Origin of the sequence: Tolypothrix sp. VBCCA 56010, from assembly GCF_050875635.1 — a bacterium.
Taxonomy (GTDB): Bacteria; Cyanobacteriota; Cyanobacteriia; order Cyanobacteriales; family Nostocaceae; genus Hassallia.
On the sequence record NZ_JBPAOH010000011.1, the window covers coordinates 57672 to 99920 of the forward strand.

Sequence of the window (42249 nt, forward strand, 5' to 3'; positions counted from 1 at the left end):
GTAAAAAGGACTGTTAGTAAAATCAATCTGGGGATTGGGTTCCTCAAAGTGTAAGCTAGGTGGTATTTGTTTATGCTTGAGAGCTAAGACTGTTTTGATCAAACCCGTCACCCCAGCAGCAGCGTCTAAATGTCCGATGTTTGTTTTCACCGAGCCGATCGCACAGAAGCCCTTTATCTCAGTACTGGTTCTAAAAGCTTGTGTTAGCGCGGCAATTTCAATCGGGTCTCCTAGTGATGTCCCTGTCCCGTGAGCCTCGATATAGGTAATCGTTTCGGGTTCAACCTCGGCAACTACTTGAGCTGTTCTAATCACCTTGGCTTGACTATCTATACGAGGTGCTGTATAGCTTACCTTGAAAGATCCATCGTTATTGATAGCGGAACCTTTGATGACCGCATGGATAGAATCTTTATCTGCTAGAGCATCTTCTAATCTCTTCAAAACTACAATGCCTACACCTTCGCCGCTAACAGTTCCCTGTGCTTTGGCATCAAAAGCGCGGCAGTGTCCGTCAGGAGAGCCAATTCCCCCTTCTTTGTAAAAATAGCCACTTTTTCGGGAAGAACTTATAGAAACGCCCCCAGCCAAAGCCATATCACATTCACCATTTAGCAAGCTTTGACAGGCTAAGTGAACAGCAACTAATGAAGTTGAGCAGGCAGTTTGAACTGTATAGCTCGGACCAGTTAAATTAAGTTTGTAAGAAACACGTGTTGTGAGATAATCTTTGTCACCTGCGATCGCCAGTTGGTGAGAATCTATAGAATTGATAATATTTTGGTTTAAATAAATATTAAGTAAGTAGCTACTTAAGCTAGATCCTGCGTAAACTCCTATCGAACCTTTGTAGGTTTGGGAGTCATAACCGGCATCTTCAAGGGCAACACACGCACATTCCAAAAAAAGACGGTGTTGCGGATCGGTGATTTCGGCTTCTCTAGGATTGAAGCCGAAGAATGAAGCATCAAAAAGTTCTACATCTTCTAATACAGCCCGTGCTTTGATAAACTTTGGGTTATTAAGTGTAGCTGAATCTAGCCCTGAAGATAACAGTTCTTCATCAGTAAAAAAAGAAATTGACTCTATACCATTTTGGAGATTTTTCCAAAACTCATCAACATTTTTTGCTCCAGGAAAGCGCCCTGCTACACTAATAATTGCTATTTCGGAACCATTTCTCTGAGCAGATTCTATCGGAGTACTCATTCTTCCTTAACTCCTTTATTATTCATCATTGACTTCATTTTTTGAAGACGTTTTTTTTGTTGAGATTTTCCAGCAGATATTTTTTCTATTTGAATATGAGTTTCATTTAAAGATGATGTTTGATTTTTAGCTTGAGTGAAGAACTCTGCCAGGGAACTTATGGTCGGGTATCTGAACAAATCGAGCAATAATAAATCGGTTTTGAATATTTCATGTAATTGAGTATGAACCTTAACCATTAGCAACGAATGACCACCAAGTTCAAAGAAGTTATCATGAATGCCTATCTTCTCGATATTGAGAGCTTTTTGCCAAATTGTAGCGATCGCCTGTTCCATCTCAGTTTGTGGCATCACATAAGCAACTTCCAACTCTGGACGCAGAGTTTCTGGTGCGGGTAGCGATCGTCGATCAAGCTTACCGTTAGGCAAAAGCGGCAGGGCTGGAAGTATTACGAAAGTCGAGGGCAGCATGTATTGTGGTAGCTTCTCCTCAAGAAAGCCACGCAGTTCAGTGACTGTAAGTGTCTGCTCTGGATGAGGGCTTACATAGGCTACTAAGTGCTTATCACCCTGCTCGTCTTCCCAAGCCACTACCACCGCTTCGCGAACTTTAGCGTGTTGCCTCAATTTCGATTCAATCTCGCCTAGTTCGATGCGGAAGCCCCGGATTTTAACTTGATGATCTATGCGTCCGAGAAGTTCAATGTTTCCATCGCTTAGGTAGCGTGCCTTATCGCCGGTTTTATACAGGTGCGTCCCTGATTTCTCGCTAAAAGGGTTGGGAATAAATTTCTCAGCAGTGAGTTCAGGACGATTGAGGTAGCCCCTGGCAATACCAACACCACCGATATACAATTCACCTGGTACGCCTGGTGGTGTAGGGTTGAAATGTTTGTCTAGTAAATAGATTTGGGTGTTGGCAATAGGACGACCAATAGGTACACTATAAACTGATTGGTTTTCTTGGCAGGTAGCTGGTTCATAAATTGTTACACCAATCGTTGCTTCAGTCGGTCCGTAAGCATTAAGCCAACGGATGCGCGAGCCTACGAGTTTCTGCCAAAGTACAAGTTTTTCTGGTAAAGTTTGCTCGGTTCCTACAATCACCAAACGAAGCGTGGAAGGTAATGGTGCTTTTGTTTGAGCAAGGTCGGATACCCACTCATGCCAGTATGCAGTTGGTAAATTGAGAACAGTTAGTTTTTCCTGTTCCAAAAATTGGAGGAAGTGTGCAAAAGCTAGTACCCGATTAGGTCGGATGACAACAGTTGACCCGCTTAACCATGATGGGAACAGCTCTTCTGCTGCAACATCAAAGCTAATAGAAGCAAATTGGAGAATGCGGTCTTCTGGTTGAAGTTGATAAGCTTTTGCAGCAGCAATGCTGTGGTTCACCAAAGCTTGGTGGGTAATTAAAACGCCTTTAGGTGTTCCTGTAGATCCGGAGGTGTAAATTACATAAGCCAGATTTTCGGCTGTCACGCCGCTATTGAGGTTCTCTGTGTAATCCTGACCATAGAAAGAGGCTTCTGTCTCCCAGTCTGCGTCTATGCATACAACTTTAGCCTTATGTTGAGGGAGTTCCGCAACTAACTGCTTTTGGGTAAGCAATACTAGTGGTTTTGCATCTTCTAGTATTAAAGCCAACCGTTCCTGTGGGTTAGATGGCTCTAATGGTACATATGCACCACCAGCTTTTAAGGTTGCTAGAATTGCGATCGCCATGTCAAGCGATCGCTCCATACAAATTCCCACCAGAACCTCTGGTTTTACCCCAAGCGATCGCAAGTGGTGCGCTAGCTGATTAGCTCGCTGGTTCAGTTCCCGGTAGGTCAACTGTTGATCTTCAAAGACTACGGCAATGGGGTCAGGCGTTAGCGTTCGCGTAGCGTCTCCGTAAGGAGAAGCTCCTCCAGAGGAGGTTCGCTCTACCTGAATTTCAAATAACTCATGGATGCACTGGTTTTGAGGATAGTCAACTAGAGTGTTATTCCACTCTACCAGAAGTTGTTGCCGTTCCGCCTCACTTACAATTGACAGCTTTGATATTTGCTGGTCGGGATTAGCGACAATACCGCAGAGCAAGGTTTGAAAGTGCCTTAGCATCCGGTGAATTGTGGCGGCATCAAACAAATCTGTATTGTACTCCAAAGTTCCAATCAGCCCTTGCTCTTTTTCTACCATACCTAGGGTCAGATCAAACTTCGCCGTTTCTTTGTCGAACTCCAAAGGACTCAAGGTTAAACCTGCTAGCTCCAAAGTCGTGGTTGGGGTATTCTGGAGTTGGAACATCACCTGAAATAATGGTGTATGACTCAGGTTTCGCTTTGGTTGCAGTTTCTCCACTAGCTGCTCAAAGGGCAAGTCTTGGTTAGCATAAGCCCCCAGAGCAACCTCTCGCACTCGGTTTAAAATCTCCCGAAAACTCGGAGTACCCGAAAGGTCAGTACGCATGACCAAAGTATTGACAAAAAATCCAATTAGCCCTTCTATTTCAGATCGGTTACGACCAGAGATGGTAGTGCCTACTACGATGTCGTCCTGACCTGTGTAACGGTAGAGCAACGTCCCAAACGCTGCCAGTAATGTCATAAATAGCGTCGCCTTTTCCTGCTGACTCAGTATCTTAAGAGCTTCAGTTAAAGACTTGGGCAAAGCCAGAGATTGCTTTGCGCCTCGGTTGGTCTGAACTGCCGGACGAGGGCGGTCAGTGGGTAATTCTAGTATACTTGGAGTAGTACTCAACTGCTGCTTCCAATATGACAGCTGAGCCTCTCGCATTTCTCCCTGGAGCCACTGACGCTGCCAAACAGCAAAATCTGCATACTGGATTGGGAGTTCCGGCAGCGGTGAAAGCTTACCCATAGAGAAGGCTTCATACAGAGCCACTATTTCTCCGATGATTACCCCAAAAGACCATTGGTCACACACAATGTGATGCATTGTGAACAGCAACACGTACTGAGCTTCATCTAATTGCAGTAGAGTGACTCGCACCAGTGGATCGTTCGCTAAATCAAAAGGTCGCGCCTGCTCGTCAGTAACAAGGCGTCGTACCTCTGCCTCTTGCTCATTCTTTGGAAGCAATTGTAGATCTACTATCGGTAGAGCTAAAGCCAAGGTTGGGGCTACGATCTGAAATGCTTGCCCATCCACCATACTAAAATTAGTACGCAAAACTTCGTGACGCTGCACGATTTCGTTAAGACTTTGTGCCAGTGCGGTCACGTTAAGCGAGCCATTGAAGCGGAAAGCGTAGGGTTCGTTGTATAAGGATTGACCGGGTTGCAACTGGTCGAGGAACCACAGGCGCTCTTGGGCAAAGGACAGAAAAGCAGGGTTCTGTTGTGAACGGCGAGGAATACCCTGATCTGTAAATTTACCTTGCATCCACTTTTCAAAAAGCGCCCGTTTTGCTGTTGATAAATTAGATTTTTGCCCGGAAAGCGCATCTGGTTCAGACATGTTGCTACTTTATTGCTGTTTTAATAACAGATGAAAACTAGTTTGTACTCCGCTGAAAAACGGGTTTTTAATCAAAATTAAACTCCTAAAAGACGTTGAGCTTCTTCTTCAGATAATTGTTCTATTTTCTCCATAACCATTTGTTCAATCAGTTTGGCTAACTCGGCAATAGTAGAGTATTCAAAGAAGATACTGCGTAGAGATAACTCTATTGGGAAAGATTTTCGCACCTGAGAAATAACTTGGGTTGCTAGCAGCGAGTGTCCACCCAACTCAAAGAAGTTATCATGAATGCCTATCTGCTCGATTCCAAGAAGCTGTTGCCAGATGTTAGCAACGGTTTGTTCGACAAAAGTGCGGGGAGCAACGTAATCATTTTCCAACTTGGGGCGAGGATAAATAGGTTTGGATAAATTGGACAGCGCTAATTTGTCTTGGGAAGAATAGTTCTGCTCAATATTTGGTAATGATTCAAGCTTTAACCATTGCTCAATCCTTGCTTGCAAATCCCCTGTAGAAACAACTACTTGATTTACTCTACTCTTGGATAAAATGCGTTGAAAAGCCTTTACACCTTCAGTAGGTATTATAGCTAATCCAGCCAAAGTTGTTTTATAAGTTATATTTTGTTCTTGTTGTTCTCTAAGTTGCCATACATCCCAGTTAACGCTGATCCAGGGGACAGGATTTGTTTGACTTTGTTTGTGGGCAAAAGCATCCATAAAGATGTTCGCTGCCGAATAAGCGACGTATCCTAATCCACCCAAAATCGATGCTAAAGAGGATAGCAAAAGACAAAAATCTAGCGCTTTTTCCTGCAAAACTTTTTCTAGTACGAATAGTCCATGCGCTTTTGGTTGAAATTGACACTGGCAATCAGTTATATAAGTTTCTTGAATAGCTCTTTGTGATTTTTCTCCAACAATTCCTGCGGCATGGATGACACCATGAATCTCGCCAAAGCGCTCGGTGACTAACGCGATCGCTCTTTCCATCTGTTCTAGATCGGCGACATCGGCACTCTTGACCAAAACCTCTGCACCTAACTCCTCTAGCGCCTGCACTTTTTTTATTTTGATGCTTACAGAATCCTGGTCATCATGAGTTGCTAGCCATTTTTCCCACTCATCTTTTTCCGGAAGACCAGAACGCGATATCAAGATTAGTTTAGGCTGCACTGTCTGGGCTAGATACTCCGCCAGTATTAGACCAATGCCTCCCAAGCCACCAGTAATTAGGTAAACTCCTTTTTGCCGCAGCCGTGTTTTCCCTGGAATTGCTTTTTCTAAGTGGACTGCTTCAAAAGTTTGTACCCAGCGATGATGACCTCGGTAGGCAATTACTAAGTCAGTTGGCTGTGCTGTAAATTCTGCTATAAGTTGTTCTATCAGTTTCTCCTGTTGCCCGGTTCCGGATTTAGGAATAACAATATCAATGTTGCGGCAGGCGATATTCGGATATTCTTGCCCAATCACTTTACATGGTCCCAATACAGTTGCCTTCTCTGGACATAAGCTTTCGTCACCAGTCACATCATGTATGTTGTTGGTCACAACCTGGATTTGAAGCGCATCTGTAATACCTTGTTGTCCAAGTGCTTGGGCTAGAAAAAGCAGACTGTAAAAGCCAAGAGCCTGACTTGTTTCAAAGGACTCGATTCCTGAGGGTGTCTGATCGCTTGCTATGATACCCCATAAATGAATAATCTTTTGTGGGGTTAAATCCCGCTCATCAAGGGTTTGGAACAAGGCGTCATAGTCATCTCTTCGTTGGGGGTTGATGCAATATGCGCGATCGCCAAGTTTAGTAAACTGCTCTCCCACTGTTACGGTAATAACATCTTGACCTTGTTGTTGTAGGCGTTTTACTATAAGCGAGCCGACATCACACATATCGACAAAAACTAACCAACACGACTTCTGCTTTGCCAGTTCTGCATTTTCAACAGGCTCAAGCGGTTGGGACTGCTTCCAGACTGGGATGTAGAACCAATCGGCAAGATTCAGCTCTTTGTGTAACGGTTCTTGGTACGCAGTCACAGAAGTGGCTGAGGGTTGTGGTTCAATCCAGTATCTTTGTCGCTCAAATGAATACATTGGCAAGGGAACCCGATGACGCCGTTCATTGGCGTAAAAGCCTGACCAGTTTATTTGTGTTCCGGTAAGCCAGAGCCACGAGAGTGTGTTCAGCAAAAAGGCGACATCCGACTGTTGCTCTTTTGGATGGCGTAACGAAGAAAGTACAATCTGTTGTTCGTCTTGTTCTGGATGCTGTCTAACTAAAGTACTTAATGTCCGCCCTGGACCAACTTCCAAGAGAATTTGCTCTGGCTTTTGCACTAACAATCCAACCCCCTCAGCAAAGCGCACTGTTTGCCGTATATGCCTCGCCCAGTAGCTTGGATCGGTTGCCTCTGTTTTAGTAATCCAAGTGCCAGTCACATTGGACACAAAAGGAATTTGCGGAGCCTGAAGGTTAATTTTTTTAACCTCTGTCATGAACGGCTCAATGATTGGCTCCATTATTTGAGAATGAAAAGCACCCGATATATGCAGACGGCGACAGTCAACCCCTTGCTCAGTCAACTTGTTGTGCAATTCAGCAATTGGCAACCTAGGTCCTGAAACCACGCACAGAGATGGCGCGTTGATTGCAGCTAGGGCAAGTTCTTCGCCAAGCATTGATTGCACTTCGTTCTCCGGTAGTGGTACGGAAAGCATATCACCAGCAGGCATTTGCTGCATCAGTTGTCCACGGGCTGCTACCAACGCCAATGCATCTTCTAGAGAGAACACACCAGCTAGGCAAGCTGCTACATACTCTCCTATACTGTGACCAATCATTGCAGAAGGACGCACTCCCCACGCCATCCACAATTGAGCCAACGAGTATTCAATCACAAACAGCGCAGGCTGGGTGATATGAGTCTGTTTAAGGTGCTGTGTTGCCTCTTGGATCTGTTCTTTGCTAGGATACAGCACAGAGCGCAAATCAACTTCCAAATGAAGTTTTAGAAGGTACGAGCATTTATCAACCTGTTCTCGGAAAATTGGCTCGCTTTGGTAAAGTTCTCGACCCATCTCGACGTACTGTGCGCCCTGTCCGGGAAACATGAACACAACAGGGCGATTGCAGGGCTTTTGGTAGTGGGTGAAAACTCGTTGAGGATCTAGAGGTGATAGTGCTTTCACCGCATCTTCAAGGTCTTGGCACACCAGCATCCGCCGATAATCAAAAGCGCGACGACCCACACACTGGGTGTAAGCTACATCAGCGAGATTAAGATCGGGATGCTGCTTTAAGTGGGCAGCTAAATTAGCTGTGGCGGTTAAAAGTGCTGTACTAGTCTTGGCAGACAGTAACAACAACTGCCAGGGACGAGCCGGACCAGATGGTTCAACAACTGGGGCTTCTTCAAGAATCACATGGGCATTAGTCCCACCAATGCCAAAAGAACTGACTCCCGCACGGCAAGGAGTGCCGTTCGTTTTCCAATCAGACAATGTGGTATTGACGTAAAAAGGACTGTTGGCAAAATCAATTTCGGGATTGGGTTGCTCAAAATGCAAGCTGGGTGGTATTTGCTTGTGTTTGAGTGCAAGGACGGTCTTGATAAGGCTTGCAATACCAGCTGCCCTATCTAAATGTCCGATATTAGTTTTTACTGAACCAATCGCGCAGAAGCGCTTGTTGTTTGTTGCCGCACTAAATACTTTTTTCAGCGCCCTAACTTCAATAGGATCGCCCAGAACTGTACCTGTTCCGTGACATTCTACATAAGTAATTGTCTCAGGAGCAAACTCAGCGATCGCCTGAGCCTCGGCAATCACCTCGGCTTGTCCATTGACGCTGGGTGCTGTATAACCCACTTTCAAAGAACCGTCGTTATTGATGGCTGAACCCTTAATAACTGCATAAATGCGATCGCCATCTGCCAGTGCTTCCTCTAACCTCTTTAGCACAACAATGCCCATACCGTTACCGAAAACGGTGCCTTGTGCTTTAGCATCAAAAGTGCGACAATGACCATCGGGAGAAGTCATTCCGTCTTCTTGATGTAAATAACCTTTATTTTGCGGAACTCGTACTGCAATACCACCAGCTAGCGCCATGTCACATTGGTAACTCAACAATCCTTGACATGCTAGATGAACTGCTACCAATGACGTGGAACAAGCAGTACTGACGTTAAAGCTCGGTCCTTTGAGGTTCAATTTGTAAGAAACTCGTGTAGGTATGTGGTCTTTATCATTACCACTAACAACGATTGTCCCACTTAGCGATTTGAGAAGGTCATGATTTGAGATCAGGTTGTTCAGTAAGTAGGTACTTAGGTTGCTGCCTGCGTAAACTCCTATCAACTCTTCATATGTTTCAGGGTCATAACCTGCATTTTCAAGAGCTTCCCAGGCACACTCCAAAAAAAGACGGTGTTGTGGGTCCATAACTTCAGCTTCCCTTGGCGTGAAGCCGAAGAATCGAGCGTCAAACATCTCTATGTCTGACAGCCCAGCTCCTGCTTTTACATAGTGAGGGTTACGCAGCAAAGTCGGGTCTACACCTTCTGATAGTAATTCCTCATCAGTAAAAAATGAAATCGACTCTCGTCCTTGCGACAAATTCTGCCAAAACTCATCAGTACTTTTGGCTCCAGGAAAACGACCAGCCATCCCGATAATGGCTATTCCTTTTAAGGAATCGTGAGATTCAGGGTTATCCATTTGTCTTGTTATTTTGCTTGATTAGTTTTCGCTTCATCTGTTGGCTGTTTTCTTCAATAGCTTGTTTTCGCCTCTTGGCACGGTCAGTGACTTGCTGATAAACAGGTTGTTCATCCTCTTTGCGGGTGAGATATTCTGCCAGAGCATTTATGGTCGAATATTCAAATGAGTCGGATATTAATATATCTTTGTTAAGCTTTTCTCGCAGTTTGCTGCGAACTTTAACTATAAGAAGTGAATCCCCACCAAGCTCAAAGAAGTTGTCGTGAATTCCTATCGCCTCAATCCCAAGAAGTTCTTGCCAAATGTCAGCAAGCGTTTGCTCAGTTTCATTTTTGGGAGCAACATAAGGATTAATTAATGATGGTCGTTGTTGTGTTGGTTTGGATAAGTTAGCCGTCTCTAACAGTTTAGGATAAGATTTAGCTTTAAAACCATTATCATGTTTACCGTGAATTAAAAAATCACGACTCTGGAGATCGTAAGTAGACACAATAACCTGGGATAGGGTACTTTCTAGAATTCGTCTAAAGACTTCTATTCCTTCTAAGGGTAATAACTCTTGTTTCAATTGAGATGTTTGGGAAATATCCGAAGTTTGATTTCGTTGCCGATCTGCCTCTGCTGCCATCCCCACTTCCTGCCAAGCACACCAATCAATAGCTACGGTGAATGTGCCATCTTGGTGAGTCTTATGGTGAGCGAAGGCGTCAAGAAAGGCATTTGCACCAACATAATCGACCTGCCCAAATCCCCCTAAAATTCCAGTACGCGCTGAACAAAGAACAAAGAAATCCAGTTGAACATCCTTGAGGATACTATCAAGAACCAGGGTGCCTTTTACTTTAGGTGCTAGAATACTTTCTGCCATTTCCGGTGTTTTTCGCTGAATCACGCCACCACCGGGAACCCCTGCTGCATGAATGACACCATTGAGTTGACCAAATTGCTTTTGTGCTTGAGCGATCGCTTGTTGCATTTGTTCAGAGTTGGTCACATCAGCGCTGCTCACCAAAACTTCTGCACCCAGTTCTTCTAGTTCAAGCACTTTCCGAATCTTACAACTGATAACATCTTGCTCATCATGAGTGCTCAACCATTGTTCCCATTCGTCTCTAGCAGGAAAAGCAGAACGTCCAGTCAGAATCAATTTGGCTCCTACTTGAAGCGCCAGATGTTGAGCTAGCACAAGTCCAATACCTCCGAGTCCACCTGTAATCAGATAAACTCCCCTTTCTTTTAATCTTGGTGTTTCTTTTTTTGCTTCATCCAATCGAATCGGCTCAAAGTTTTGCACCCAACGATGAAAACCACGGTAAGCAATAACTCGGTCAGAAGTATCAGCCTGTAGCTCAACAAGCAGTTGGTCTATGAGTTTTTGCTCACTCCAGTTTGCTTCTTTGGGAATAACAACATCAATGCTACGACAGCTGATGTTTGGGTATTCTTGAGGAATGACCCTAATAAGTCCAAGTAAAGTAGCTTTTTCTGGACACAGTAACTCTTCGCCTGCTACTTCCTGCATATTATTGGAAATAACCGCGATTTGAAGCTCATCAGTAAAATTCTGTTTTCCGAGTGCCTGTGCTAGAAAGAGCAGACTATAAAATCCTGTTTCTTGAGATTTATCAACGGTTTCCAGTTCTAACTCTATGCGATCAAAAGGTGTGACACTCCATAAATGAACAATTGTTTTTGGGAACTTGTTTTGTGCTAAAAGTTGATTAAGTAAAGTTTCATAGTGATCGCGTTGTCGAGGATTTAGAGTATATAAGCGATCGCTTAGTTTAGTAAACTCCGACCCGATCCTTATAGCGATCGCATCTCGATCCTCAAGTTCGAGTCGTTTCACCAGTTCTTCACCCAAGCCGCACTCATCGATAAACACAAGAGTGCAGGACAAAACTGGATTCTCACTTGGTTGATTAACAGCTAATGGGGAGCGTTTCCAAGATGGAATGTAGAACCAGTTTGCCATTTCCGGATTTTTGCGTAGAGAGGTTGTAGGCATCTCTACATCCGTCTTGACAGCGTTTGCTTGTTTTTTAGGTGAAATCCAGTAACGCTGACGCTCAAAGGGATAAGTTGGCAAGGGTAGGCGATGACACCGCTCACGGGTATAGAATCCCGACCAATCTACCTGTACTCCAGCAAGCCATAGCTGACCTAACGTATTTAACAAAAACGCTATATCTGAGTAGGACTCTTGCGGATGGCGTAACGAAGTTAACATAACTTGTTCAGCCGCTTTATCTGGATGACGTCTAGCTAATGTAGTTAACGTCCGCCCAGGTCCTACTTCTAGGAGAATTTGCTCTGGCTTTTGCAGCAACTGAGCAATACCCTCAGCAAAACGCACCGTTCGTCGTAGATGCCTTGCCCAATAGCTTGGATCGGTTGCGTCGCCTGCCGTAATCCAGGTACCACTGACGTTGGATACAAACGGAATTTGCGGTGCTTTCAGGTTAATTTTTTTGACCTGTGCCATGAACGGCTCGATGATTGGGTTTATCATCTGGGAATGAAAAGCACCCGATGTATGCAGACGGCGACAGTCAACCCCTTGCTCGGTCAAAGAGTTGTGCAATTCATCAATTGGCAATCTTGGTCCTGAAACCACGCACAGAGATGGCGCGTTGATTGCAGCTAAGGCAAGTTCCTCACCTAGCATTGATTGCACTTCTTTCTCTGCTAGGGGTATAGCCAGCATATCCCCAGCAGGCATTTGCTGCATCAGTTTTCCACGGGTAGCAACTAGCACCAATGCTTCTTCTAAAGAGAACACGCCAGCTAAACAAGCTGCAACATATTCTCCTATACTGTGACCAATCATCGCTTCAGGACGTACTCCCCACGCCATCCATAACTTTGCTAGAGCATACGAAATCACAAACAGCGCTGGCTGAGTAATATAAGTTTTTGTAAGCTGCTGTGTTGCCCACTGTCTTTGTTCTTCGGTTGGATACAGAATAGTGCGTAGGTCTAGCCCCAACACTGGTATAAGTATTTCACAGCAATAATCAACCTGTTCTTGGAAAATTGTCTCTGTCTGGTACAGTTCTCGACCCATCTCTACATACTGAGTCCCCTGACCGGGAAACATAAACACAACCTTTCGCTCACAAGGTTCGGTGAAATGGGTAAAAACTCGTTGCGGGTCTTTTGTTTCTAAAATTTTGACTGTATCGTTCAGGTCTTGACAAATCACCATCCGGCGATAATCAAAAGCTCGGCGACCTACCCCAAGGGTGTAAGCGACATCAGCCAAATTGAGATCGGGGTGCTGCTTAAAGTGTTCAACTATATTGGTTGTGGCAGTTTCTAGTGCCGAGTTAGTCTTTGCGGAAAGCACTAACAGTTGATATTTCCTCCCCTGCTCCCCCTGCCTCCCTTGCTTCCCCTGCTCCTCCACAGGGGCTTCTTGAAGAATCACATGAGCATTAGTGCCACCAATGCCGAAGGAACTGACTCCTGCACGTTTGGGGTGTCCGTTTGACTTCCATTTTGAAAGCTTGTCATTAACATAAAATGGGCTGTTAGCAAAATCAATCTGGGGTGATGGTTCTTGAAAGTGCAAGCTAGGTGGTATTTGTTTGTGTTTGAGCGCTAAAACTGTCTTGATTAAACCTGCAACACCAGCAGCAGTATCTAGGTGTCCAATGTTCGTCTTTACCGAACCAATAGCGCAGAAATCCTTCTTTTGAGTTTTGGCGCGAAAAGATTTGGTAAGCGCTGCAATTTCAATGGGATCTCCTAAAACTGTTCCAGTGCCATGAGTTTCTACATAGCTGATTGTCTCAGGTTCAACCCTAGCTATTGCAAGTGCTTCAGCAATCACCCTAGCTTGACCATCAATACTCGGAGCTGTATAGCCAACTTTTGAAGAACCGTCATTATTAATAGCTGAACCTTTAATAACAGCATGAATACAATCTCCATCAGCGATCGCATCTGCCAGTCGCTTTAAAACGACTATGCCTACACCATCACCGCCCACAGTTCCTTTTGCCTGAGCATCAAAGGCGCGACAGTGTCCGTCGGGAGACAAAATTCCCCCCTCTTGATAAAAATAGCCAGCTTTTTGTAACCCTGTTACAGAAACTCCACCAGCCAAAACCATATCACATTCACGATCTATTAAGCTTTGACAGGCTAAGTGAACGGCAACTAATGAACTAGAGCATCCAGTTTGGACAGTAATAGCTGACCCCTTCAAATCTAATTTATAAGCAACTCGCGTAGTCAGGTTATCTGTACGATTGTTATGCCTAATTTGGTCAAGACCAACTAATTTTATCAGTTCGGTGTTGGAAAAAATATTAAATAAAAAGTACGAGCTAATACTGGCACTACCATAAACACTAATCCGACCTTCATAGGTTTTAGAATCATAGCCAGCACTTTCAAGAGCCTCCCAAGCAGTTTCCAAAAAGAGTCGGTGCTGTGGGTCCATTATTTCTGCTGTTCTGGGAGAGTAATCAAAGAATGAAGCGTCGAATAATTCTATATCTTCCAGTACAGCATTTGCTTTAACATAATTGGGGTTACTCAGTAAAGATGGATCTACCCCTACAGACTCCAGTTCTTGATTTGAAAAAAACGAAATTGATTCGATACCATCTCGCAAATTATGCCAAAAAGCATCAAGATTCCTGGCTCTAGGAAACCGTCCAGACATACCAATAACAGCTATATCTAAATCGCCTATTTGATTTTGTTTTTCTAGGCTATTCATCACAATTTCCTTCTTTCTAACTTGATGATTTGCACTGATGGTGATTTAAGTGCCCTGTTTTTTCTCAGATAATTTTACCTAGATTGCGCTCTTGCCTGCCTTGAAGCAATGCGGCTTTCAGCTCGTCGATCGCTTTCCTCAAAAGCGGATGTTTCAGTCTGTTCTTCAGTTAAATATTTAGCCAAGGAATTTATAGTTGGATATTCAAACAAATTTACTATTGATATATTTGTGTTTAAAACTTCTCGCAGTTTGGCATGAATTTGAACAAGAAGTAATGAATGACCGCCAAGATCGAAAAAATTATCATAAATGCCCACCTTCTCAACATGAAGCATCTGCTGCCAAATATGAGCAATGGTTTGCTCGACTTCAGTTTGAGGTGGTTCATAAGTTACTTCTAATTCTGGACGGCGATCGTCTGGTTCTGGTAACGCGCTGCGGTTGACTTTTCCATTAGGTGTCAGTGGTAAAGTTTTCAACATCATGAAAGTTGAGGGCACCATGTATTCCGGCAGCTTTTCTCTCAGGAATTTGTGCAGTTCACTAACACTGAGTTTTTGTTTTTGCTTAGAAACAATGTAGCCTACCAAGTACTTGTTGCCAAACTCTTCTTCACGAACTGAAACTACAGCCTGTTGCACTTCCGGGTGTTGACACAGTATGGTCTCAATTTCTCCAAGCTCAATACGGAAACCCCGAATCTTCACCTGACGATCGACCCGTCCAAGAAACTCAATATTGCCGTCGCTTAAGTAGCGAGCTAAGTCACCAGTTTTATATAAGCGCGACCCTAAGTTAGATGCAATCAATCCCGTCTCTGCAAAAAGGTTGGGAATGAACCGTTCCGCTGTTAGCTCAGATCGATTCAGATAGCCGCGAGCTAAAGAAGCACCGCCGATGTATAGCTCACCTGTCACGCCAATGGGCACGGGTTGCAGTTGCTCATCAAGCAGATAAATCTGCGTGTTAGCAAGTGGACGACCAAGCGGAATCTGTGAACTATAATTAACTTGCCCATCCTCAACCGCGAAAGTAGTAACCCCCACGGTAGCTTCTGTGGGACCGTAGTGATTGAAAATAAGGCAGTCTGGCGCAGAGGCGTGAATCTGCTCAATAAGTTTCCAACTTGCTGCTTCACCACCAAGAATCAGTCGCTGGCGGGGCAAAATTGACTCGGATGGTGCAGATGCAATCAGGGTGGCAAGGTGGGAGGGTACAATTTTCAGACAGTCTATAGGATATCTGCGGCAGTATTTTGCTAGGGCTGCTGAGTCAGTAGCACACTCGGCAGACAAAACATGCAGACACCCTCCAGTACAAAGAGAAGAAAAAATTACAGTGTTACCCAAATCTGCTGCAAGGGTGGAAACAGTGGCGAAGTTGGCTGTTGCTGATAAGTTCAACCTATCTGTGATTCCGTTGAGATAATTCAGCAGTTGTCGATGTTCAATTGCCACCCCCTTTGGTGTACCAGTAGAGCCAGAGGTGAACAATACATAGACCAAATTCTCAGTTGTCACAACACTTGTGGGATTCTCATCACTGTGTTGAGCAATAATATCCCAGTCCGTGTCTAAGCGGACAATCTGCGATACATATGTTGGTATATCTACTAATCCCTGTTGTGTCAATAGCACTGGTACTTGAGCATCCTGCAATCGGCAGGCAAAACCCGACTGTGGTAATGCTGGATCTAGGGGTAGGTAGGCTCCACCAGCTTTGAGGATGCCCAAAAGTCCAATAATCATTTCGAGCGATCGCTCTACACAAAGCCCAACTAAAACTTCCGGCTTAACTCCCAATGTTTCCAAGTAATGAGCTAGTTGATTAACTTTTTGGTTAAGCTCTGCATAGGTCAGTTGCTGGTCTTCAAATATAACGGCAATGTTATTAGGTGTTTTTTGTGCTTGTTCTTCAAACAGTTGATGAATACATTTGTCTTGTGGGTAATTAATCCGCGTTTGGTTAAACTCAACCAGCAACTGTTGGCGATCGCGCTTGCTGAGAATCTCTAATTGACTGATTTTATCTTCTGGATTTGCAGTTGCACTGCTTAATAAAGTTTGAAACTGTCCAGCTATACGCTCAATAGTATCAGCCGAAAAGTAGTTGACATCATAGTATAATTCTGCTATCAGCAAATTATTGCGTTGAGTGCAGGTGAGTTTTACTTTAAACGGTTCAATACAACTGTAATATTTGTCAAGATAAAATGAAACATCGGCGGCAATGAGTTGTTCTGGTAGTTTCTCAAACTCGAAACCAACAGGAAAAGCTAGTATACTATTATTTTCTAGTGGTTCTGGAACGAAATAATCTTGCCATTCTGAAGCAGCCTCTATAGTTTGTTCAGCTAGTTCTAAAAGTTCTTTAAAGCGTAAGTCTGGTGTCAAATGGCTTTTAATTGGCAACCAGGTAGCAACAAGTCCTAGTAAGTTATGTAGTTCTTCATAATCTCTGCGATCGCAAGCCATACCAATGACAATATCTGGCTGTCCTGTAAGTCTAAAAATCAGCGTTTGCCAGCAAGCTAGTAAGACGACAGCAGCGGAAGTATTATACTTTTGGGCTAAAGTTTCAATTTTGGCTGTCAGTTCGGGAGCGATCGCCAGTCGCAAACACTCAGGCTGGAATTGTGATTGTTTTGCAGGTTGGCTTTCAAAAGGCAGTCTTAATGTAGTTTGGGAAGCAAGCTTTTGCTCTTGCCAGTATTTCTTAGCAAACTCTGCATCTTCGTCTTCGAGTAATTGATTCTGCCATTCTGAGAATTGCAGGTATTGCACAACTTCTTGTGATACTGCCTCACTTTGCAAGCAAGCAGAATATGAATAGCTGATTTCTGCTACTAGATTTTTGAGTGTCCAAGTATCAGCACAAAGGGAAGGTAAGCTGATTATTAAAATATATTTATGTAGTGGCAGCGTCAATAGGCAAGAATGCAACAGTAAACCTTGCTCAAAGTCGAAATGTTGGTGTCTGTGTTGTTGGAAAGTAGCTTCAATTTTAGCTTCTTGTTCCTTTGGTTCACAATCACTCAGATTGATTTCCTGCCACGACACAACACTACTATCTGCTATAACCATGACCGGAATTTTGATACCTGACAAGCGATGAAAGCGTGTCCGGAGAATTCCATGTCGATTGATGACTTGTTGTAAAGCGGCTTTTAAAACTTCTGGTTTGAGATTGCCTTCGAGGAGAAGTGCACATTGAGCAGAATAAGTTGAATTATATTGCTGTAATAACCAAAGACGCTTCTGTTGAGGCGAAAGTTGAAAGCCGCTAACAGTTTTAGTGTGCATATGCTTTATTTATAATATGTTTAACATCTTGGCTATGAATCATATCACCTATTGTCATCACAATTTTGCGGAAGCCTGCATAAGTTATTAGAGTAAACCAATAGCAAATAGAGCCCTGCCCAGCCAGGGAAATTCTAGAATTAATGGAAAGAGATGACCTTTACTTGGATTAACTTCAACAAAACTTTGGAAAACTAATTCTGAGTTCCATTTATCTATCGAGTTGTGTTGCAAGGTAATAGTGTCTTCGATGTTCTTCACATGATGCCACCAATCTGGTGGGATGTAGATGATTTCTCCCTGGTTTAGTGTACATTCTACTGGGTTTGCATTCTTGTACAGTGGGAACCTTTCTAAATCCGGGTTGAAGGCATCAACTTTTCCATCGTACAAAAAATTTTGTTGGTCTGGTGAGAACAAGACAACTCGCTTTTTCCCAGAAATCACTGCTACCCACGCATTCTCATGATGGGAATCGTAGTGAAGACCTACCGATGTATTTTTATGACCTATGAGAAGATGACCTGGTTCAAGTTTATATTTCTTTCTAAGCTTTTCTGGTATCCTCTCAAAGAGATTGGGAAAGTATGCTGGGACTTTGTAGTCCTCCCGAAGCTCAGGATAATCCCGAATTAACAGGCGCTCCAAGCAGAGCAATTTATCACGTTCTTTGAGAGTCATGTAATCTAAGTAATCAGCAATAGTCATGGCAGATGTAGTTCGAGTCGCGCAATCGAGCACTTGACCCACGGCTGACCCGTACTCTGACCTGAAGAAATCCACAGTCCACTTTTTTGAGGCTTTCCAGTGTTTCACCACGTCAGTGATGATCGCAGGCTTTCCAACAGATGCGTATTCCCGAACAAACTCCTCATACGATAGGTTGCTGCGACGATCAACAGAAGAAATTGGCGTCCATACCAACTTACTTTTTTTCTTGCGCCACATCCTTTTAAGCAGGTAAATGACTAAACTTGTGACAACACTCAACGTAATTGTGGCAAACATCAATCCAATAATCTTAGAGAAAGAAAGAAGTGATTGTATAGTCATATCAAGCCTAGTTGATTGCTTTACTTATAGTCTTTAGTTTATTCAAGCGACAACGTCCCGCTTCGCTAACGCAGTTGCTTAAATATCTTCACTAAAAATCATTTCACCCATCGCTACCACAATTTGGCGTTGCCCCACATAGGGATAGCGTCCGTGTGCTACAAGCATATTATCTAGCATCAAAATATCTCCCTGCTGCCAAGGAAAGCTAGTCTTTGATTGCTGATAAACTTCATTAATTTCTGCAATAACTGAATCTTCAATCGGAGTACCATCTCCGTAATAAACATTACGCGGAAGCTTTTTATCTCCAAAGCTAGACAACAGAGATTCTCGAACTTCTGCGTCCAAATATGCTATGTGGTGCAACTGGATTTGATTGAAAAGTACAGGTTCACTCGTTTTTGGATGTGCTGCTAAGGCTGGACGAACTTGGCGAGTAATTAGACCATTATTATCATACCATTCAAAATCAATATTAGCTTGACGGCAATATTTTTCTACAACAGATTTATCTCTGGTGCGAAAGAAATCTTGCCAGCTTACATCTAGACCGTCCGTGTAGTTGCGAACGTAGATTAATTGTTTTTGAGCTAATCGTTCTCTCAGCTTGGGATTGAGTATTTTGTAAGCTTTTCGACAGTCTACAATTGGTGTTTCTCCACCAAGTTTAGCTGGTTGCACGCAGAAAAACCAAATTTTTAAAGGAAACTGATGTAAGTGCGAACTTTCATTATGGAAAAGGATTGCTTTGTCGGGTGGGTAAGGAGTAGAACCATAAACTTTACCGCCTTCTCCAGTACGAGGTAAGTCACCATATTCATCAAACAAATCTGGATAAATTGCCTGGGCAACGCTTTCAAATTCTGAAATAGAATCTATATTGAAACCTCGAAAGAAAATTGCTCCATGTTTTAACAATTCTGTCTCTATAAATTCCTGGTTAGTTTTAGCCCAAGTCACTAAATCAATATCGCGAGTAGCAGGCTGAATGACTAGAGGAAATGTTTGTCCTGGTTGGAGATAATCAGTTACGATCAATCTTTCTTGTGATAGGCTGACAGCCTTAGGGGTAATGCTGAGAAACTTTTCCTGCTTGAATGCTTTGCGCTCTGTTTTTTGCATGGCTTGTTGCTTTCTTTCAGCTTCAGTGAGCATTTCTAAGTTACTGATCCGTATATCAGGTTGGAACACAATGCTGTTAAGCAGTGTCTCGAAGTGGCCTGTCATGCGAGTTATAGTGGTCGTATCAAAAAGGTCAGCATTGTACTGCCACTTGCCCAAGATTCCTTGCTCTGTTTCTGTGAGAAATAGTGCTAAATCAAACCTTGTTATTTTGTTTTCAACTTCTAACACGTTTAAGGTCAGTCCTGGCAATTCCAAAGGTGGCATGGGGGCATTCTGGAAGACAAACAACACCTGAAATAGTGGTGGGGTATTGCTTAAATTCCGTTCAGGTTGCAAAGCCTCTACTAATTTTTCAAAGGGTAAATCTTGATGAGCATAAGCTCCTAATGCTACAGAACGCACTCGTTTGAGCAACTCCCCAAAGGTGGGGTTACCAGAAAGGTCGGTGCGTAAGACAAGCAGATTGACAAAAAAGCCAATTAATGATTCAATTTCTGCTCGATTACGATTAGCGACATCAGTGCCAACAACGATGTCATCTTGGTTTGTGTAGCGTTGTAGCAACACCTGAAAACCTGCCAACAGGGTCATGAATAAGGTAACATCCTGTTGGCGTGAGAGCGTTTGCAGTCCTTGAGATATGTTAGAGGGAATGAGGAAAGATTGAGTAGCGCCCCTGTTGGTTTTAACTTCTGTTCGGGGACGAGTTGTGGGTAATTGCAGTACAGGGAGGTTGTTTCCTAATTGCTGTTTCCAGTAGGTCAGTTGAGCTTCCAGTGTTTCTCCTTGTAACCGCTGTCGTTGCCATACGGCAAAATCTGCGTACTGTATGGGTAATTCTGGAAGTGGGGAGGGTTTTCCAGCACAGAAGGCTTGATAAAGTGCTGTCACCTCACGCACTAACACACCAATTGACCAGCCGTCAGAGGCAATGTGGTGCATGGTCAATAGCACTATATGTTCTTGTTGACTAAGGCGCAGTAATCTTACCCGCAGCAGAAGCTCACTTTTTAGATCAAAAAGTTGCTGCGCCTCGACCAATGCCAATTGTCTAACAGTGCCATCTTGTTGATTTAAAGGTAACTCACTTAGGTCGAGTATTGGCAACAGGAGTCGTGTCATTGATGAGATGACTGCTATGGGTCGCCCTTCTACTGTCTTAAAATTAGTTCGCAAAGCTTCGTGGCGGCATAGAATTTCATTGAAACTCTGTTGTAGTGCTGTTAGGTTCAACTGTCCTTCTAAGCGAATAGCAGCAGGCATGTTGTATAACGGGCTTTCTGGCTCTAACTGGGTGAGAAACCATAGTCGCTGTTGTGCAAAAGATAGGGGTAATTCGTGCGACCGTGAAATGCGCTCAATAATTGTTGCTTCAAGTCCTGAGTCTGCTATGCTTACTGCTTTCTCAATTTCTGTAGCTAATTTAGCTACTGTAGGCTTGTCAAACAAGCGATGCAAAGGAAGCTTTACTTCAAAAACTTTTTGTATCTGGGAAATGACACGAGTAGCTAGAAGAGAGTGCCCTCCCAAGGTAAAGAAGTTATCGTGAATGCCTACTTTCTCAACATCGAGAACCTCTGCCCAGATTCCGGCTAGAATCTCCTCAACGGGGGTACAAGGAGCCACAAAGATGTCTTCCGACTCAACCTGTATAAGACCAGATGCTGCCAGCGATCGCCTGTCCACTTTACCATTAGGTGTCAGTGGCAGTACCTCTAGCGTTACAAAAGCAGAGGGAACCATATACTCAGGCAGTTTCTCTTGTAAAGAACGGCGTAGCTGTGGCATCAGATCGCCAGTCAATTTCTGGTGTAGATTTGGAACTATATATGCAATTAAGCGCTTGTTGCCTACTTGGTTGTCTTGCACCAAGACTACAGCTTGTTGTACTCCTGGGTGTTCGCTTAACAAAGCTTCAATCTCTCCGAGTTCAATACGGAAGCCCCGGATTTTTACTTGATGATCGATCCGCCCTAAATACTCAATAGTCCCGTCTAGTCGATAACGAACTAAGTCCCCAGTTTTGTACAACCGGGAAGTTGAAGCGTCGTTAAACCGGTTAGGGATAAACTTCTGTGCTGTGAGTTCTGGTTGATTGAGGTAACCAAGAGCCAGTCCTAAGCCACCAATGTGTAGTTCACCCGGAACTCCTACGGGAATAGGTTGCAGGTTTTCGTCTAAAATATAAAATTTTGTGTTGGCAATGGGACGACCAATAGAGATGATGCCATCTCGACGCTCTAGGTTATTTCCAGTCTTTACCTGATGGACAGCTGACCAGATAGTCGTTTCTGTAGGACCATATAAGTTCCACAGTTCAGTACTTCGTTTGAGCAACTCATTTGCCAGCTCGAGATCAAGGGCTTCACCGCCGCAGAGGATTTTCAGTGACAAACTACCCTGCCACCCGGCTGCTAGAAGCAGTCGCCAAGTCGCTGGGGTGGCTTGCATGACCGTAGTGCCGGAGGATATCAGCCATTCTAATAACTGAGTTCCATCAACAGCGATTTCACGACTTACTAATACCAAACGAGCGCCTACAATCAGCGGTAGGTATAATTCCAGTGCTGCAATATCAAAAGATAATGTTGTGACTGATAGGAGAATATCTTCCTGGGTCAACTTTATATTAAGGCGCATGGCACTTAAGAAGTTAACCAACGCTCGGTGCGGAATTTGCACTCCTTTGGGCTTACCGGTTGAGCCGGAGGTGTAAATCACATACGCTAAATCTTCAGCAGTTGCTTGGTTGATGGGATGGCAATTGCTTTGTTCAACAATCTCCTGCCAGTTTGTATCAAGGCACACTACCTTTGCTTTATGTTGCGCTAAAGCTGCTACCAACTTCTTTTGAGTAAGCAGCACTGATACTTTGGCATCTTCTAGCATAAATGTTAAGCGATTGTGCGGATAAGCTGGATCGAGCGGCACATAAGCTCCACCTGCTTTAAGGATGCCTAACAGTCCAATGACCATATGGAGCGATCGCTCTACACAAATTCCCACCAGTACTTCTGGTCCCACTCCTAATGAATGCAAATAGTGTGCTAGCTGATTGGCACGAACATTCAATTCCTGATAAGTCAGTTGTTGATCTTCAAAAACGACTGCTACAGCATCTGGTGTTTGTTCTACCTGAGCCTCAAATAACTGATGAATACAAATACAGGGGTAATCAGCCGATGTTTGATTCCAATCTACCAGCAGTTGCTGTTGTTCTGTTGCACTCAAGATTGGCAAGTCAGATAGATGGCGATCGGGATTGGCGACAATACCTTCGAGTAGTGTCTGGAAATGTCCGTGCATCCGTTCAATGGTGGCAGTATCAAATAAGTCGCTATTGTACTCGAACACGCCCATCAGTCCTTGTTCAGTTTCCGTCAAAAACACGGTTAGATCAAACATGGCTGTTTCGGGTTCTACTTCCAGCGGACTCAAGCTCAAGTCTGGAAGCTTCAAAACCTCCATTGGGGCATTCTGCAAAATAAACATTACCTGAAACAGTGGCGTATAGCTTAAATTGCGCTCTGGTTGTAGCTCTTCTACAAGCTGCTCAAAGGGCAAATCTTGGTGAGCATATGCATCCAATGTGACCTCCCGAATCCGTCGCAGTAATTCTTTAAAGCTTGGATTTCCCGAAAGGTCGGTACGCAGTACAAGGGTATTGACAAAAAAGCCGATTAGACCTTCTATCTCTTTGCGATTGCGGTTGGCAATAGGAGAGCCAATCAAAATATCTGCTTGATTTGTGTAGCGATACAGCAGTGTCTTAAATGCCGCAAGCATTGTCATAAACAGGGTCACTGCTTCCCGCTGTGAAAGTGACTTAAGTGCCTCGGTCAGAGTTTTGGAAATTTGCCACGGCAGTTTTCTTCCCCTAAAGGTTTGAATGGCTGGTCGAGGTCGGTCGGTAGGAAGTTGCAGCACAGGCAAGTTCCCGCCTAATTGTTGTTTCCAGTAAGCCATCTGGGACGACTGTACCTCTGTTTGCAACCACTGTCGCTGCCAAATCGCAAAGTCTGCGTATTGAATAGATAACTCAGGCAGTAATGATTGTTTAGCGCTACAAAATGATTCGTAAAGTGCTGCTACTTCGTGAACAATCACGCCTGCCGACCAGCCGTCGGCGACAATATGGTGTATAGTAAACACCAACACATGTTCCTCTTCCTTCAACCGCAACAAGGTAGTTCGTAGCAATGAACCCTGGGTCAAGTCAAAGGGCTGTTGGGCGTGTGAGCTAGCCAGGCGCCGAACCGAAGCAACTCGTTCTTGTTCTGATAATTCCCTCAAATCTATAATCGGCAGCGTTATATTCAGCGCCGAAGCAATTTCCTGGACAGGACGCCCATCTACATCCCTGAAATTTGTCCGCAATACCTCGTGACGTCGTACAATTTCGTTCAAGCTCTGCTCCAGTGCTGTCACGTTGAGCGAACCTTTCAGTATTACACCTCTGGAAATGTTGTAGAAAGGGTTACCTGGTTCCAACTGGTCGAGGAACCACAACCGTTGCTGGGCAAAGGACAAAGGCAACTCGCCCTCCCGCGAAACGTGCTCAATTGGCGGAAGTTCCAGTTTTTGTCCAGCCCTGACTGCGGTTTCAATCACTTCAGCTAGTCCCGCCAGTGTGGGTGTTTCAAACAAACTACGTAGCCGCAACTCCACTTGAAAGGTTTCGCGTATTTGGGAAACAACTTGCGTAGCTAGCAACGAGTGTCCTCCCAAGTCAAAAAAGTTATCGTGAATGCCCACGTACTCAGTACCAAGAACTCTAGCCCAAATTCCAGCTAGCACCTCTTCTATTGGCGTGCGAGGAGTTGTAAAGCTTGTTTCTAACTCAGGACGTACTTGGTTGGGGACTGGCAGGGCTTGACGGTCTACTTTGCCGTTGGGAGTTAGCGGCAGTGCTTTTAGGATGACAAAGGTTGAAGGCACCATATACTCAGGCAACCTCGCCTGCATATAGTTACGCAGTTCATTATTAAGGATGGGCGATTCCTGAGACGGTACAACGTAGGCTGCCAGATACTTCTGACTAGACTCTGAATCTGTTGCTAAGACGACAACCTCCCGCACATTTGGGTGGAGACTAAGTAGTGCCTCAATTTCTCCTAGTTCTATACGGAAGCCACGAATTTTAACTTGGTGGTCGGTACGACCTAAAAACTCAATCGTGCCGTCTGGCAAATAGCGTGCCTTATCGCCGGTTTTGTAAAGCCGCGCTCCCTCTTCTTGACTGAATGGATTGGGAATAAATTTAACAGCTGTCTGTTCGGGTTGATTCAGATAGCATCTAGCTAGAGTTGTCCCACCAATGTATATTTCGCCACTTAGTCCTATAGGAGCAGGCTGCAAGTTTTCTTCCAGGACATATACCTGCGTGTTAGGAATTGAGCGACCCAAGGGAACTGTTTTGGATTTTGGATCGCAGTAAAGGTCGTGATTAAGTTCTACTAGATAAGTAAGTACACCTACAGTAGCTTCTGTCGGACCGTAGTGATTGAAGATCGGGCAATCTTGTGCATACTTTTGAATCTGCTCGATCAGCTCCCAACTGGTAGCCTCACCACCTAGGATAAGTCGTTCTCTAGGCAGGATAGACCTAGGTGAAGAAGATGTTAAGAGAGAAGCAAGGTGAGAGGGAACAATCTTGAGACAGTCAATAGGATGTCTGCGGCAGTATTCTGCTAAAGCTGCTGGGTCAGTAGCACGTTCGTAGGAAATTACATGCAGACACCCCCCCGTACACAGACAAGGAAAGATAGCTGTGTTGCCTAAGTCTGCTGCGAATGTAGAAACCAGTGCAAAATTAGCACCTGCTGGTAGGTTTAACTGATCGATGATGGCATATAGGTAATTGAGCAATTGTCGGTGTTCAATCGCAACCCCCTTGGCTCTGCCTGTAGAGCCAGAGGTAAACAATACATATACTAGATTTTCACTTGTGACCTTGCTATTGGGATTAACATCATTTTCCTGAGTAATAGTTTCCCAGTCGCTATCCAGGTAGATTACTGTTGTTTGCTCAAAGTTATTCGTCATTGGTTCAAAGTTATTTGCCAATGACGAATGACTAATGACTAATGATACCTGGACATCCTGCAATCGTAATGCCAAAGCTTCTTTCGGCAATGCGGGATCTAGGGGCACATATGCCCCACCAGCTTTGAGGATGGCTAAAAGTCCAACTATCATGTCAAGCGATCGCTCTACACACAGCCCCACTAACACCTCTGGTGCAACTCCCTGCTTTTGCAGGTAGTGAGCTATTTTGTTAGCCCGTTGATTAAGTTCGTGGTAAGTCAGTTGTTGGTCTTCAAAAATAACAGCAACTTTATTCGGGGTTTTTCGTGCCTGTTCCTCAAACAGTTGGTGAATGCACTTGTTGTGAGGATAATCGCGCTTCGTATTGTTTACCTGGTCAAGCAGTTGTTGTTTCTCGATTTGACTGAGAATATTTAACTGACTAATTGCTGTCTCTGGATGAGCGATCGCACTAGCTAACAACGTCTGAAATTGCCCGACTAAGCGTTTAATATCTTCTACATGAAATAAGTTTGAGTCATAGTGAAATGCTACACTTAGCGTATCATTCTGACGAATGCAAGAAAGCTTTACTTTGAATCTTTCAATGCAACTAGAAACTTGGGAAATCGAAAAATATACATTAGCAGCTACATAATTTTCTGGCAATTCTTCAAAGTCAAAACAAAATGGTAAAAAACGTAAGATATTTGGATAGGATTCTGCTATTAGTTCCCAAGTAAAGTAATCTTGTAGCTTAGAAAGCTGCTCTGCACATGCAGAATTTTTCTGTAAAATATCAATAAAACTTGATTCTAATTCTATATTTAAAATTAACGGTAAGTATTTAGTAAATAATCCGAGACTCTTCTCTATTTCCTGATATTTGCGTCCCTCATAAGCCACACCGATATTCAAATTTTGCTGTTTGGTAAGACGGGCAAGTAAGATCTGCCAGGAAGCTAAGAAAAACTCAGCCACTGAAATATTATACTGCTGAGTCAGGGTGTCAATTTGTTCTAACAAAGCAGGAGCAATTGTAAAACTTTGCGTTTGAGGCTGAAATTTTAGTTGCTCTACAGACTGTTTTTCAAAAGGTAGTTTTAATTTTGTCAGCGCTGAAAAATCCTGTTTTCGCCAATAGTCTCTGCCTGCTTCTGTATCTGCCCCTTCTAACAATTCGTTTTGCCATTCAGCTAAATCTGCGTATTGTAGTGGTTCATCGTCTAGTTTTTTACCCTGTAGGCAAGCTGCATAAGACTGGCTGATTTCTTGCACTAAAATTTTTAGTGTTGCTGCATCTGCACAAAGTGCAGGTAAGCTAATGAGCAAAACATACTTAGATGGCGACAGAGTTACTAAAGATAGGTGTAATGGGGAACCTTCTACTAAATCAAACGGCTGTTTGTTAACCTCATCAAATAAGGCGGATAAAAATTCTTCTTGTTCTTGGGGTGTACAACTGCTCAAGTCGTGGTTTTCATTCCAAGTTATGTCGTTATTTCTAATAACTTGCAAAGGTATAGTCATACCAGGCAAGCAATGAAAATTAGTACGGAGAATTTCATTGCGATTGACAACTTGTTCTAAAGCTACTCTCAAGGTGTCGATCTCAAGATTCCCTTCTATCAAAACAGCACATTGTGAACAATAGGGGAAGTTGTCACTTTCCTGTAAATGCCACAGATGTTTTTGTTGGGGTGAGAGTCGAAAACCCTGCATTTCCGAAATCATTCTAATTCTCCGTACTTAGCACTAAATATCTTTACTACTCAATTGTTCTGCCATTCCTACTACGACCTTTCGCTCTCCCACAAATGGCATCCGTCCGTGTGCTGCTAGCATATTATCGAGCATTAAAATATCTCCAGCTTGCCAGGGGAAAATTATAGTTTCTTGTTGGTAGGTAGCACGAATTTCATCTAACACGGTTTTTTCAATTGGCGATCCATCACCATAATAAGTATTGTGTGGCAAGTCTTCTTCTTGAAACTCAGCTAACAATGACTTGCGGATATTTGGTTCCAAAGTTGATACATGAAAAAATACAGCATGATTGAACCAAACTTGTTCACCTGTTTGGGGATGGGTGGCAATAGCTTGTCTAATTTGGCGGGTTCTCAAGCGATTGCCCTCTTTCCACTCGAATTCTATGCCATTGTGACGGCAGAAGGTTTCTACTTCGGCTGGATTGATTGTTTGAAACACTGTCTGCCAAGGCAAGCCAAAGCCGTCACCAAAGTTGCGGACGTACATCACTTTTTTTTCGATGAAGCGATCGCGAATCTTGGAATCAATCCGCTGATATAATTTTCGAGTGTCAGCAATGGGTGTTTCTCCTCCCTGAATAGCTGGTGTCATGCAGTAAAAGAAGATTTTTAGAGGCCATGTGGCAGCGTAGGAATTCTCGCTATGTAAAAAGATAGTTTGGTTGGCTGGATAGTCAGTTGAAGTATAAATATTGCCTTGAATTATACTGCGGGGTGAAGAGCGATCGCGATATTCCAGCAAATCTCCAGAAACTATCTGGATAAATTTTTCAAACTCTGCCACATCTCTCACTTGGAAATTACGAAATAGAATACCGCCATGCTTTAACAGATTTGTTGCAATTAACTCCCGATGACTTACTGCCCAAGTCACTAAATTAATTCCTTCTACTATAGATTGTAACAGCAAAGGTAAGGAATTTTCAGGCAACAAAGGTATTGCTTTTATCAATTCTGCATTCGATAGATTGATGCCTTGCCGTCTTTTTGACCTTATCTGGTGGAGACTAATGTTTGGAGAGTCGGGAAGATTCATTATTTATTTGCAATTATTTGGCTCCAGTAATTACCTTTGCTTTTCAGTTACTTTCCATTTAAAGTTACACCAAAAAAATAACTTTGATTTTTTATTTTTAGTTGCTTTTTGTATATTCTTCACTTCTTTTATTATCAATTTTAGAAAAATCTAAATCCAGTTCTTCTAATGACTTAACACCTAGTGTTTCCAAAACAAATGGTTGTAATTGGTTATTTTCAATAAAGTTGCTTTTTTCGTTATTTATTCCTTTATATAGAATAACCAAATTATGGTAAAAGTGGATGGAAACAATGTGTTTATCAAAATAAGAAGGAGTATACTTGGGATTCAAAAATTCCTCATAATTTAATCCATCAACCAGTCTTTTGAACATATTCATGACTGTTTTTGGATCGTTTAGGTCGAGGCTACCACCAACATTTATCCAATTTTGTAACTCAAGACTGTCTTTGGCTAAGTTTGACCACTTTCCATCTTTAAGACTTGGCCAATATGAGTGGTGGATATTTTCTGCTGCATAAATGCCACCATCTTTAAGTGCTGGGAAAAAAGTGTGGAACGCTTTTATATGATGTTCATTTGCAGAACTACCATCTTCTATGATAATATCTAGTTCGCCAGTTTCGGCTAAAACTTCTTGGATCAAATATTCATCATTTTGGTCACAATGGAAGATTTTAATACGGTCTTCTTCTAAATACCTTTTGTCTATTATATCAAGACCGTAAACCATACTGTTCGGAAAATAAGTTTTCCACGTTTTTAAAGCCTCCCCTCCATATGTGTGGTCTTCATAACCCCCTACACCAATTGCAAGAATTTTTAGTTTTTTCCACTTCAATGGAGCAAAATGACTTTGATAGCGATGAGCAAACCGAAGTCTTGGCCATTCATCATGGGAATAAATATCTGCTGCTTTACTTAAGTTATAAGGAGCGATAAATGCTGTAAATTGACGCTGAAAATTGTTGAAGGTTTTTTTTGATGACTCTATTAAGTTCATTGATGGTACTCCTAATTTCAATAAATTATCAAAACTTAAGTTGGATAAATTTTATTTCAGATTTTTTCAGATTCCAGAAATTGCCTTACGCTTTGTCAGCTTGAGTTTTTGCATAGAGGTGTGTTCTAGTTCTTGTTCTTTTATTAGCTGTTGTTGTCTGTCAGCTTTTGCTAGTAGTTTGGCTAGCTCATTCACTCTAATATCGGGCTGTTCAACAACATGGCGTAGAAGCATTTCTAAATGATTTATCATTTGAGCAATAGTAGTGGTATAGAACAAGTCTGTTTTGTACTCCAATGAGCCATTAAAACCTTCTGAACTTTCCCAAATACTTAGCTTTAAGTCAAATTTGGAAGTGCCGCTGTCGGCTTCCAACGGACGCAAACTCAGCCCTGGAAGTTCTATAGTTGGTATGGGAGCATTCTGGAGAATAAACATTACCTGAAACAGCGGGTTATGGCTTAAATTTCGTTCCGGCTGTAATTCTTCCACCAACTTCTCAAAGGGCAAATCTTGATGAGCATAAGCTCCCAAAGCAACTTCGCGCACCCGCCCTAACAACTCACGGAAAGTTGGATCGCCTGATAAGTTGGTACGCAAGACCAATGTGTTGAGAAAAAAGCCAATAAGTCCTTCAGTTTCTGCTCTGATGCGACCAACAACCGGCGAACCTACTATTATTTCCTCTTGATTTGAATAGCAGTACAGCAAAGTCTTGAACACTGCCAGAAGCGTCATAAACTGAGTGACACCCGCCTGTTGGCTCAAGTTGTTAACCGCCTGACTTACAGTCTTAGGAAACGCTAGAAATTGCTTTTTGCCAGTGAAGGTTTGTATAGCTGGTCGTGGTCGGTCGGTGGGAAGTTGCAGTACAGGTAAACTGCCGCTTAATTGCTGCTTCCAGTAATTAACCTGATTGTTGAGTACTTCTCCTTGCAACCATTGTTTCTGCCAATAAGCAAAATCTGCATATTGAATCGGAAGTTCAGGAAGTGAGGAGGGTAAGCCTTTTGAAAAAGATTTGTAAATCTCTGCCAGTTCTTGAATAAGAATACCAATAGACCAGCCATCCGAAATAATGTGGTGCATGACTAACAGCAGCATATGCTCCTGTTGTGTCAAACGTAGGAGTTTAGTTCGCAGCAGTGGTGCTTGGGACAAGTCGAAAGGTTGTTGGGCAAACTCAGTAGCGATGTGTAAAGCTGTCTCTACACTTACGTTTGGTAAATCTGTGACTGGCAAAGTTAACTGTAAACTACTAGAAGCGATCGCTTGGATTGGTCGTCCTTCTACTGCCGAAAAGCTTGTTCGCAAAGCTTCATGACGTCCCACGACTTCATTAAGACTTTGTTCTAAGATTACTGCGTTAAGCTCCCCAGTTAAATGCACAGCAATAGGAACATTGTAAAAGGGATTTCCAGGTTCTAATTGATCGAGGAACCACAAGCGTTCTTGAGCAAGACACAGCGGTAGTTCTTGACTTCGAGAAATAGGCTCTAGCTTTGGCTCTAACGCTGTTTTTGTTGTTAATTTAGTCAGTATTTGTGTTGCTAGCAAGACCACACTGGCATCTTTGAAGAAATCCTCGATAGATATTGTCACTCCAAGGTCTACTTGAATCTGATTTTTGAGTTCAAAGACCATTAATGAGTCGAGTCCTAAAGTAGTTAGTGATACCTCTTCGTTTACTTGAGATGGTGCAACTTTTAGCACTCGAGCAATCTGTGTTTGAAGATAAGGTATTAGCAGTGGCGGGCGTTTTTCTACTGGAGTTGCAAGAATTACCTCGCGGCTTAGACTCACTTCGTTCCCTAAGTCACCTGCACTATCGAAGATACTGCTGCCTATTATCCCCAATTCGCCTACGAGAAACTGTGCGCGAGTTGCACGGCGTTGAATTTTGCCACTGGAGGTTTTGGCAATAGTACCTGGTTTAATGAGTATCACTGCATAGACTTGCACCTCATGTTCTTCTGCAACCGCCTGACGAATTGCCGCTGTGACTTCATCAATATTCGGTTTGGCACGAAACTCCAATTCCTGCACCACTACCAGTCGTTCTTCCTTCTCAACCTCAACCGAGAAGGCTGCACCACTACCTGAACGCAATGATAAATGGCTGCGTTCTACAGTTAACTCTATATCTTGTGGGTAGAGGTTGCGACCTCGAATAATGATTAAATCTTTGGCTCGACCTGTAATGAAGAGTTCTCCATTGTGCAAAAAGCCCAAGTCACCAGTGCGTAAAAATGGTCTCTCCCCTGTATCTTTCAGGTAGGCGTGGAATGTTTGCTCTGTTTCAAGAGGACGATTCCAATAACCCTGACCTACACTCGGACCAGATACCCAGATTTCTCCAACTTCATCTGGTGAACAGCAGTCCAATTTTTCGGGATTGACAATAACTATCTGTTGTTGAGGAATAGTTTGACCGCAACTGACAAAGGTTTGGATATCTTTGCTCTGGGCTGTTGTTGATACTATTTGGTTCTGGGAAAGTGCAGATTTCTCTACAGTTCTTACTTGGGCTAAGGCTGTCTTAATCCCACCGGAAACCATCAATGTTGCTTCCGCCATGCCGTAACAAGGGTAGAATGCTTCCGGACGAAAGCCACATTCAGCAAAGGATGCAGCAAATCGCTCTAAAATCTCCTGTCGGACTGGTTCAGCACCATTAAACGCGATAGTCCAACTACTTAAGTCGAGAGTTTCTTTTTGTTGTTGGGTAATCCTTTGAATACACTGGTCATAAGCAAAGTTGGGAGCACCACTCGTGGTGCCTTTGTAGTGGGAAATCGCCTGTAACCAGCGCAATGGTCGTTGCAGAAAAGATGCTGGGGACATTAAGATGCAACCAAACCCGCCATACAAAGGTTGCAAAATACCACCAATCAACCCCATATCATGGTAAACAGGTAGCCAAGAGACAAATTTGCTGCTGGGAGAATGTTCCATGAGTTGGTAAGTCACAGCAGCATTGTGCAGCAGATTGCCATGACTGAGCATAACTCCCTTTGGTGTGCCTGTAGAACCCGACGTGTATTGCAAAAAAGCTAGGGTATCCGCATTGATTTCAGGTTGTTGCCAAGAATCTTCTATACCCTGTGCCAGGTTGTTAGTAACAAGCCAACGAAAATTTCCTATGTTTGTTTGTTGTGTCAATATGGATTGTAATGTCGGCAGCATCGCTGTTGTAGTAAGAGCGATGCTTGCTTGTGCATCTGCGATAATTGCCTGAATTCTGGGTGTTTTGCGCTTATTATGAGGTGGATAAGCTGGAACCGCCACGACTCCAGCGTAGAGACAACCAAAAAAAGCACTCAAATAATCTAACCCTGGCGGATAAAGCAATATAGCACGTTGCCCGCTTAAACTTAAGATTTGGAGTTGAGATGCTATAGCCCGACTGCGTCGATCCAACTCATGGTAAGTTAACGTTGATTCTTGAGTTTCTCCATCTTCGAGGAAGGTGAACGCTTGTGCGTGCGGCTGTGTTGAACTGCGATGACGCAGAATATCAACAACTGTCGCACACTGATGCGGAATTTTAGGAAATCTATCAAAAATTAAAGTCATTCCGGCCTCAAGCTATCAGATACACCCAAACAATCGTGGAATCAGGCTGAATGGCAAATTTCACTCTATGTAAGTCAGAGTCTGCCTTTACGCCTGAACGTTATTCAATGAGAATTATTCTTGAATAAACCTCAATATGTTGTTTTATGGAACAGACCGCACACTTGCTCGGTCAGTGACGAAAATGTTCGCTCAGTTATATTGAAAGTTATTTTTAATTAGCTTTTTTTACTTTAGAAGAAATGTATTGTTTTTAGCAACTAAAAATCAATAGAGAATACTTATCAATAATCTTTTTCAGAGTAAGTGCATCTAATGATATAATATTCTTACTTTTGATAGATGCTAAAAATTTCATATATCTATAAAAACCAAAAAATGATCTTTAATTCATCTCGCTTCATAATTCTATGTAGCCTCAGTTACTGATGCTCACTCACCCACTCTGCTAATACAGGGAATCCTCTGTGTATAAATGAACATGTACGATGAGAGTTTTCTAAATCTAAACTTTAGATAAGAAAATTTTATGACTGAATTAGTGTTAATTAGTAGCAATAGTGTGATAAATATCTTCCTAGGATATGTAAATTTTTGTTTTTTGTTGTTTTATTCAGCTTGCTTTATTAATGCAAATAACTTTTAATAATATTTCTACGGTGGTGTCATTAACTATAGATTAGGTGGCGTGAGGGAGTAAGAGAAAAACAATGAAGTCTAAGCAGCTTGTTCCTAGTCTATTACTGACAGGTCTTATTATCATGTTGGTCACAAGTCCTAGTAGAAGCGAGGAAATATCATCAATTAGAGTTTATAAGAATACGACATCTGGTGACACTGACGCGAGTTCTACTCAACAAACACGTCTGATTACCAAACGAGAGACTGTTGAACCAATCCGACAGATTCGGCGAGTAAGTCAGATAGAGCATCCAGCCAAGAGCGCCCAAACGTTATTAGTGCAGTCGTCAACACCACCAAACACGCCACAAACAGAAGTTGTGCAAGTTACAGGAGTTAAGGCAAATCCCACTGCTAAGGGTGTGGAGGTGATTTTACAGACTAGCCAAGGTGAACAATTGCAAGTCACTAATCGCTCTTCGGGTAATAACTTTATTGCTGATATTCCCAATGCTCAACTGCGCTTACCTTCGGGAGAGGCGTTCGCATTCCGCTCTACTAAACCAATTGCGGGAATTAGTGAGATAACAGTTACTAACTTTGATGCCAATACTATCCAGGTGACAGTTATAGGTGAAGGGAGTGTACCACAGGTCGAGTTATCTGACAGTCCCAACGAGGGTCTGATCTTCGAGGTTGCAACTGCTGCATCCTCCGTGCCATCACAACAACAACCTCAAACCCAACCAACTCCCTCTCAACAAAAGCCAGAAAGTCAAACACAACCAAGTCAACCATCTGCACAAGATGATGAACCAATTGAGTTGGTAGTAACGGGTGAACTTGACGGATACAGCGTACCAGATAGCACAACTGCGACTAGAACCGACACTCCTCAACGTGACATTCCCCAGTCGATTCAAGTTATCCCCCAACAAGTCATTAAAGATCAGCAAATCACACGGATTGGCGATGCAACACGCAATGTTAGTGGCGTGACTCAACAAGGGGGCTATGGTGGGGGTTCGGATAATTTCAATATTCGGGGATTTACAACCTATCAAAACTTGAGAAACGGTTTTTCCGTTCAAGACGACTATGTAAATCCGACTAACATTGAGCGGATCGAAGTTCTCAAGGGTCCAGCTTCAGTGCTATATGGACAGTTTGAGCCGGGAGGTGTGGTGAATTACATTACCAAACAACCACTCAGCGAGCCTTACTACTCCGCTGAATTTACAGCCGGAAGTTTTAGTACTTATCGTCCCTCGATTGATATTTCTGGACCGCTGAACTTAGACAAAACGTTGCTGTACCGCTTGAATGCTGCATACGAGAACTTTGGTAGTTTTCTCGATTTTAATAATCAGGAAACATTCGCGATCGCACCAGCATTAACCTACAAAATTGGTGATGCGACAACATTGACACTGGAGTATGAATTTCTCAAAGTTGATCGCACCTTTTATCGTGGTCTTACCCCCGATCCAATCGTTTTTCAAGCTCCGATCAATCGTTTCTTAGGGGAGCCAGACGATTATTACTCCAGAGAGACAAACTCTGTATTTCTTAACGTCAATCATCGCTTCAGTAAAAACATTCAGTTCCGCAGTGGCTTTTCCGCTACGTTTACTAATTCTGAAGAATCAGCGTTTCAACCGGATATCATTGTAGATGGTCGTACCGTATTGCGAAGATTTGGTTCTGGTCCGGCTTATTACCAAAACTACTCTCTGCAAAACGATTTAATTAGTAATTTCAATACTGGTTCCATCCAACATCAAGTTCTTCTGGGGTTGGAGTGGAATAAAAATATCCGTGGCTACGATTATTTGCGAAGCTCTAATTCACTGACTCCTAGTATTGATTTATTCAATCCTGTATATGGCGCTTCCCGCCCACCAGAGTTTGATGAAGCAGCAGATCGGGATCGTTTTGATCGCAATACGATCGCCCTTTATCTGCAAGATCAAGTGACATTGTTGCCAAATCTGAAGCTATTGGTGGGCGGCAGGTATGACTTTGTTCAACGCAAAAATCGCTTTCAACTACTGGATTCTTTGGGTAGAGATCCAATTGATGATGCCACCGTTGATCGGTTGTATGATGAGGCTTTTTCACCTCGCGTTGGCATTGTTTATCAGCCCCTACCGCCGATTTCAATTTACGCCAGCTACACCCGCTCGTTTAATCCCAGCGAGTCGCGGACAATAGATGGAACTCAACTGCCACCAGAGCGCGGCACTCAGTATGAAGTCGGAGTCAAAGCGGAACTGATTAAAGACAGGCTATTTGCTACCTTTGCCGCTTATGATATCACCAAGGAGAATGTCGCTACAATCGATCCCACTCCAGGAAACTCTGACTTTTCCATTGCGGCTGGAGAGGTGAAAAGTCGCGGTTTGGAATTTGACATTTCTGGGCAAATTCTACCAGGCTGGAATGTGATTGCTTCTGCCTTTATCAACGATGCTTTTGTGAGTAAAGATAATGATTTACCTGTAGGCGACTCGCTGGTAAATGCTCCTGGTAGTGGGGCTAGTCTCTGGACAACTTATGAAATTCAAAGTGGTGGTATGAGAGGATTAGGGTTTGGTGGGGGAGTATTTTATACAGGCGATCGCGAAGCTGAACTCCCCAACACGTTCAAAATCCCCTCCTATGTGCGTGCTGATGCCACTATTTTTTACAAACGGGATAACTGGCGGGTGGGGCTGAACTTTAAGAATCTTTTTAGTACGAAATATTACGATTCTCAGGGCTACTATCTACTTCCTGGTGCGCCGTTGACTGTTCTGGGAACGATTTCCGTGCAGTTTTGACCCCACCCGAACCCTCCTTGATGCTCCCGGTGAGAAAGTCTAATTCTTCCCCCAATGCATCGGGGTGATTTCAGGGGTAACAATCCAACTAGCTCTCGTGGCGATTATGAACCGCAAAAAACTACGCGATATCGTTTTTTACCTGCACCAATATATCGGTTTTTTTGTTGGACTGGTGCTGGTTATCGTTGGCTTGACAGGTAGCTTGTTAGTGTTCGAGCAAGATTTTGACCACTTTATGATTGCTCAACAGTATGGAATTATTACGCCCCAACAGGTGCAGTTATCCCCAGAGTCTGTGGTGAATACAATTGAAAAGAAGTATGCGGCACGAAGCGATCTCCATCTTTTTCGGATTTATTTGCCAGATACTCCCTCTTCTCCCTATGTGGGACAGTTGTCATCAACTGATGAGCAAAGGACAGAAGTTTTTATCAACCCTTATACAGGCAAAATTATCGGTGAGCGTATATCGGATAAAACTCTAATAGGTATTCTCCTTGAATTGCACTACAGCCTAATGGCAGGCGAAACCGGAACTATAATTGTTGGCGTTGCTGCCTTTCTAATGTGTATACTCACCATCACAGGTTTAGTTCTCTGGCCCGGTTGGCGTAAGCTAATTGCAGGCTTCAAAATCAAGCTTGATGCTCATCCCCAAAGGGCGAACTTTGACATTCACAAAGTGGCTGGCATTATCACTGTGGTTTTTTTATTCTTTACTGGCTTTACTGGCTTTTGCTGGAACTTCTACAGCTTTACAGAGCCGATTATCTACGCTGTTACATTCACCCCTTTAGCAGCCGAGCTAGTATCCAAGCCAATTCCTGGTAAATCGACCTTAAAACTAACAGAACAACTTAAAATTGCCGATGCTGCCTTACCTGGTGCTGTTACCAAGAGCATTTACTTCCCTGGTAAACCAGAAGATGCTCTACAAATTCGCATGAAGCTACCGCAGGAAAGTTCAGATTACGGTAATAGTAATGTTTATCTCGACCAGTACAGTGGTGAGGTTTTGCGAGTTGATAATGGTTTGAAGATGCCATTGGGCGATCGCGTCCTCAATTCTTTTACTCCTCTACACTACGGTACATTTGGTGGTTTAGCTACTCGCATTCTCTATGTGTTTGTTGGACTTGCACCACTGATTCTGTTTCTCACTGGCTTTTTAATGTACTGGTATCGTCACTGGACAAAACCTAGTAGACGCGATTCTGCAATGGAACTATCACAGAAGCTTTGAACTTAATTGATAACTGACTACCGCAAATCCATAATCCAAAATTGATATAAGTGCGTACTTTTATTATTATCTGGCTCGGTCAGGCTGTTTCTCTAATTGGCAGTGGCATGACCGGATTTGCTTTCACTATCTGGGTGTGGGAACTCACGGATCAGGCTACGGCATTAGCCTTGTTTGGCTTCTTTAGACAAGTGCCGCAAATTTTAATCACTCCCATAGCTGGGATGATTGTGGATCGCTGGAACCGTAAATACTTAATGATGGTTAGTGACACAGTAGTTGGTCTGTTGACTATTACTGTTTTACTGCTATACGTAACTGATAATTTGCAATTATGGCATTTATACTTGGCTGTAGCTGTTGGGGGGATTTTTGATCAAATTCAAGAACTGGCATACTTGACATCAGTGTCAATGATGGTGCCCAAGCAGCAGTATAGTCGCGCTAGCAGCATCGCCTTCTTTGTAGAATCCAGCTCTGCTATTATCGCACCAGCATTGGCGGGTGCCCTCTACGTGGTTATTGGTCTTGTTGGTATCTTAATTATCGATATCACTACTTTTGTAATTGCTATCAGCACACTGCTGCTAATACATATCCCACAACCCACTACTACAGAAGCTGGCACGCAAAGTCACGCAAACCCGAAGCAGGAGCTTTACTTTGGTTGGCACTATATTACGGCACGCCCCAGCCTGCTTGCCATGCTAGTATTGGGGTCACTGTTCTGGTTTACCTATACTCTTGGCAATTCACTTTTATCTCCTCTGATTTTGGCACGCACTGGTAATGATACTAGAATATTAGGTACTGTAGCTTCAGCCGCAGGATTAGGCGGCATTATTGGGGCGTTGCTCCTGAGCAGCTGGGATATCAAGCATCGAATACATAGAGTGCTGCTTAGTTTAATCGGTGCTGGTTTGAGCCAAACAGTGTTTGGTCTGGGAATAATGCCGTTGATTTGGATTCCCGCCAAATTCTGTTCATCTGTCAATATCCCAATATTTGGCAGTGCCAATGATGTTATATGGTTCAGCAAAGTAAAACCTGAGGTACAGGGGCGTGTTTTCGCCATCCGTTCTTTAGTTGTGCTGGTTGCTTCGGTAGTAGCTACTTTGATTGCTGGACCACTAGCCGACTACGTTTTTGAACCTGCAATGAAGGCTGATGGTAGTCTTGCCCCGATGTTGGGCTGGATATTCGGCATTGGAAAAGGTGCGGGTATGGCAGTCTTGTATGTCATTTCTTCATTGGGCATGTTACTTGTTGGCTTAGGTGGATATGCCTTTGGTGTGTTGCGTGACTTAGAAATCATCCTGCCAGATTATGACGCCAATGCAGAGTAATCGATGGCGGAGTGTAACAACAACTTTGAATAATTTCCAAGGAAGTGAAGATGATTACGCAAGATTATCTAAGTAATTGCCGTTTCTGCTGTGTTGTTTCTAAAGCGAATGGTGAAGACCCCATTGGCTCGGCACCTACTTACGAACACTGGCTGGCTCTTGAGATGGGACTCCCTTGGACTGAAAAACGTTTCCAAGAAAATCCCATGCTAAGAAGAGCGATCGCTCTGATTGAAAAGCTGATTTTTGAGCATGGGATCAAGATTCGAGGTCAGTTGCTCGTTCCAGATAGCGAATACTCACGTCCTGGTTATACTCGCGTGCTGTATTATCGCCGACCCACAATGCTTTTTGCGAAGTTTGAAAAGTATGAGTTTATCATTCCTGATTCTGAAGTTGGCTTTTTCGTGATGGCGTTATTGGAAACATTGCTTCACTCCTTCACTGTGCTGCCTGATTGGGAGCAGTATCGGCAACAAACCAATCAGATTCGTGAGTTAATGGTCTGTACTGATGGTAACGTTGACGTTGCCTGCGCTCGGTTTGGTTATCCCATCTATCACAAGTTGCGTTCTGAGTTTGCTCCCGCTTCTAGCGGAAAACTGCGTGTATGGCGATGCAGCCATTTCGGGGGACACCAATTCGCACCCACCCTCATTGACTTGCCTTATGGACACTACTGGGGTCATTTGCAACCAGAAATATTGGAACTCCTGGTTTGGCGAAATGGTTCTGTCAATGGACTATACCCGTTCTACCGAGGTTGGGCTGGCTTATCCAAATTTGAGCAAATCGTGGAACGAGAGATATGGATGCAAGAGGGTTGGGAGTGGCTCAATTATGACAAATCGGGTCAAGTAATGGCAATGGATGAAGTTAACCAGGACTCGGCTAATATTCGCATTGATTTCACCACGACGGATGGAAGTATGAGGAGCGCTTATGAAGCCAGAGTGGAAGTAAGCGGCTTTGTAATGACCGCTTGGAACTCAGGGGATGAGCAATCGTTAGAGGAAGTTAAGCAGTATTGCGTCAGTCGTTTGGTCAAAGTGATGTAGCATTGCGCGGAGTAGACTTTTTCAAAGTGTTTCAATTGTACGTTTGATGCTTTAACAATTAGACTTCTCTAGAAATTAACAATCAACCACTGTTTTATCAGGGTTTCAAACTCATTCTTGGAGATGTCTATTAACTACCAACAAATCAACTACTTAATAATTCTTTGGAAACATGCTCTCAACAGGACATATAAAGGCGAGGACTGGAAAATTTCTTCTAAAAGTTGAATAGTGATTAACTCGCTCAAAACTTATCAAATTCCTTCCAAAACTTTTGGAGTACAGTTATGAACAGTAAAATCGAGTCACTAGGAATGAGCACTGGAAAAATTATCTATAGTTGTGATGATTGTCAAGATATTCATCGTCTAAAAGTGGCGACAACTATGGATTTATTCAAATCATCTGGGGTTCTTCTTTTTCGAGGATTTGGAGTCACTCACGAGCAAATGAAGACATTCGCAGAACGATTCAGTTCTAAATTCTTTCAAGATTACGGTAGACCCCAAGTTGATTCAGATAAGTTTGTCCATTTTGTAGACGCAGGAATGGATAATAGTAGTTTTCATAGAGAACACGGATATTCTCCTTTTTGTCCAGACGTTATTTGGTTTTGCTGTGCTGTACCAGCAGCACAAGGGGGTGAAACTACTTTCTGTGATGGCATCCGAGTGTGGGAGGAACTGAGTGAAGAAACGAGACAGTTATTTATTTCTAAGAAACTAAAGTTTTGTTATGAAGTCCAGGCTGATATATTAAGGAGATTTACTGGATTAGATGCTACCATAACTGATATTAAGCGAGTACTGGATAGTCTTGAGGGTGTGAATTACCAAATCAAGGAAAATGAATCCATCTCGATAGAATATATTTGTTCAGCTGTAGTTAAAACTAAATATGGTCATTACGATGCGTTTGCCAACAGCATCTTGACATTGGATTATGGAGAAGCAACTTTGGAAGACGATTCGATTGTTCCTGATGAAATTATCGACGAAATCGAGAAAGTTACAGACAAGGTGATGGAAAAGATACCGTGGCAAGCTGGCGATTTGGTAATGATTGATAATTCAAGATTCATGCACGGTCGCAAAGAATTTAACGATAATCGACGGCAGATTTTCAGTACCCTAAGTAATTTGAACTATTAGCTCGATTTTATCCATTTGAGAAAAGTAGCCCAAGGTATCGGTCAAACGTTCCAACAAAGCACGAGAGATTTTTACCATCTAGGTCGGTGGCTGCTATGGCGACTAAAAACCCCCGTGTAGTGGGCTACGTTAGCCCTGAAAACCACGCCCAGCTAAAAAAATTTGTAGAGAAGCAGGGACTGACCGATCGCCTCCGCATTTCATATACTCCAGCCTAGAGCATTGGCGATTTGTCGTGCTAATTCTAGAGGATTGAAGGGTTTAGCGATCGCGCTCGGCATACCCATTTGAGCATAGCGGCGCCTGTCAGAAGTTTGTATCTTTGCTGTTAAAAAAATTACCGGGATTGCTTTAGTCGCCGGATTCGCCTGTAGTTTACTAAACGTAGCCATACCATCCATTTCTGGCATCATTACATCCAACAGAATTGCATCAGGTTGGTAAGTTTCGGCTTTTTTTATACCTTCTAATCCGGAACCTGCTGTCAGTACTTCCCAGCCTGCTACAGTTTCTAAGCAAATCTTAGCAACTTCTTGGATGTACTCTTCATTATCAACTACCAAAATACGCTTTGTTGCCATTAATATTTTTACCTTAAACAGCACTCTTCGTTAAGAAAACAGTAATTCAGATTCTTGGGACTGAACTACAGGCAAAGCTAAGTAAAAATTACTACCTTCACCCAGGACACTTTCCGCCCAAATACATCCGCCATGCTGTTGCACAATGCTTTTGCAAATTGCCAAGCCCAAACCAGTGCCATCATAGTTGCGAGAATCTGAAGAGTCTACCTGTTGAAAGCGCTCAAATATACTTTCAAGTTTATCAGGAGGAATGCCGCGTCCAGCATCTTTTACACAGATGAGGAGGTGGGAGGGGGAGAGTGGGGGATGGGGAGAGGGGGGGATGGGGAGAGGGGGGGATGGGGGGACGACTTGGGGAGTATTATTCAAAAATTCTCCTTGTCTCCTTG

At 43.2% G+C, this 42249-nt stretch carries 17 protein-coding genes (1 of these 17 cut by a window edge); 5 read left to right on the top strand and 12 right to left on the bottom strand.

What is annotated here, in order from left to right:
* From AABK37_RS05925 to AABK37_RS05970, 10 genes are all read right to left on the bottom strand, one after another.
* Positions 1–1209: the 5' portion of an SDR family oxidoreductase gene (locus AABK37_RS05925; RefSeq protein WP_432550675.1), read on the bottom strand. 4686 nt of this gene lie to the left of the window's left edge; 1209 of the gene's 5895 nt are visible here — the first part of the coding sequence; it begins with the start codon at positions 1207–1209; its stop codon lies off the left edge, out of view.
* On the bottom strand, positions 1206–4676 hold the full coding sequence (locus AABK37_RS05930) for a non-ribosomal peptide synthetase (protein ID WP_432550676.1): 3471 nt from the start codon (positions 4674–4676) through the stop codon (positions 1206–1208). The genes AABK37_RS05925 and AABK37_RS05930 overlap by 4 nt, the downstream gene beginning before the upstream one ends.
* Before the next feature lie 77 nt (positions 4677–4753).
* Positions 4754–9397: an SDR family oxidoreductase gene (locus AABK37_RS05935; RefSeq protein WP_432550677.1), complete on the bottom strand. Its 4644-nt coding sequence runs from the start codon at positions 9395–9397 to the stop codon at positions 4754–4756.
* Positions 9390–14132 carry an SDR family NAD(P)-dependent oxidoreductase gene (locus tag AABK37_RS05940; protein ID WP_432550678.1) on the bottom strand — a complete coding sequence of 1581 codons (4743 nt, stop codon included), beginning with the start codon at positions 14130–14132 and terminating at the stop codon, positions 9390–9392. Before AABK37_RS05940 ends, AABK37_RS05935 begins: the two co-directional genes overlap by 8 nt.
* Before the next feature lie 74 nt (positions 14133–14206).
* Positions 14207–17437 (bottom strand): non-ribosomal peptide synthetase, encoded by a 3231-nt coding sequence (locus tag AABK37_RS05945; protein ID WP_432550679.1) that lies wholly within the window; start codon positions 17435–17437, stop codon positions 14207–14209.
* Between the two features lie 87 nt (positions 17438–17524).
* Positions 17525–18490 (bottom strand): cupin-like domain-containing protein, encoded by a 966-nt coding sequence (locus tag AABK37_RS05950; protein ID WP_432550680.1) that lies wholly within the window; start codon positions 18488–18490, stop codon positions 17525–17527.
* 78 nt (positions 18491–18568) lie between these two features.
* Entirely contained in the window at positions 18569–27379 is an 8811-nt protein-coding gene (locus AABK37_RS05955) for an amino acid adenylation domain-containing protein (RefSeq protein ID WP_432550681.1), read from the bottom strand.
* 21 nt (positions 27380–27400) lie between these two features.
* Complete coding sequence (locus AABK37_RS05960) at positions 27401–28450, bottom strand: TauD/TfdA family dioxygenase (RefSeq protein ID WP_432550682.1); 1050 nt, start codon at positions 28448–28450, stop codon at positions 27401–27403.
* Positions 28451–28547: 97 nt separating this feature from the next.
* Positions 28548–29456, bottom strand: a complete 909-nt coding sequence (locus tag AABK37_RS05965) for a hypothetical protein (RefSeq protein WP_432550683.1) — start codon at positions 29454–29456, stop codon at positions 28548–28550.
* Positions 29457–29522: 66 nt separating this feature from the next.
* Complete coding sequence (locus AABK37_RS05970) at positions 29523–33032, bottom strand: condensation domain-containing protein (RefSeq protein ID WP_432550684.1); 3510 nt, start codon at positions 33030–33032, stop codon at positions 29523–29525.
* A 710-nt stretch (positions 33033–33742) separates the two neighbouring features.
* Here AABK37_RS05970 and AABK37_RS05975 point away from each other — a divergent pair.
* The 5 genes from AABK37_RS05975 (at position 33743) to AABK37_RS05995 (ending at position 41276) form a co-directional block, all read left to right on the top strand.
* The gene (locus AABK37_RS05975; protein ID WP_432550685.1) at positions 33743–36475 is read left to right on the top strand and encodes a TonB-dependent siderophore receptor; all 2733 of its coding nucleotides are present in this window, start codon (positions 33743–33745) and stop codon (positions 36473–36475) included.
* Positions 36476–36581: 106 nt separating this feature from the next.
* Entirely contained in the window at positions 36582–37721 is a 1140-nt protein-coding gene (locus tag AABK37_RS05980; protein WP_432550686.1) for a PepSY-associated TM helix domain-containing protein, read from the top strand.
* A 50-nt stretch (positions 37722–37771) separates the two neighbouring features.
* A complete protein-coding gene (locus tag AABK37_RS05985; protein ID WP_432550687.1) occupies positions 37772–39067 on the top strand; it encodes an MFS transporter in 1296 nt (431 codons plus the stop codon).
* 50 nt (positions 39068–39117) lie between these two features.
* Entirely contained in the window at positions 39118–40125 is a 1008-nt protein-coding gene (locus tag AABK37_RS05990; RefSeq protein ID WP_432550688.1) for a sucrase ferredoxin, read from the top strand.
* A gap of 287 nt (positions 40126–40412) precedes the next feature.
* Complete coding sequence (locus AABK37_RS05995; RefSeq protein WP_432550689.1) at positions 40413–41276, top strand: TauD/TfdA family dioxygenase; 864 nt, start codon at positions 40413–40415, stop codon at positions 41274–41276.
* A gap of 200 nt (positions 41277–41476) precedes the next feature.
* Here the strand turns inward: AABK37_RS05995 and AABK37_RS06000 are convergent, their stop codons facing one another.
* Both AABK37_RS06000 and AABK37_RS06005 read right to left on the bottom strand, forming a co-directional pair.
* A complete protein-coding gene (locus AABK37_RS06000; RefSeq protein ID WP_432550690.1) occupies positions 41477–41857 on the bottom strand; it encodes a response regulator in 381 nt (126 codons plus the stop codon).
* A gap of 30 nt (positions 41858–41887) precedes the next feature.
* Positions 41888–42249, bottom strand: a 362-nt coding sequence (locus AABK37_RS06005) for a sensor histidine kinase (RefSeq protein WP_432550691.1), incomplete at its 5' end; no start/stop codon positions are given.

Bases quoted from the DNA above. Each gene is read 5' to 3' on its own strand.
- AABK37_RS05930 (WP_432550676.1), bottom strand. From the start codon at position 4,676: ATGTCTGAACCAGATGCGCTTTCCGGGCAAAAATCTAATTTATCAACA.
- AABK37_RS05935 (WP_432550677.1), bottom strand. From the start codon at position 9,397: ATGGATAACCCTGAATCTCACGATTCCTTAAAAGGAATAGCCATTATC.
- AABK37_RS05940 (WP_432550678.1), bottom strand. From the start codon at position 14,132: ATGAATAGCCTAGAAAAACAAAATCAAATAGGCGATTTAGATATAGCT.
- AABK37_RS05945 (WP_432550679.1), bottom strand. From the start codon at position 17,437: ATGCACACTAAAACTGTTAGCGGCTTTCAACTTTCGCCTCAACAGAAG.
- AABK37_RS05950 (WP_432550680.1), bottom strand. From the start codon at position 18,490: ATGACTATACAATCACTTCTTTCTTTCTCTAAGATTATTGGATTGATG.
- AABK37_RS05955 (WP_432550681.1), bottom strand. From the start codon at position 27,379: ATGATTTCGGAAATGCAGGGTTTTCGACTCTCACCCCAACAAAAACAT.
- AABK37_RS05960 (WP_432550682.1), bottom strand. From the start codon at position 28,450: ATGAATCTTCCCGACTCTCCAAACATTAGTCTCCACCAGATAAGGTCA.
- AABK37_RS05965 (WP_432550683.1), bottom strand. From the start codon at position 29,456: ATGAACTTAATAGAGTCATCAAAAAAAACCTTCAACAATTTTCAGCGT.
- AABK37_RS05970 (WP_432550684.1), bottom strand. From the start codon at position 33,032: ATGACTTTAATTTTTGATAGATTTCCTAAAATTCCGCATCAGTGTGCG.
- AABK37_RS05975 (WP_432550685.1), top strand. From the start codon at position 33,743: ATGAAGTCTAAGCAGCTTGTTCCTAGTCTATTACTGACAGGTCTTATT.
- AABK37_RS05980 (WP_432550686.1), top strand. From the start codon at position 36,582: ATGAACCGCAAAAAACTACGCGATATCGTTTTTTACCTGCACCAATAT.
- AABK37_RS05990 (WP_432550688.1), top strand. From the start codon at position 39,118: ATGATTACGCAAGATTATCTAAGTAATTGCCGTTTCTGCTGTGTTGTT.
- AABK37_RS05995 (WP_432550689.1), top strand. From the start codon at position 40,413: ATGAACAGTAAAATCGAGTCACTAGGAATGAGCACTGGAAAAATTATC.
- AABK37_RS06000 (WP_432550690.1), bottom strand. From the start codon at position 41,857: ATGGCAACAAAGCGTATTTTGGTAGTTGATAATGAAGAGTACATCCAA.